This is a genomic window from Bacillota bacterium (assembly GCA_012837285.1).
GTDB lineage: Bacteria > Bacillota > DTU030 > DUMP01 > DUMP01 > DUNI01.
Genome location: DURJ01000117.1, coordinates 1 through 57,671 on the forward strand (window position 1 = coordinate 1; position 57,671 = coordinate 57,671).

Here is a 57,671-nt window from a genome sequence, read left to right on the forward strand (position 1 = left end):
AAATCCATTTCCTCATAAGCAGCCCAAGCATCAACATGCTGGCACATGGCCAGGGTAATGCAGCAAAAGAACCACATCTTTGTGCTCCTGGCCCTGGCAGCCTCCAAACTATAGTCAACTTTCTTACGCTTAAACGACCGCTCCACCGCCGTACGCCCCTTATACTTTTTTCTCCAAGCCTTGGAGCCCCTTGGCGTGCGCGTGAACAAACGAAGATTATCCTTCTCATAAGTATAGATCACCCGACCATATGAAGAAGGGGAGCAAGGAGAATCACAAACCACCTTCCAAGTCTTACGTGTCAGCGGACAGCGCCATTTATGACGCTGCCGATCCCGGCAAAAACCATGGTACGCCATCACATGTCCTGCAGGACAAATTGGGATACCGTCCTTAGTCAAAGTTAAGGGACCTTGATATTTAGCATTGCCAGTGGCCCGCTTATTAAGGTCAATGATAGCTTCGATGTTCCAGGCATCAAGTAGGTCATAGATTGGATAAGCGTCATGGGCTGAATCCAAGAGACACGTTACTATAGTATGGTCCTTAAGCCGACGCATCGTCTCATCTAAAGTAACAACAAAAGAGACACTATCATGACGCTTGGCTGAGACCAGTTTCAAGTAAATAGGCAAGTCATGCGGACTTGAAGTAGCGGTGATCTCATATAGGTGGCGACCGTAGAAGTAGCACTCACGGTAGCTATCCCAGCCCCAGGCTGCTTCAGGATCACTGTAGCGGCGCGGACACTGGCAATTAAATATCCCCTTCTTCTTACAGTCGCAGATCTTCTTACCATAAGGGCTGGCTCCAGTACGTACTGGCGTACCATCTCCTGCCACCACTAGCTCTTTAGTGTCACCTAAGAGGCCCTTTTGGCCAGAGGCTTCAACAAACACTTGCTGGAATATGTTGTTAAGAATATCTTCAGGCCGTGCTGGCAAAGGTTGCCCCTTCTGGCGTAGTATCCTGTTCACCAATCGGCCTACGATTCCAGGGCGGGCCAAAGGTGCCTTCTCATTCTTCTTACCCTTGCGCCGACGCCTTCTACCCGGCTTACGTATCTTAGCAGTAGCTTTGTTATCAGTTTGCCAAAGCCGATTAATAAAATCATAGAAAGTACCTACGCCAGGGGTATCATCAGGGGCAAAGCCACTTAAGATGGCGAAAAGGGGAAAGGACTTCAGAGCTGCTACCCATTTGTCGATACTTCTGTAGCCCGCGAGGGGCATCACTAACAAAGAGCGAAACAAACACACCGGATCCCTGGGCGGGGCGCCGCGGGAAGAAGACGAGTAGCAAGGGGCAACTAGGGCTGCAACGGCAGTCAAATCTGTAACCCACATCTTAGCAATGAGCTCGCTTTGGGTATACAAAGTAGAGATTTGACCGGTGTCAATCAAGTGTCCGCGTAGCGATTCCTTAAGAAAAGACTGATACTCTTCGTGTGTATCTGACGGTCGAAGCATTACCTATTCCACCACCTAATCGATTAGATTGGGCTCTTAAAAAGGCCTTCAAACCGATTTTGGGGGTATTTTGAAAAAGTCAAGTCGCGTTTGCAACGACAATCGGCGACTAAGATCAACCGCCACCATTTATGGGTGGATACCGTCACGTATCGCACAATGTTGATACCAACCATTTTGGGGTTTTTGGAGGAAAATCAAAAAGGACCGACCTAGAAAGTCAATCCTATCAAGGAAAAGTAATTTCCGAGAGTCTACCAAATTGAATGGGAGGACGATCATGATGCAAGTTAAGATTCTAGGTGCCGGGTGTAGAAAATGCCGGGTGCTGGAAGAAAGGGCCCGCACAGCGGTAGCCGAGCTTGGAGTTGAGGCCGAGTTTGAACATGTTACCGACATTAAAGATATTATGACTTACGATATCTTGATGACGCCTGGCTTAGTGGTAGATGAAAAGGTGGTAGTGTCGGGAAGAGTTCCCAGCGTAGCTGAGATCAAACAGTTGCTACAAGAAAAAGACTAGTTGCTTGCTATTGCCACGCCTTTTTCTTTTCTATATTATAGTGGAGGCGTGGCATTTGTTTTTTGACCAAAAACAGTCCTTTCTCAGACTGAACTTAGCTGACGAACAGCAGACATCCTATTTACAATTGCCTGGGAATAACATATAATGTTTAATAAAGGAATAGTTTCCCTCGGGGAGACTCTTCACCGATAAAGGCAAACCATCGGAAACGGTGGGGCGCAAAGCCACAGGGCCTTTCGGCAACGAATGGCAGCCTGGCTACCGAAGGGAGAGTTTTGTCATGCGCAGATGGCTACCGCTGGGTTTGACTCTAGTGATCTTACTAGCGTTATCACCGCCGGTGAGGGCTCAAGCAGCAGTATTTAATGTTGATTCGAACCAAGGCTCTGTGCAGGTGATCTTGGAGGAGCTAAGGCCGGTAGGACTAAAAGTGTTAGTGGAAAAAGACAACACGCGTTATTTCTATAACCTGAACCGCCGGCAGGAGCGATTTCCCCTGCAAATGGGAGCAGGTAAGTACAGAGTACATGTTCTGGAACATACTGAGGGGAACAAATATAAATTCGTTCAATCGGAAGAATTTGATCTGTTATCGGCAGTACTGGAGAATTCTTTTCTGGGATCAATACAAAATATCCCGTGGGAAGAAGCTCCGCAGGTGGTGGCCAAAGCTAGGGAGCTCACACAACAAACTAATTTGGCTGGGGAAAAGCTTAAGGAAATATATAGCTTCGTTATAGATAACGTAAGGTACGACCACAAAAAAGCGGAAAGACTGCCAACTGAATATTTGCCCAATCCAGAAGAAACTTTGCTAACGGGACAAGGTATCTGCTACGATTATGCTTCGTTATTTGCTTCCATGCTCCGTAGTGTTGGTGTTCCGACCAAACTAGTTATGGGAACTGCCGAGGGCGTTCCGGATTATCACGCTTGGAATGAAGTCTATGTTGACGGTGAGTGGCTAATCATTGACACTACTGTTGATGCTAAGCTGAAACAAGCGGACAAGCCTTTTAGTATGGTTAAGGGAGAGAAAGCATATCGAGCCACAAGAGTCTATTAGAACGCAAGGGGACTGCTCCCCGAACCATCAATCGGAGCAGTCCCTTCTTTAATTGGTGGCCGTTTTCGGGTGACTGGATTGCGCGATGGTTTATTGCATCGGAGAAAACACTGTCAGTTTACTGCCGTGCCGAGGATCTTCGCTCTGGGAAGATAGGAGGACTTGGCCTTTCGGGGTGGTAACCAAGAAACTGTTTGTATTATCTTCGGCCAGCAACTCGAGCTGGTCTTGCCATATATGCAAGTAGTAATTCTTCTGCTCAGACATGTAACCTATGAATAGGCTGTCTTTCAAGGTGGGCATGGGGTAAAGTGGAGCAAAGCAACCATTGTCAAAAACTGGTATTTCAGCCGGTAGCTCTAGTTTCTGGGGCTCTCTTCCAGTTTGTGCGAGCCACAAGGCAGTGTCGTTCTCGCTGTAGGTGATGTAGTAGGCGCCGTTTTCCTGCACTCTAAGGATAACCACGTCGAGAGTCTCTTCTGGAATGTCGGCTATCTTAGTAACCTTACCGCTGAGATCAGCCAGATAAAGAGCTTGCCAGTCGAAAATGGGTCCCGGGTATTCCTGGGCAGCAGTAGCAGTGGTTTTAGTACCGAGAAAGGCCAGATGCTCGCTATCAGACGCCCAGGTAAACATGGCTGCTTTCATATCGGGTACGACCAGTTGGGTTATCTTCCGACCGGCAGCAGTTACCACTCCGATGGCCGAGGCAAGGGGAGCGGGGGCATCTTCGCCTTCGATGATGTCATACTTTTCAGCTAGGATGTCGTATCTTCCCGATGCTGGCGCATCGTCTTTTGCATTAGCGGTGTAAAAGGCGATGTGTTGTCCATCCGGTGACCACAGGGGTCCAAAGCTAAAGGTCTCCCCCGCCTTGGCCAGACAAGTCTCAGTACCGGTGGCTACATCCAACAGATAGATGCCGCGTCTTTCCGGTTCAAAAAACTGATAAACGAACTGGGACTTATTCGGTGACGGTCGCAGGAAGAAAAGGCCGTCGTACCTGGGAAAATCGGTGCGAACCACTTTACTTGAGGCCTCGCTTAGTGGCACTTGCCACAGTGAATTCCCCACATGAGCCAGGACGTAATCGGATTCCTGGTTTAGAAGTATTTGTTTAACGTAATCTTGGGGGTTAGGTACCCAGGATAGTTCCTTGGTTGTTCCAGAGCCAGGGTCGGCAGTCAAGAGTAGCAAGCCGCGTTCGCCTTTATGGGTGCCGTCCGGTTGTGTGCCTTGACGAGCAAAGACTAACTGGTTGTTCGTGGTCCAGCCCACGGTGAGAAGCAGCAGACGGCCAGCCGATACCTCTTCAGCGGGGATGCTGTAGATAGCTTGCCCTTGTTGCTGAGCTGGCGAGTAAATCCATAGGGTCTCGTTTTGATTATCATTGGCTATTAGAGCCAGCCAGTCCCCGTCTGAGGAGATGTCTTCCGGGCTCATCCAACGTATGTCTCCCGAAGGCAGGGCAAAGCTGGCTGTCTCTTGTAGTCGGGGGAAAACGTCACTTGAATGCAGCGGCGGCTGCGGCGGGTCCGGGTCCGGGTCCGGGTTAGTATTGGGCACTACAGGTTTGCAGCCGACCAAAGACATTAGAAGAACCAATAATACTATCGACGATAGTTGTTTTTTCACTGTCATTTCAATCCTCCTTGTTTTCTTTCCCTTGCTTGTTATGACGCCGATGGGTGCCCATTTGTTCCAATCAGTAATAAATTGACACTGAAAAGCTTAAGCAGAAACTTGTAATATGCACACTCAAGCTCTATAATCATACACGAGTAAGGAAGGAAAATCTAAGGGGGAGGGAAACACAGTGAAGAAAGGTCTATTAATCATAGTTGCGATTGTGTTGATATTTGCACTTACCGGCTTTGGCAGCTATAATCGCCTGGTAGCTATTGATGAAGGTGTGAACGGCAAGTGGAGTCAGGTTGAAAATCAGCTGCAAAGGCGAGCCGACTTAATCCCGAATCTGGTAGAAACAGTGAAGGGCTTTGCCGCCCACGAGGAAAAAGTTCTGTCTGACGTTAGTGAGGCCCGGGCCAAATTGGCTGGAGCCCAAACGGTACGGGAGACAGCAGAAGCCGATGCTGAACTTAGCAGTGCTCTGAGCAGGTTGTTAGTGGTGGTGGAAAATTATCCCACTTTGAAAGCCGATGCTAATTTCCGGCAGCTTCAAGATGAACTGGCGGGCACCGAGAATCGTATTGCTGTGGCTCGCATGGATTATAACACCGCAGTGGAAGGCTATAATGGCACTATTCGCCGGTTTCCGACGACAATTTGGGCGCGTCTGTTAGGTTTTGCCCCTAGAGAGTATTTCCAAGCGGAGGAAAGTGCCCATAAGGCACCGGAAGTCAAGTTTTAGCGAGTGAAAACGGCACCACCGAAGGGGGAAAGTGCCATGAACGGCCAACAGGGCAATAAAGCCAGAAGAGTTACTCTTTGTGTGGTTGTAATGGTTCTGCTTGGTACAATAAGCGTCACCTTAACGGCGGCACCGAAGGTTCCAGACCCACCCCAGCCGGCAAAGTCAGTCAACGATTTTGCCGATCTTTTGGGCGAAGAAACCAAGAGAGAGCTCGAAGCCGCTGGCCTCGAAATTTGGGAGCAGACCAAGGCCGATGTGGTTCTGGTTACGGTTCCTTCGCTGGGCGGTTCAACTATTGAGGACTACGCTCTGGCGCTCTTTCGTCACTGGGGTTTAGGTGACAACGAAAAGAACAACGGCGTTCTGCTGCTTGTGGACAAGGAAAGGTTGCTCCAGGGACAACCAGGCAAAGTCCGCATCGAGGTGGGCTATGGTCTTGAAGGGGCCATACCGGACGGCAAAGCCGGTCGCATTTTAGACGAAATGGTATTGCCGCTGTGGGATGAGCAAGAGTACGACGCGGGGATTAGGGCCGGATACTTGGCCCTGGTGGCAGCTGTAGCCAATGAATACGGAGTTGATCTGGAAGCAAACCCGAAACTGGTCCCGGCAGGGGAATATGTTCAGCTTGATCCTGGTTTCAATTCTTTAGTCTTGATATTGCTGCCTTTGTTAATCCTGTTCGTTATCTTCATCATCTTGTTCTGGCGGGGGCGCAACTATCGTCGCTTTCGTTATCCTTGGTGGTGGAGCGGATTTGACAACCACAGACGCGGACCGTTTGATGATTTCTTCGGCGGCGGGGGCTCAGGCAGTGGTTTTGGCGGTTTTGGTGGCGGCTTCGGCGGCGGGGGTGGATTCTCCGGCCGGGGCGGTTTTGGCGGCGGTTCTTCCGGGGGCGGTGGTGCTAGCCGCTAGGGTTGAGCTGATAACAGAAAAAAGCAAAAAAACAGGGCCTCCAGAAGGGAGAGGCCCTTGTTTTGTGGTTGCAAGGCTTACAGCCTTGAATCCACGTCGCTTATTGTGTTAGAAGTTATTTGGTTGTAGGAGTGTATTTGCCGGCCAGTTGCTGCTGGGCCATCTCTACCATTTTTCGGGTCATATGACCTCCTACAGAACCGGCATCACGGGAAGTGACATTACCCCAGTAGCCGTTTTGAATATTGGTATCCACACCCAATTCCCGCGCAACTTCATATTTCCACTGATTCATGGCATCCCAAGCTTCAGGAACTACGTGGTTTGCACCGCGTGACCTGTTAACACTTCCTCTTGCCATTTTGATGTCACCTCCTTTCGCTCTTAGTTTGGCCGAAAAGGCTATTGATATGATATAAAGTTATTTCCTTCTTTCCCAACAAAAAAAACGAAAGACCGACCGTACTATTGCACAGCCGCTCTTTCGTGCAAGAGGAAGTTTCCGTTGCTAGTCTATGGTTTTTGTTGACAAATATACTGTAAATTAATGGCTGTTTTAACTGCCGGAAAGCTCGTGAAGATTAGGAAAGGTTACTTGTTTCCATGATTCCGGCACTTTTTCAATATAGCCGGATGTCTGCATATTCCTGGCATAGTGCATGATTCCCAGCGGTGTAATGTCCCAGGTGGTGCCGGGCCAGGTAAGATGTTCTTTGTAAGTGGTAGCAGGGACGGTTTTTTCTACCCGGGCCAGTATCTCGGCTGTCTCATCTGGGTGCTGGTTCATAAAAGCCAGGGTATCTTTTAGGGCAGAGCAAAAGGCTTCATAGGCCTCCGGTTGTCGCTGATAAAAATCACTGGAGGCCACAGCCACAATATAGGAAAAGGGGGAGCCGAAAGCGGTAAAACTGTCGGTCACCTGGTAAATACTTGGGTTTTTCAGCAGTTCATATTGATATGGTGGAGCACCGTAGTAGCAAGTCACGTCTTGCTGGGTGAGCAAAGCGGTAGCCGCATCGGGATGAGGCATGGCCAGAATGAGATCATCTAGGGCTCGGCCGTCGCCTAACGTCTTCTCTGCCTCCATAGCCAGCAAAATATGCTGGTTACTGCCCGGACCGGGTAGGGCAATTTTATCATTGGGTTGAAGGTCCCGAATGCCCTTAATGTTTTCTTTATAAGTGAGAAGTAACAGCGGCATAGAACCCAGGCCACCGGCAATCTTCCAGTCCACGCCCTTGTCCCATCCCACCAAAAAGGGTGGAATTCCCATGAAGCCGACATCGAGATGGCCGGCAATCATGGCTTCTCGTACGGCCCCGCCAGAGCCGAATTTAAGTCGTTCGATCTTGATATCAGGCAGATGTTGTTCCAGCAACTTCTTTTCCAACATTACGGTTAGAGGCGCATACCCCAAGCCAAATTGATCGGCTAGCCTGATAATTGGAACGGCCTCACTCTTGGGGGTTTTGCTGCACCCCACTAGGCTGCTACCGATTACTAACGCTGCCAGCAAACACAACCAGAAACGATTCACAACCGAGACCTCCTTATGAATCTTTTGTCATAGGATACGATCGGTGGCCTCGAAATGTGAAAGTAACATTTGCCTGTAGGACAGGGCATATCATGTACAGAGGTGAGCTAGGTGAAGGAAGGCCCTGTGATGCTGGCCCTGGTATTTCTAATCGGCATATTCACCAAAAACCCCGTTTTGACCGGAGCCGCTGCGTTTGTTTTGGTTTTGGGCTTGGAGCCGCTGCGACCGGCACTGCTGTTGTTTTGTCAGCACGGGGTCTTCTTAGGCTTGCTGTTGCTTACGGTAGCTGTCTTAGCACCGCTTTTGGCAGGGGAATTCGGCCTGGCTGATATTATGGCCACTTTGTTTTCTCCTACTGGGCTCGTAGCTATTATCGGCGGTGTGTTGTCATCTCTCATGAATCGCAGAGGTGTAACCTTGCTGCAGTGGGAGCCGTCTCTGGCAGCCGGTGTAGTGTTGGGATCTCTTATTTCCATGGCTTTTTTGGGCGGCATACCGGTGGGTCCGGTGATGGCCGCCGGACTGGCCAGCGTACTGATTGACATATTGCGGGCGCTAAATATTTTGTGACCTGAAAAAAGCAGGCCTGTACTTGCGCAGCCCTGCTTTCACTCTTTGTGCTTAGACTGGGATTTCCGCTTAACGGGGGCAATGTGCCCGATATTGCAGACAGTGAAAAACGGCTCCGGCTCAGCCCTTAATATCGAGGGTGCTTTAGCCGGCGGGAATGTCCCCTGAGCGCAATTTGGCGACCGCTATTAAAATAGCGCAGGCGAGCGAGGATAGGGCGGAGTGGGTGTCTGAGCCGAAGGCGAGTTCCCCGGAGCCCCCGAGCGAGCCGAGCTAATTCGTCCTCAGGTCGCATGGAGCGAAGGGGACATCCCACCGGCTACGTTTATGTTGCCTGGTTGGGCTGGAATTGGTTGCCGGCGAGCGCATGAAGCCGGGAACATACCTGAGCGCCGCACCGCGGCGCTCGATTTAGGCTATCAACCGGTGGGACGGCGCGGCCCCTTACCGTTGGCCTCGATGAGATCTTCACCGTATTCTTCCAACAGTTCCTGGGTAGTCTTCATCTGCTCGCGCGGAGCTTTGGCTTCTAAATAGGTATCATGGTTTTGGTCGGACTGAACGCCGGGATATGAGGGCCGTTTCTGGCCCTTTTTTTGGGCACGATTTTTGCTTTTCTTCTGGGCCAAGTCTTTTGTCACCTCCTCATGGTAGTTTACCCGTTCACGCATGGCTTCCGGTGGCATCCAGGCATGCAAACTGGGAATTACCTCCCCCATACGGTCGCCGTCGGTTAGGATATTGAGGCCATACAGGTCTTCTTCCTCGCCTCGAGTCTGCGGCCTGAAAAACTTAGTCTTTTCGGTCATGGGAATTCACCTCGTTTTAGTTATTTGCCGCTGTGTTATCATTATCCCCGGAGGTCTTTACCAGGTTTCTTGGCAGCATCTGGTTAGGATCCACCAACCGCCAAACCAGAGCTAGAATTGTGCCGGCGAGGGCAGCAAAAATTAAAAAAAGCGTTGTCTTTCCCAGTTTTAAACCCAGCCCTACCGCCGGCGGCCCGAGAGCGGCACCGAAAAATCGCACTGTACCGTAGAGGGCGGTTACAAAGCCCCGCTCACTGCTGGCGGCACTGGTAATTAGCAGATTAAGTCCGGGCAGGAATATGCCTAGACCAACCGCTGTCGCTACCAGGGGAACGAAGTACAGATACCCGGCTGGCAGCAGGGCTAAAGCAACCAGAGCGACGCTCACCACAGCGAGCCCCAAAAGCAGCGCTAACTTTACCGGCGGGCCCAGGCGTTTTTCCAAATAGACACCGATAAAGGAGCAAGTTAGGGTGAGAGACAGTACTGGAATTGCCACCAGCAGCCCACGGGTAAACCCTTTTATGCCCATCTTTTCTTCCATCACATCGGACAAGTAACTCAACAGTCCAAAGAACAGAAACAGGGCCAAGAAGCCGGCAGCAAAGCAGGCGGCTAAACCCAAACCCCGCTTGCTCCAGACTTGTTTTAGCTCCGCTATATATGTTTTAGCTTCCGGCGGAGCCGACGGCGGTGGTTCTTGGCAAACAAACCAAACCAAGAGGGCCGCCGGCCAAGCCAGCAGGCCATAGAGAAAAAAAGGAGCGAACCAAGCCAGGAGTGCTGCTGCCGACCCGAGCAAAGGAGCTACAACTTTGCCCAAGCCGTTGGCTGCTTCCAAATAGCCTACTGCCCGACTGCGTTCTTTACCGGTGTAAATATCCCCGGCTAAGGCCAGGGCCAACTGATAAGTACCGCCGCCGCCGATTCCCTGTAGTACCCTGGCGGCCAGAATCCAGGGATAGGGATTTTTTAGCAGCCAAGCGGAGATACCGGCAGCCGTGCCGCCGAGACCAAATAAAACCAAAGCCCGTACCATGACAGCTTTTCGACCGATCCGATCGGATAAATAGCCGGCTCCAGGGATAACCAGGCCAGCGGTAAGGGAAAAAGCGGTAATAATAAGTCCGCTTTTAAATAAAGTCACTCCCAGTGCAGTTTGAATTTGCGGCAGAACCGGTATAAGAAGCGAGTTGCTAAGCACTAAAATAAACGGCACCAATAACAGGACCCAAAAGTCAGCAGACATTATGCCCACCCTTTGCTCTGGCATTATCCCAACATATAATCTTCCCGGTAGGAAAGGATGTTAATCAAGCAGGATTTTTCTAACTGGTTGGCGAATTATTAACGAGCAGAGTTCGATTGTTGTCGGTATAGTGGCGAATAAGGGGGAGTATCTGTGGGAGGGCGGCGAGTACGCCGGCCACAGCCCAAGAAGAGGCGGCCGGGATGCCTGCTGCAATTTATGGTGGCAGCCATAGCAGCAATAGCACTGGGATATTTCATGGGAACGTTTTTGTTCAACCAACAGACGAGCCGTGACACTCTAACCACACCTGACCCCGTTTTGCAACAACCGGCTTCGCCAGAGGAGGCGCCAAATTCTTTACCGGAAGCAGAAAGCGAGTCTAAACCAATAGACGGCTCTGTTCGCATTCCTGAGCTGTGCTTATTTCAGGTACAAGTGGGGGCTTTTGGGCAAAAGGATAATGCTGAGCGGTTGGCACAAGAGTTTTCTGTCCAGGGCGTGCCGGTGGAATTAATTCCAGCCGGTGATTTAACTCAAGTTCGCGCCGGACTCTTTTTTGGACGCCCACAGGCAGAATCCTTTCGAGACCGAATCAGTACCAATCTGTTACAGCCCATAGTGGTAGAGAAGCTTGTAACAGCCAGAGAACTAGGTTACGCCGCCCTAGAGCAGGATTATTACCAGTTTACGCTGGCGCTGGCTGAGAGTGTAGCCCAGGCTTTGATCGCTGCCGAAGAAGGCCGACTGGAAACAGCCCGGGCAGAAATGAGTGAGCTCCTAAAAGCAGCAAAAGAAATAACAATCTCCGCTGACAGAAAACAGGCTTTGACGGCCATGTTGCAGGACGTAAATTCTAATTTGGCCGAGGCTGCCAAGGCTCCGGCCCATGAGAAGTCCGCTGCTATTAGCCGGGGGATCAATGTGTTTGTCGACTGGTACCAAAGGCTGCGCAGCGCCGATTAAGGCGCTTTTTTCGTGTAAAAAAGATTATGAACCTTGACCCTTAGACAAAATAGTGACTAATTAAGAAGGAATTTTGTCGGGTAAAGCGAATAAGTATTTGTTGTAACATTGTCAAACAGTTGTAGCCTTCCTACCATTTGCTTTGGCAGGAGGAATGAGGAGTGAAACTGGCTGACGTAGAGCGGTTGCTCAAAGCGGAGGTGTTAGTGGCCCCGGTGGATGCGTCGGTGGAGATAACCGCTGCTGGCGCGGCCGATCTTATTTCGGATGTACTGGCATTCGTCAAGGAACGAACCCTTTTGCTTACCGGCCTTACCAACCCACAAGTGGTGACAGCGGCTGATTTAGTGGACCTGACTGGAATTGTCTTTGTCCGGGGCAAGAAACCAAGCCGGGATGTGCTGGAAATGGCTGAGCGGCGCGGATTGCCTCTGTTCAGGACCCATCTTCATATGTATGAGGCCTGTGGAATTCTTTATAAGGCTGGACTGAGAAGCTCCAGAGTTGGCCAGGATGATAACAATGAGTTTTGCTAACAGTTACGATCTTACCCTTTTTATCACCGGTCGTGATTTTGTTACAGCCGGGCAGGCAGCCAGTAATATCAAACGGACTTTAGAGACGCTTAATCTACCGCCGAAATTGGTCCGGCGGGCCACTATTTGTGCCTATGAAGCTGAGATGAATATTATCATCCATGCTTATGGCGGTCGAATGGGGCTGAGAGTCACAGAAGATGCGATTAGAATAGTGGCCCAGGATGAAGGGCCAGGAATACGGGATTTGGACCAAGCCATGGAAGAAGGCTATTCTACTGCCTCGGAAGAAATTCGGGAAATGGGTTTTGGCGCCGGCATGGGTCTTCCCAATATGAAGAGGTGTGCTGATGAACTTGTCATCAACACTAATGCAAATGAGGGCACCAGAGTCGAAATCACCATCTATCTACTGACGAGCGAGGGATAAGGCATGGATTACTTCCACTCAGTCCGCCTTGATCGAGAAAAGTGTAAAGGATGTGTGAATTGCATTAAGCGTTGCCCAGTTGAGGCGATCCGTGTTCGCCATGGCAAAGCTGAGATTATGGAGGATAGGTGCATCGACTGCGGAGAGTGTATTCGCGCTTGTCCTAACCATGCGAAATATGTGGAGCGCGACACTATCCATGGTTTGCCCCAATTTGCCTACACCATCGCCTTACCGGCACCGTCCCTGTACGGACAATTTCGTGACAATGTAGGGCCGGGCCGGATTTTGGCAGCAATAAAAAGCCTGGGTTTTGATGATGTGTGGGAAGTGGCCTTAGGAGCGGAAATCGTGTCCCGGGCTGTGGGCGAGTATTTTCAGACCAATCGGCACTTGCGGCCGCTGATCTCATCAGCTTGCCCGGCAGTGGTACGTTTGGTTCAGGTACGTTTTCCCTCGTTAGTAGATCATATCATTCCGCTGGAAAGCCCGATGCATGTAACAGCCAGCTTGGCCCGCTGGCTGACGGCAGAGAAGACCGGTATTCATCCGGACAAGATCGGTCTCTTTTTCTTTAGCCCCTGTCCGGCTAAAGTAACAGCGGTGAAAAACCCAGTGGGGGGCGTACTGTCTGAAGTGGATCGGGTACTGGCTGTTACAGATGTTTATGGTGAGTTGCTGCAAAACTTGCGGCAAGGACATCCATGTATGGTGCGAGCCGATAGGGTAGGGATCGGTTGGGGCAGTTCCGGTGGTGAACAAGCTGCCAGTGGGATTGAGAACTCCCTTATTGTGGACGGGATTCATAATGTTATTAGTGTGCTGGAGGAAATTGAGCTCGGGCGGCTAGGAGATATTGATTTTATTGAAGCCCAGGCCTGCCCGGGAGGTTGTGTAGGCGGCATCTTGAATGTGAACAACCGTTTTGTGGCCGGTGTGCGCTTGCAGCATTTGGTGCGTGATCTGCCCCAGAGTGCACCTTTGAGCGATCGACTGCATCAATTAGGTGCAGATCAGGTGGAAGTACCGAGCATTGCGGTAGAACCGCGCCCCATTGTTCATTTGGATCGGGACCTAAAGAAAGCTATGCAAAAACTGCAGCTGGTTAATGAATTGATGGAACTGCTACCAGGTCTCGATTGTGGTTCGTGCGGCGCTCCCACGTGCCGGGCTCTGGCTGAGGATATTGCCGTGGGTAAGGCTACGGAGACAGACTGTATCTTTAAGCTGCGTGAGCGGATCATGAGTCTGGCTTTAGATACCTATAACCTAGCTCAGGTGGTGCCTCCAGCCATGGATACACGCAAAGCCAATAAGGGGGGAAAGAAGGATGCAGCTGACACAACTGGTACAGATTCCGGAACTGAGACTTGAGGTTAAGGCTGGACAGAAACAGCTTGACCGCGTGGTAAAAGGAGCGTACGCTTCGGACTTACTAAGCCATGTGATGGCCCGAGCTAAAGAGGGAAATATTTGGGTCACCATTCAGGCCCATCAAAACATTGTGGCCGTGGCTGCCTTGCTAAACCTAGCCGGAATAGTTATTGCCGGGGGGATTGAACCCCAGGCAGACACACTGCTTAAAGCCGAAGAAGAGGGCATACCCATTCTTACCACATCGCTGGCTGCTTTCGAGGTGATAGGGCGCCTATATGCTTTAGGCGTGGGAGCCGATCATGGTCAGGCTGAACTGGCTCAAAGCTGATCTTCACGTGCACACGGTATTGTCGCCCTGTGCTGAACTGGACATGGGCCCGCAAGGATTAGTGACGGCGGCCTTGAATCGGGGGCTGAATATCCTCGGGGTGACTGATCACAATGCTTGGGCCAACGTGGCAGCGGTAACTGAACTGGCGCAGCCATACGGTATCGGTGTGTTGCCGGGAATAGAGGTTCAGACGCGGGAGGAAGTTCATGTACTTTGTTTCTTCCCCGACCTGGATCAGTTAGCTGCAGCCGGTGAGCATATCTACGCCAGTTTGCCGGCTATCCGTAACCGAGCTGATATTTTTGGCGATCAAATTATTGTGGACGCCAAAGAGAATATAGTTGCCTTTGAGGAAAGAATGTTACTCAATTCGGTGGAACTGTCGCTGGAACAATTGCGTGATCTTACTTGCCGCCACGGTGGTATTATTATCCCGGCTCATGTGGACCGACCGGCATTTAGTCTCATCGCCAACTTAGGTTTCGTACCGCCGGATCTAAAGCCGGCGGCCCTAGAGATTTCAACCCGATTGGATGAAGAAAGGGCCCGGAAGCGCTTTCCAGCGCTTGAAGGATATACTTTGGTGACATCGTCCGATGCTCACTGCTTGGGCGATTTCGGAACCCCTAGATCAACGTTCTTTTATGTGGCGGCGCCAACACTAGCTGAAATAGCGTTGGCCTGTGCCGGTCGTAAGAACCGGAAGGTGGTGATTGCTTCGGAGGGAACCATATTCTAATTTGTTTTCCCCGCTTCCAATGCGGACGGGGTACACTTCTTTCATCGATGGGCATTCGGAAAAAGGGGGACTATGTATGTGCGCATGTGTATGCGGTAACAAAGAAGCCAAGCCGTCCGAACTGGACAAGATTTTGGCTCGGCACAAAGGGGAACGGGGTTCGCTGATACCGGTTCTCCAAGAAGTCCAGGAAGTACAAGGTTACATTTCTCAAGACGCAATTAGAGAGATTTCGGCAGCACTCAAGATCCCGGCCACTGATATTTTTGGCGTGGCCACATTCTACGCTCAGTTCCACTTAAAGCCGCGCGGGCGCCATGTGGTGCGTGTTTGCCAGGGTACAGCCTGTCACGTGCGGGGTTCGGCCAAAATCCTCGCCGAAGTGGAGAAAGAACTGGGAATTCAACCAGGCGAGACCACCGAAGACCTGCGCTATACGTTAGAGCCGGTGGCTTGTCTGGGTTGCTGTGGTCTAGCCCCGGTAATGATGATTGACGAAGATACTCATGGCCGCCTGACAGCGGACAAAGTGGCCGCTATCCTCGCCAAATACGAATAAAAAATGGAAGAACTAGCCCTTCATGTTCTGGATCTGGCTCAAAACTCTTTAGCTGCCGGAGCCACGTTGGTAATAATTATTATTAATGAAGACACAATGACCAACCGGCTCACCATCGGCATTGAGGATAACGGGCGTGGTATGGAGAGCGAGTTTGTTGTCCAGGTGCTGGATCCGTTCACTACTACTAGAACAACTAGGCGAGTGGGGCTAGGGCTACCGCTCCTTTTTATGACAGCCCGTCAATGCGGCGGCGATCTGACCATTGATTCTGAGCCGGGTCGAGGTACCAAGGTGACAGCAACTTTTGAGTTGGATCACTGGGATTTACCGCCGCTGGGCGATATGGCGAGTACCATCACTACACTGTTAGTGGGTCAATCAGAGGTAGACTTTCTGTATCGGCATATTGTTAATGGGATTGAATTTCGGTTGGATACGCGTGAACTTAGAGCTGAGCTCGATCCAGTTCCACTGACAGAGCCGAAGGTGTTAACCTTTTTGCAGGCGTATATTACTGACGAGCTGGCTAATTTGCATGGGGGTGAATAAAGTGACGAGCAAGCTTCAGAGTTTGGACGATCTGCGCCGGTTGCGTGAAGATACTAGACAGGGTATGCAAAACCGCCTGAGCAGCGAGACCCAAATTATTGTGGGGATGGGCACTTGCGGCATTGCAGCCGGAGCCAGGGAAGTAATGACGGCTATTCTGGAAGAATTGGCCAAACGCAATCTTAACGTGAACATTCTACAGACAGGTTGTATCGGCATGTGCCAGATGGAACCTTTAGTAGACGTAGTTCGCCCGAACGAAGAACGTATCACCTACGGTAATGTGACTCCGCGGGACATTCCTCGGATCATCGGGCAGCATGTGGTCAATGGGCAAATTGTGGAAGACCTGGTGATCGGTCGGACGGACTAGCTGCATCCGGAGCAGGTTACTGTGGCAAAAGGGAGGTCAAAGAAGTGCAGATTTTCCGTGCACATGTCCTAGTATGTGGTGGTACTGGCTGTACCTCGGGCGGATCACCGCAGATTAGGGCCCGATTAGAAGAAGAACTGGCCAAGAACGGTTTAGACAAAGAGGTTAACTTAGTGGTTACAGGCTGTCATGGCTTGTGTGAAATGGGCCCGCTGGTAATTGTCTATCCAGAGGGCACTATGTATGTCCACGTACAGCCTGATGACGTAGCCGACATTGTCAGCGAGCATTTACTCAAAGGCCGGGTAGTTCAACGCTTACTGTACAAGGAGCCGCTTACAGCAGAGCGGGTTCCGCATTACGGTGACTTGCCGTTCTATCACAAACAGCAACGGTTGGTGCTGAGAAACTGCGGTTATATCAACCCCGAAGTTATTGAAGAGTACATTGGTCGCGACGGTTATACCGCCCTGGGTAAGGCCTTGGGCCAAATGACCCCGGAGCAGGTGGTGGACGAAGTATTGAAGGCCGGGCTGCGCGGCCGCGGCGGCGCTGGTTTCCCCACCGGTCTCAAGTGGAACTTCTGTCGCAAGGCCCAAGGTGAGCCTAAATATATTATCTGCAACGGTGACGAAGGCGACCCGGGCGCGTTTATGGACCGTAGTATCATGGAAGGCGATCCCCACCGGGTGCTGGAGGGTATGGCCATCGGGGCTTATGCCATCGGTGCCAGTGAGGGCTATATTTACGTTCGGGCTGAGTATCCGCTGGCGGTGAAGAGACTACACCTGGCGGTAAAAGAAGCCGAAGAAATGGGGCTTTTGGGCGACAATATCCTGGGAACCGATTTTTCTTTCCACATCCACATCAAAGAAGGTGCCGGTGCTTTTGTTTGCGGTGAGGAGACTGCGCTCATGGCTTCGATCATGGGCCAGCGCGGTATGCCTTGGCCACGGCCGCCATTCCCAGCCAACTCCGGCCTCTGGGGCAAACCTACTAATATCAACAACGTGGAGACCTGGGCCAATGTCCCAGACATTATTCTACGAGGGGCCGACTGGTTTGCTTCCATGGGTACAGAAAAGTGTAAAGGGACTAAGGTCTTTGCTCTTACCGGTAAAGTGCAAAACACCGGTTTGGTGGAAGTTCCCATGGGTATTAGCATGCGGGAGATCATCTTCGACATCGGTGGCGGTGTTCCCGATGGCAAGAAATTCAAAGCGGTTCAGATGGGCGGGCCGTCCGGCGGCTGCCTGCCGGAGAGTCAGCTGGATTTAGGTGTAGACTATGAATCCCTGACCGGTGCCGGTGCCATTATGGGGTCCGGCGGCTTGGTAGTAATGGACGAAGAGACTTGTATTGTCGACGTGGCTCGTTTCTTCCTTAGTTTCACCCGAGCGGAGTCTTGCGGGAAATGCACTCCTTGTCGTGAAGGCATTAAGCGCATGCTGGAGATCCTGGATCGAATCTCGGCCGGCGAAGGCAAGATGGAAGACTTGGATCTGCTGGAGAGGACGGCTCTGATAGTGAAAAACAGTGCCCTCTGCGGTTTGGGCCAGACAGCTCCCAATCCGATCCTGTCCACGCTCCGTTACTTCCGTGACGAGTACGAAGCCCACATTCGGGACAAGCGTTGTCCGGCCGGGGTGTGCACAGCGCTTCTCACCTACAAGATTAAGCCGGAACTGTGCCGCGGTTGCACTGCCTGCACCAAAGTCTGCCCGGTGGGTGCTATTTCCGGCACGAGAAAGGCTGTGCATGTTATCGATCCCGACAAATGTATTAAGTGCGGTGCCTGTGCCGAACGCTGCCCGTTCAAGGCCATTGTCCGTGCTTGATTGACAGCCCAAGGAGGACTGAAGATGGACACAATCACGTTAACCATAGATGGCCGCCAGGTTCAGGTGGCAAAGGGTTCCACCGTGCTGGAGGCAGCGCGTGCAGCCGGCATTAACGTTCCGACCCTTTGCTATCATCCCGAGCTTCGGCCTGAAGGCGCCTGTCGTTTATGTGTGGTGGAAATAAAAGGCGGCAAGAGCTTAGCTGCGGCTTGTGTCATGCCGGCGGCTAATGGTATGGAGGTTTATACCAATACGCCGCTGGTGCGCGAGGCTCGCCGTATTGCTTTGGAACTGCTGCTGGCCAACCACCCGTTTGAATGTCTAACCTGTGAGCGCTCCGGTAATTGTGAGCTCCAGACCCTGGCCCATGACCTGGGTGTAAGGGAAGTACGCTATAGCGGCGAAAAACGCCATGTTCCCATCGACGACTCCAGCCCAGCATTGGTGCGCGACCCGAACAAGTGCATTTTGTGCGGACGTTGTGTTCGTATGTGTGACGAAGTGCAGGGCGTACATGCTTTAGGCTATATCAATCGTGGCTGGGACACGGTGGTAGAGCCCCTGTTCGGACAGAAGCTGGCCGAAGTGGCTTGTGTCAATTGCGGCCAATGCTCTACGGTTTGTCCTACCGGTGCCATCACCGAAAAGAGCTATGTGGATGATGTTTGGGCCGCTCTCGCCGATCCTGATAAATATGTTGTAGTACAAACGGCACCGGCAACCCGGGTGGCTGTGGGTGAAGCACTGGGCATGGCACCGGGAGCTATTGTTACTGGCCAGATGGTGGCCGGTCTCAGACGGCTGGGATTTGACAACGTTTTCGATACTGATTTCACCGCTGACCTTACTATTTTAGAAGAAGGGAACGAGCTGTTAGACCGGCTGAAGAACGGAGGTCCCTTGCCGCTCCTTACCTCGTGTAGCCCTGGTTGGGTCAAGTTCTGCGAGCACTTTTATCCGGATCTTTTGCCCCATGTTTCCACTTGCAAGTCGCCACAACAGATGTTTGGCGCTATAGCCAAGACTTACTATGCCGACAAGATCGGGGTCAAGGCCGAAGACATGTATGTAGTATCGATTATGCCCTGTACCGCCAAGAAATACGAAGCTCAGCGGCCGGAAATGACAGCCTCAGGTGTAGCCGATGTGGATGCTGTTCTTACCGTTCGTGAATTGGCTCGTATGTTTAAGGAAGCCGGCATTAACTTCGAAGGTCTGCCGGAGGAAGACTACGACGATCCGCTTGGAATTTCTACCGGTGCGGCTGTTATCTTCGGCGCTTCCGGCGGCGTGATGGAAGCAGCCCTGAGAACGGTATACGAAGTGGTTACCGGAAAGACCTTGGAAGCCCTAGATTTCACCGAAGTGCGCGGTCTTACCGGTATCAAAGAAGCAGAAGTAGATCTGGACGGCACTAAAGTCAAAGTGGCCGTATCTAACAGTTTGGCCAATGCTCGCCAAATCCTAGACAAGATCAAGGCCGGCGAGGCTCCGTGGCAGTTTGTGGAGATAATGGCTTGTCCCGGTGGCTGTATAGGCGGCGGCGGGCAGCCCATCCCGGTGGATCGTGAAGCACGGGAAGCCAGGATTAAAGCTATTTACGATGCTGATAAGGGTATGCCAATCAGAAAATCCCATGAAAACCCGGCGGTTCAAACACTGTATAAAGAGTTCTTAGGTGAACCTTTATCCCACAAGTCGCACGAACTGCTTCATACGCACTATACTGAGCGGTCGGCTTTTTAATAAGTGGAGCTTGAGTTGTTAAGAAGCTTACGGTGAGATAATTTAGTCAGGGACAGGCCGAGCAACTGCTAAGGCAATATAAGGTGCCCTGTTGTATTACCGCTGGACCTGTCCCTGATATCGGCCTCAATGCCGCGGTCGGGCTTGGTGGCGACCGGCTCTATACTACCCGTCAAACCTCCGGGTAGGGGCGGATTGATCTAGGTTTGGTTGTGTCCGGGCTGTAGAGAGTATTGGTTTTTCAAGGGTAGAATTCGTGGCAGTTGTGTGGGCAGCGCACAATGGCTGCGGAGCTAGAGCGACATCATAACGAGAGGAGGTCTTGCCGTTGAAGATGGTGGAGTTTACCATGGATGGTCGTCAGGGATCAGTCCCTGAAGGGACCACCATTTTGGCAGCGGCAGAGAGCCTTGGTATAGAAATCCCTACTTTGTGCTATGAACGGGATTTAGTTGTAGCCGGGGCCTGTAGGTTGTGTGTAGTGGAAGTGGAGCAGATCAAGAAGAACTTGCCGGCTGCTTGTGCTCAGCCGGTAGGGCCGGGCATGGTTATTCATACTAACAGCCCGAGAGTGAAGGAAGCACGGCGAACGATTCTGGAGCTTATTATTGCCAATCATCCCCTGGATTGTCTGACTTGTGAAGCCAACGGCAAGTGTAAACTGCAGCAGTATTGTTATGAGTATGGAGTCAAAGATACACCGTATCGAGGCGAGACGCGTCAATACGAAATTGACGACAGCAACCCGTTCATAGAACGGGATATGGACAAATGCATTCTCTGCGGCAAATGTGTGCGTATATGTGCTGAAGTCCAGGGTGTTCATGCCATTGGCTATATCGACCGTGGCTTTGACACCAAGATAGGTACCTTATTCGACGGGGAATTGGCCGATTCACCTTGTGTGTCCTGCGGCCAGTGCATCTACATGTGTCCGGTGGGAGCGCTGACAGCGAAACCGAGTCATGGATTGGGACGGGATTACGAGGTTGAAAAAATACCCACTACCTGTCCGTATTGTGGTGTGGGTTGCCAGTTGGCTCTGAACGTAAAGAATGACAAAATCGTCGGGGTTAGCAACATTGCTGACAGCCACAACCAAGGATACTTGTGTGTGAAGGGACGCTTTGGCTATGAATTTGTTCACAGCCCAGACCGTCTAACCACACCCTTGATCAAAAAGAACGGCCAGTTTGAAGAAGCCACCTGGGACGAGGCTTTGGATTTGGTGGCAGAAAAACTGGGGGCTATCAAGTCTGAATATGGCCCGAATGCCATTGCTGGGTTAACGTCAGCCAAATGTACCAATGAAGAAAACTACCTGTTCCAAAAATTGATGCGGGCGGTGATTGGCACTAATAATGTAGACCATTGTGCCCGTCTCTGACACGCTCCTACCGTAGCCGGTCTGGCTACTGCATTTGGGAGCGGCGCTATGACAAACAGTATTGAGGAAATAGAGCAGGCAGAAGTTATCTTGGCTGTGGGTACCAATACTACTGAGACCCATCCGGTGATTGGCACCCGGGTGCACAAAGCTATCACCCGAAACGGAACCAAACTCATCGTCGTTGATCCGCGCCAGACCACCATGTCTGAGCGAGCCGACATTTGGCTCAGGCCTTGGCCCGGCACTAACGTAGCAGTGGCTAATGGGTTGCTCAATGTCATTATTGCAGAGGGCCTGGCGGATGCTGCCTTTATTGAAGAACGGACGGAGAATTTCGCTGCGGTCAAAGAAGCTGTAGCGGCTTATACCCCGGAGGAAGTGGAGAAGATAAGCGGTGTCCCGGCCGACGATCTCAGGGCTGCAGCCCGCTTGTACGCTTCAGCCCAGCGGGCCAGCATTTTGTACACCATGGGTCTTACCCAGCATAGCACCGGCACTGATGGCGTTTTGTCCATGGCTAATTTGGCTCTGGTTACGGGGAACCTCGGTAAGGTTGGTACCGGCGTGAATCCCCTCAGAGGCCAAAACAATGTGCAGGGTGCATGCGATATGGGCGGTCTACCTGATGTTTTCACCGGTTACCAGAAAGTTTTCGATCCAAATGCACAGGAAAAGTTTACCCAGGCTTGGGGTGTGTCTGCACTTCCGTCCGAAGTGGGTCTCAAGATGGGACAGATCTTTAAGGGCGCCGGTGACGGCACCATTAGAGGCATGTACATCATGGGTGAGAACCCACTTCTGAGCGAACCGGACCTTAACCATGCCACCGAGTGTTTAGAGAATATTGATTTCCTGGTAGTTCAGGACCTTTTCCTCACCGAGACGGCGGAGCTGGCCGACGTAGTTCTGCCCGCTGCTTCCTTTGCCGAAAAAGACGGCACTTTCACTAATACTGAGCGCCGAGTTTGCCGGGTTCGGCAGGCCGTATCCCCGCGGGGAGAAGCCAAACCGGATTGGCAAATTATCTGCGAGTTGTCCAATCGGTTAGGATATGCCATGAACTACAGTCATCCCAAAGAGATCATGGACGAAATCGCGTCGGTGACGCCGAGCTATGGCGGCATAAGCTACGACCGCTTAGAAAACGGGGGCTTGCAGTGGCCGTGCCCGGACAAGGAACATCCGGGAACGACTTACCTGCACAAAGGGAAATTTGCCCGTGGTTTGGGCAAGTTCACCCCGGTAGAGTACAAACCGGCGGCTGAGCTTCCGGATGAAGAGTACCCGTTCTATCTGACCACCGGCCGGATTCTGTATCATTACCATGGTGGCACCATGACCAGACGGGTGGATGGACTGAACGAGCTGGCTCCGAGCGGACTGCTGGAAGTTAACCCTGCCGATGCTGCCAAGCTAGGCTTGGAAGATGGAGAGGTTGTCCGGGTGAGCTCGCGGCGGGGAAGCATAACGCCCGAGGTGGAGATTACTGACCGGGTTAAACCGGGGCTGATGTTCATCGCCATGCATTTCAGGGAAGCTGCGGCTAACGTTCTTACCCAAGCTGTCTACGACCCAGTTTCCGGGATTCCGGAATACAAGGTTTCAGCGGTGAAGGTGGAGAAAATAAGTTAACGGAGCTTGTAGCTGAGAGTACACCTGTTCGCGGTGCAGCAGAACCAACTGCGTCTGCTGCGCCGCCAGAACCGGTCAGCTCACAACATAGGGAGTTTTGGTGTTAGGAAAAGAAACCGACTTTAAAGGAGGTCCGGAACGATGGATCGCATGTTTAGCACACCGGCGGAGACTGCACAAGGGCTGTTGAATTTTGGCAAAGGAAAAGGCAATCTTAGCAGTACTAACATGATCTTGTTAGGTATTCTAGCCGGCGTATATATTTCCTTAGCAGCTCAGTTAGCCACCATTGCCACTAACGATGTGGGTAGCTTCTTCGGCGACGGCATGACTCGGGTTGTGATGGGACTAACGTTTACTTTGGGTCTGATGCTGGTTGTAATCGCCGGAGCAGAGCTTTGGACCGGAAACAATCTAATGGTTCCTGCTGCCTACACCGGAGTTATTACCTGGGGACAGCTGCTCAAGAACTGGGTGCTGGTTTACTTCAGCAACTTCTTAGGTTCCCTGATTATGGTGTGGTTGATGGCAGGCACGGGGCTTTGGCAGGCGAACGGAGGAGCAGTGGGAGCGCGCGCCCTGGGCATAGCTTTGGGGAAAGTGCAGCTTAGCTTTGGGGCCGCAGTGGCGAGAGGCATTCTCTGTAACATGCTGGTGACGCTGGCGGTGATCTTGGCTCTGGCGGCCAAGGATATAAGTGGCAAGCTTTGGGGCATGTTCTTCCCCATCGCCGCTTTTGTGACTAGCGGGTTTGAGCACAGTATTGCCAACATGTACTTTGTGCCGGCGGGCATAATGCTGACGGCGGATGCCAAAATAGTGGAGGTTTTTGGCAAAGACGTGTCAGCGCTTACCTGGGGCAATTTCATTACTAACAACTTAATCCCGGTGACATTGGGCAACTTAATCGGAGGGGCGTTAATTATTGGCACCGGCTATTATCTAATTTATATTAAACCGACCCAAGCAAAGTAGATACGGTAAGTATGGCTATATCATAAGGACCGGAGTAAGGGGTGGAGGCTGTGGCCGGCATAATCCTAGCCGGAGGAAAAGGGAAGCGGCTCGGAGTAACTAACAAGGCGTTGTACTCTTTGGACGGCAAGGCTTTGCTCGACCATGTGACGGCGAGTCTTAATCTGGTCTTTAACCGGCTTGTTCTGGTTACTAATACGCCTGACCTGTACCCTGATTTTCCGGGAGCGGTGGTCAAAGATATCCACTATGGCCATGGCCCACTCAGCGGTATTGAAGCAGGTCTTGTTGCTGCCGGGGAAGGCCTGCATTTTGTTGCCGGTTGCGATATGCCGTGTTTAAATCCCGAGCTGATCAGGTACTTACAGGAACGGGGCCGGGACTACGATATTGTAGTCCCGCGCCTCGGGCACTATGTGGAACCGCTGCACTCTTTTTACCGTTACGATATTTTGCCACAGATCAGGTCCCTACTAAAAAAGGGTAACTATCGGCTCAGTGCTCTTTTCACGGCACCGCTGCGAGTGTTGCACGTAAACGAGAATGAGATTAAGAAATTCGATCCCAATCTTATTAGCTTTTTTAACATCAACACACCTGCTGACGTACTGCACGCCGAAAGAATGCTGACACGAGGAGAGAGGACAAAGTGGAGCCAACAGTGACTATGAGCATTGCCAAGTGGAGCAATGGTGCCTGGCAAGCTGAGAAAGATGTGGTTGTCCGGGAAGATGTAGTCACTGTTTATGTCAACGAACATGAATTAGTCCGGCTGCATTGTTCTTGGGATTACCCAGCTGAACTGGCAGTGGGGTATCTGAAGGCTGCTCGGTTGATTAACCAAAAGAGCGATCTACGGGAGCTTAGGATTGTTCCGGAGGAACGATCAGTTTATGTATGGACGGCTGAAAGCGCCACCACGGCGGCTGTTCCGGCTCCAAGTGCGGTGACATCGGGCTGTGGCCAAGGGCCGGCCTTTTACCATTGTTGGCAAAGCAGTTTTGAGTTAGCGCCGGTGACATCCACATTCAAACTGAACCCGGAAGGGGTTTTGAGGTTGATCCGTGAGCTCCACCAACGCTCTGCCTTGTTTAAACTCACCGGCGGTGTCCATAGTGCTGCCCTTGGGGGAGCGCAAGACCTGGCTATTTTCCGTCAGGATATCGGTCGCCACAATGCTGTAGATAAAGTGATCGGTCATACAATTCTTTCAGACGTGGCCACCACGGACAAGGTGTTGGTGATAAGTGGCCGGATATCTTCGGACATTATCCTTAAAGCGGTCTTGGCCGGACTTCCGCTGGTGGTGTCTCCGTCGGCTCCGACTCATTTGGCGGTGGAACTGGCACGACGCCTCGGTATTACAGTGGTTGGTTTTGCTCGGGGGACCCGTCTTAGTGTGTACAGCGAAGTTTGGCGACTACAACGTGACTGACTGCTAACAAATTAACAATGCGCCAGGCGCAAAAGTTTTGGCCAGTACAGTTGAGCAGTGGCAAAGCTCTAATTTGACTTAGAAATATCAACACATATGTGGGTGATATAACACTCGAGTATTGTGATAACGCCTGAGGTTTGAGGGCCGGGCTTATGTTAGCTGCCGCTTTTCTGATCTTAATATGGTGTGGGGGGCGGACTCTCTGCCCGCCTGCCAGTGGGCTGCCTAAGCGAGCGTTGACAGCGGGGATGCTAGCGCTAAACGGTTGCTCTTTTTGTTTGCTGGCCGTAATTGAGTGAAACACAGAACCAGCGAATAATTGGGCCTGTCAAAGAGGTGACCATTTAGATTTACGGATTGATAGTTACATAACAAACCAAATAGTGTGCAAAACAGCGAGAAGGGGGCTAAAGCGACGAAGCAGAGCGCCAGGGATCAATACTGCCAATGGCTGTCTAATAGCTTCAGTTTGGCACCCCTGGCACGTGCTTTTAACCGGTAGCATGTGCCAACGGAGTTAACACCTATTTGTTTTGGGGTAAACTGGGGAGACTATTGTGAGGTCATGATAACAATTTAGCCTGAATTTGTGCTATAATGGACAACGATATGCTAGGTTCTTAGTTGATGAGGCGCTGAAGAAACAAGGATTTTGACTGTTGGTTGTCGAAATAAAAAAAGTTTCTATTAGGAATTTAGTTTATTTTATAGTAACAGAGGGGTGAGGTTCCAACATGAAACTAAGGTCTTTCTTAGGTGGGGTTCACCCGGCGCCGGCCAAAGGTAGGACAGGGAATAGTCCGATCGCGACGGCACCGTTGCCACCAAAGGTGGTAATCCCCTTAGCCCAAGGCGGTGCTCCTTGCGAGCCGCTGGTAAAAGTGGGCGATACAGTGCTGGCAGGACAGAAGATCGGTGACAGCCAAGCCTTTGTTTCTGCTCCGGTGCATGCTAGCATATCAGGTAAAGTTACGGCTCTTGAATCGGTGGCCTGCCCCACGGGCCGTAGCAGTTTGGCTGTAGTAATTGAGAGTGACAGCCAAGATTCATGGATAAATACCGGTGGCCGATCGTTGGCTGATCTGTCGGCAGCCGATGTTAAGGATTTGATCCGGGAAGCCGGATTGGTGGGTATGGGAGGAGCCATGTTTCCTACCCATGTTAAAGTTTCGCCGCCGCCGGGCAAGAGTTTTGAGGCGGTTATTATTAATGGGGCTGAATGCGAACCCTATCTCACTTGCGACCAGAGACTGATGATGGAAGAACCGGAACAGATTATTCTTGGCCTTAAAGCTTGGTTGAAGGTAACCGGAGCCCAGAAGGGCTATATTGGGATTGAAGACAACAAACAAGAAGCCATTGCTGTCTTGAGGGCGGCTGTGGCCGAAGAGGGTAACATCGAGGTGGTACCGCTGACCACCAAGTACCCCCAAGGCTCGGAGAAACAATTGATTTTTGCTGTCTTAGGACGGGAGATTCCCTCCGGCGGTTTGCCAGTGGACGCAGGGGCCTTAGTACAAAACGTCGGCACAACTTATGCTTTGGCCCAAGCGATTGTTTACGGGAAGCCCTTGGTGGAACGGGTAGTAACCGTAACCGGTACACCGCTGAAGGAATCCTATAACCTTAAAGTAAGAATCGGCACCTTGTTCAGCGAACTCCTATCGTACTGCGGGGTGGAAGCTAAGGTAGGAAAGCTGATCAGTGGCGGCCCCATGATGGGCATAGCTCAGTCCAGCGCTGAAGTGCCGGTGCTAAAGGGAACATCGGGTATTTTGGTGTTATCGCCTGAGGAAGCCGGAGCCTTGCCGGAACGAGCCTGCATTCGCTGTGGGCGCTGCGTAGATGCTTGCCCTATAGGACTGCTACCGACCTTATTAGATCAGTACTGTCGTAATGACATGTGGCACCAGGCGGAGGAGGGGCATGTGGCTGACTGTATTGAGTGTGGTTGCTGTGCCTATGTGTGTCCGTCGAAACGGCACTTGGTGGCAGCACTTCGGTTAGGGAAAGCGGAAGTACTGGCGCGTCGGCGTCGGAGGAAGTAGGGGGAGTTGGAAATGGCTAACCAAAACATCCTTCCCGGGGAAGGAGAGCTGCTGGTGTCTTCTTCGCCCCATATTAGGGCCGAGGAGACGGTGGATTGGCTTATGTGGCAGGTGGTAGTGGCTTTGCTTCCAGCTGCGGTGGTCAGCGTTTACTTTTTTGGTTTCCGTTCACTGTACCTTATGGTGCTGGGTGTAGCTAGCGCCATGGTTACCGAGGCAGTGATGCAGAAAGCCTTGGGAAGAGGTTTGACAATAAAGGATGGCAGTGCTGCTGTTACCGGTTTGCTTCTGGCCTTTAACGTGCCGGCTAATGCTCCGTGGTGGCTGGTGGTAATAGGGGCGGTTTTTGCTATTGCTGTGGTTAAGCAGACTTTCGGTGGGCTCGGCTACAATTTTATCAATCCGGCCCTCACGGCTCGCGCTTTTCTTCTGGCAGCCTGGCCCCAGTATCTGGCCGGTAATTTTCCTTTGCCGCTGGACACTGTAACGGGCGCAACACCGTTAGCCATTATTGAGGGTACAGCCGCTGGCAGCTTACCGTCGTACTTGGATCTTTTCTTAGGCAATGTGGGTGGCGTCCTGGGCGAGACATCAGCTCTGGCCTTACTGGTAGGGGGGCTATATCTTGTTTGGCAGAAAGTAATCGACTGGCGCACTCCGGCAACGTTTATCGGCACGGTGGCAGTTCTTACTTGGATCTTTGGCGGTCGTGGCGGCCTCTTTGCGGGGGATCCGCTCTATCATGTCTTAGCCGGCGGACTTATGCTCGGTGCTTTCTTCATGGCTACTGATTATGTCACGTCACCTGTTACTCCCCAAGGTCGGTTAGTTTTCGGTGTAGGTTGCGGTATTATCACCGTACTAATTCGCCTCTGGGGCGGCTATCCGGAAGGGGTTTCTTATTCCATTTTGCTCATGAATTTGGTGGTGCCGTTTATCGAACGGTGGACTGCGCCCCGAGTCTACGGCATACAAACCAGTCGGGTATGAACCGGGAGGTGGGGAACAATGAAAAAGTTATGGGGTACCTTTTCTAATGGTATTATTAACGAAAACCCAACACTCCGTCTAGTTATCGGTATGTGTGCACCGCTGGCGGTGACCACAGCCGTAGCCAATGGATTCTGGATGGGGATTGCCGTGATTTTTGTGCTTACAGCGTCCAATATATTGATTTCATCTCTACGTAAAATCATTCCGGAGCAAATTCGTATTCCTATTTTTGTAGTCATCATTGCTACTTTTACTACGGTAGCAGACCTTAGTTTAAAAGCCGTACAGCCAGACATCCATGCTAAGCTGGGCGTGTTTGTTCCGCTGATTGTTGTTAACTGTATTATCTTTGCCCGGGCAGAAGCTTTTGCCAGTAAGAATAACGTTTTACTTTCCACTGTGGATGGGCTCGGTATGGGCCTGGGGTTTACCTTGGCTCTAATAGTATTGGCCACCATTAGAGAGCTTCTGGGCAACGGTAGTTGGTGGGGAATTAAGCTACTCCCGGCTGCGTTTGAGCCTGCTATTGTGATGATTCTTCCCCCGGGTGCCTTTGTTACCTTAGGCTATCTACTGGGTGGGTTAAACCTTCTTACCGGTAAGACCGGCGAGAACTAAGGAGGGAGACGAACGTGCATTACCTGGCCATTATCATTGGTGGCGTACTGATAAACAACTACATCTTTAGCCGGTTCTTGGGCCTCTGTCCTTTTTGGGGTGTGTCGAAACAGGTGGAGACGGCTACAGGCATGAGCCTCGCCGTTATCTTCGTCATGGCCATGGCATCAGCGGTCACATGGTTAGTGAATAAGTATCTCCTTATTCAGTTTGAACTTCAGTATATGCAAACAATTGTTTTTATCTTAGTCATTGCTGCACTGGTTCAGTTTGTGGAAATGATCATTCAAAAAACGAGCCCAATTCTGTATCAAGCGCTAGGTATTTATCTACCGCTTATTACTACCAATTGCGCTGTATTGGGGGTAGCTCTCTTAAATATTTCTGAGAACTATAATTTTCTCGAGAGCGTTATCAATGGCACGGCCAGTGCCATTGGTTGGTCGCTGGCGATCATTCTTTTTGCCGGTCTTCGTGAACGCTGGGCGTTTGCCCCGATTCCTCCCAGCATGAAAGGTTTTCCTATCGCTTTGGTGGCTACCGGTCTTATGTCTATTGCTTTCTTTGGTTTCCAAGGGTTGTTCCGGGGCATTCTGTTCTAAAGGGGTGACAAGTAATGGTAGAAGCTACTCTTATCTTAGGCGGTCTGGGGCTGCTGTTCGGCATATTTTTAGGTGTGGCGGCCCGTAAATTTGCCATAGACAAAGATCCCAAGATGGAAGAAATTTTGGCGGCGCTCCCTGGGGCTAACTGCGGTGCCTGCGGCTTCCCCGGCTGCAGTGGTTTAGCAGCGGCGATAGCCAAGGGTGAGGCGGCACCCAATGCCTGCAAAGCCGGCGGAGCGTCGGTAGCAGAACTAGTGGCACAGATCATGGGTGTGGATGCATCGAACAATGATCGCCAGGTGGTCCGGCTTATTTGTCGCGGCGGCCGCGAACAGGCTCGGCAGCGGGCCGAATATGTAGGACTAAATGACTGCCGGAGTGCCAAGGCCTTTGGCTTCGCTGGCAAGGCTTGCACCTTTGGTTGCTTGGGATTGGGCAACTGTGCCCGCGCTTGTCCGTTTAGCGCCATTACCATGGGTCCGGACGGACTGCCGGTAATCGACCCTTATGTATGCACCGGCTGTGGTGTGTGTGTCCAGACTTGTCCGCAGTCAGTGTTAGCGTTGGTGCCGGCACGAAACAGGGTGTTTGTGGCCTGCAGTTCTACGGCACCTGGGCGCCAAGTACGCCCGGTGTGTCAAGTAGGGTGTATCGCCTGTCGTATTTGTGAAAAGACCTGCGAGCACGATGCCATTAAGGTGGAAAACAACTTGGCCCGGATTGACTACAGCAAATGCACCAACTGCGGCCGCTGTGCCGACAAATGTCCACAGAAGATTATTATTAATGAAACTTTAAGCGAACAGTCAGCCCAGGCGGTAGTATAATCACTACTAAGCTTCGGCTGGACGAAAGGTGAACTCTAGTGCAGACGAAATGGACCAAGATGGCGGTATTAGTTTTAGTGGTGGCGGGCCTGCTCTTAAGTGGCTGCCGGGGGGTCCGTACCGAAGTGCGTAAGACAGAATTCATGATGGATACAGCCGTTACCATTACCGCCTACGGCCCGCGGGCCGAGCAGGCGGTGGCAGCGGCTTTTGCTGAAATGAGGCGGGTTGCCGCTCTAATGAATGCTGATGACCCTGACAGCGAAGTATCCTTGATCAACAGAAATGCTGGCCTAGAGCCGGTCAGGGTAAGTTCGGAAACGTTTGAACTACTTGAGTTGTGCCAGCACTACAGTGAACTAGCAGCCGGGGCTTTTGATGTTACTGTACGTCCCCTGGTGGAGCTTTGGGGCATCGGTAAGAAAGACAAATATGTGCCTAGCCCGGAAGAGATTGAGCGAGCGCTTCAACTGGTAGATTATCGGAAAGTTATTTTGGATCAGAACACAAAAACAGTGTTTTTACCAGTGCCAGGCATGGGTGTTGATTTAGGTGGAGCCGCCAAGGGCTATGCCGCCGATCGAGCTCGGGAAATACTCAAGGAACACGGGGTTCGATCAGCTTTAATCGATGCCGGCGGCAATATTTGGACGGTGGGTATACGGCCTGACGGTAGGAAGTGGCGGATCGGTATCCGCCATCCACGGCCAGAAGTAGCCGGTGGAGTTTTGGCTGTACTTCCCAGCCAGGATCTAACCCTGGTGACTTCCGGCGATTACGAACGTTATTTTCTTAAATACGGCACACGCTATCATCATATTTTTGATCCCCATACAGGGTTACCGGCTCGGGAATTGGTCTCGGCCACAATTATCGGCAATAACAGTGCCGAGGCCGACATTTTGTCCACGGCTGTATTCGTCTTGGGTGCAGACAGAGGGTTGGCTCTTACTAACCAATTACCGCATATCACCACCGTGGTAGTAACACCCAAGCTTCAGGTTCTTACGGCCGGAAGCCATGAGACTGAGCTGGAACTCGTGTACAAAGAAGGGGAAGACCAGTGACGCGAGGAGACAAAACAGTAGTAGCAGTGGTACTCATAACAGTAGCCGTGTTAGGCGGCTTGATCTGGTTATGGAAAAACTATGCTCCCTTGGCCGGACCCACGGAAGTTGTAATTGAAGTAAACGGCCAGGTTAAGGAGCGGCTTTTTCTGTCGGAGCTTAAGGCAGGAGAGAAGCACGAGATCAAAGGCTTTCAAGGGTATAGCCTACTTGAGGTTGGAGACAATAAAGTAAAGATGGTAGAATCACCCTGTCCTGACAAAATATGTATCGGCATGGGTTGGATAAGCCGCCCCGGCGAGTCCATTATTTGTATTCCTAATCGGGTGGTGGTGCGTATTGTGGGCTCGGATAACTACGATTACGACGGCCTCAGCCAGTAAGGAGATGCAGTCATGATCAGCAAGGGGGAAGAAACAAGAAAGCTGCTGCGCCTATCACTGTTGGTGGCCGGAGGAACGGTGTTACATGTAGTGGAATCGCACTTACCTGCCCTGAGTACTTTGCCTGGGGCTAAACTGGGCTTGGCTAATATCGTCACCATGCTGACCCTAATGTCTTACTCTCCGGCCGATACCTGGAAAGTGGTAGGTCTAAGAGTGTTCCTGGGCTCTCTGTTAGGAGGCACGTTTCTCACCACTACTTTTTTCTTGAGCACAGCCGGTGCTATCGGCAGCACAACTGTGATGATCCTGGCACTTTTTCTGGGCCAAGGGTCACTTAGCACTGTAGGCATAAGCATTTTGGGGGCCGTGGCCCATAACGTGGCCCAACTTCTGATGGCTGTGTTTCTTACCCGTAGTTGGGGGATCGTCTTATATTTGCCCTATTTATTACTGTTTGCTTTGCCGACCGGCTATTTTGTCGGTGTTCTGTCCCGTTTTATCTTACGCTCGGCCCCTTCTTTCTCGCCGCTGCATTTAGTTGGTAATGGTAGGAAACGACAGGACTTAACTCGTGAATGTAGAATATGTCATTGGAGCTCCCATACGCCAAAGGAGGATTGATGTTTGTGCGCAGATATCGTAGCACCGGCCTGTTGGTGGTACTTCTTTTGGCCGGCGCCTTGGTTGGAGGTGCTTTAGGTCAACTGTTCTCTGATTACCTGCCGTTCTTAGCTCTAGGTCAGACGGTGGGATTGGCGCCCACAACACTTAATCTCAGCGTAGTTGAGATCACTTTTGGTCTAAGCCTTCATTTTACTGTGGCTGGGGCCATTGGATTACTCTTGGGATATTTATTGTATAGATTGCTGTAGCTAAAAGACGGGACAAGATAACGATGAAGAAACTGATTCTGGCTTCGCAATCGCCACGACGCAAAGAATTGTTGGCTAACTTGGGAGTGTCGTTTGAAGTTATCCCGAGCCGGGAGGAAGAAGCTGGGGTTTTGGCCAGCGACCCAGGACAGTTAGTTGAAGCATTGGCTCGACGTAAAGCTGAGGCGGTAGCATCGGCACTGCCAGCCGATCAAGAACTGCTGGTTATTGGTGCCGATACCATAGTCATACTTGACGGAACCATTTTGGGCAAGCCAAAGAATGTGGGGCAGGCAGCTGTTATGTTACAGGGGCTGTCTGGGCGCTGGCATCAGGTGCTCACTGGGGTAGCTGTGTCCGATCCGGAGTCGGGCTGTACTCTTACCGCCCACGAAGTTACCGAGGTGAAATTCCGCTCCCTGACTGCCGAAGAGATTGCCGCCTATGTGGCGACAGGGGAGCCGTTGGACAAGGCCGGCGCTTACGGTATTCAAGACAAAGGCGCACTATTGGTGGAACGAATCCAGGGCTGTTATTTTAATGTAGTGGGTCTTCCGTTAGTAAAGCTGGCGGGACTCCTTGCCCGTTGTGGTGTAGACTTATTGAAAAAGGAGAGGGAAAGCGGGCATGAAGTACCACCTAACGTTAAAGGAGCTACCCCCGGATAGTCGCCCCCGGGAACGACTAATTAAGCAGGGGGCCGAAAGCCTGGCTACCGCCGAATTGCTGGCTATTATTTTACGGACTGGTTACAAAGGGCGGACAGCTATCCAGGTGGCGGAGCAATTGCTTTCAGTCGGGGGTGAAGGCGGCGCTCTGCGCTATTTGGTTACGGCTGATGTTAGTGAGTTATCTGCTGTTCCGGGTATAGGGCCGGCCAAGGCAGCCCAGATTAAGGCAGCTTTGGAGCTGGGTATACGTCTGGCCCAAGAAGATACGGGACAGTGCGATTACGTCCGTTCACCTGAAGACGCGTACTTTTTGGTGAAAAGCGATATGCAGTATTTTGATCGCGAGCACTTTCGCACCATTATGCTGAGCACGAAGAATCAGGTACTGGCACAGGAAACTGTAGCTGTAGGGAGTCTGAGCGCGGCCCTGGTTCACCCACGGGAATTGTTTAAAGGCTGCATCAGAAAAAGTGCGGCGGCAGTCATATTGGTTCATAACCACCCCAGCGGTGATCCCGAACCTAGCCCGGAGGATATTAAACTTACCGATCGTTTGTCTCAAGCTGGGGTACTGTTGGGAATCCAGGTGCTGGATCATGTCATTATCGGTGACGGTCGTTATGTTAGCCTCCGGGAACGAGGATTCATTAATCCCTCAGTCTCTAGGTAGCAGTTAAGTCGGAGAAAGGAGTCTAGAAGTAGATGGTCTTAAGCTTCATCCTCAACCAATTTTCTCGCGATATGGGCATTGATTTAGGTACGGCCAATACCTTGGTATTTGTTAAGAACCGGGGAGTTGTCCTGCAAGAGCCGTCAGTGGTGGCAATTCAACGAGACACCGGGGCAAACTTAGCTGTGGGCGAGGAAGCCAAACGCATGATTGGTCGCACTCCAGGCAATATTATCGCCATCCGTCCTATGAAGGACGGTGTGATTGCCGACTTCGACGTGACTCAAGCTATGATGCGTCATTTCATTGGCAAAGCTAACCGGGTTCGGGGATTGATAAAGCCACGGGTTATTGTGAGCATTCCTTCCGGTGTTACCGAAGTGGAAAAGCGGGCCGTTTTAGATGCCACTTTACAAGCAGGAGCACGGGAGGCGTTCCTGATCGAAGAACCTATGGCAGCAGCCATCGGAGCAGAACTACCCGTACATGAACCTACTGGCAATATGATAGTAGATATCGGCGGTGGGACTACTGAAGTGGCTGTAATTTCCCTGGGTGGCATTGTTACCTGCCGTTCTATTCGGATTGGCGGCGATGAGATGGATGAAGCCATTGTGCAGTACATTAAGCGCACTTACAATTTAATGATCGGTGAGCGGACGGCTGAAGAAGTGAAGATTAATCTAGGTTCTGCTTTTCTCACAGAAGAGTTTGAGACGGCAGAGCGGGAGATCCGAGGACGCGACTTGGTAACGGGATTGCCGAAGACAATTCGAATAACAGCGGCCGAAATACATGAAGCGCTGGCTGAACCGGTCACGGCGATTGTGGAGGCAGTAAAGGTTACCTTGGAAAAAACGCCGCCTGAGCTGGCTGCTGATATTATGGATCGGGGTATTGTTATGACCGGCGGCGGTTCCTTGTTACACGGCATTGACATGTTACTGCAGAACGAAACCGGCATGCCTGTGTATGTAGCAGAGAATGCTCTCACGTCTGTAGCTATGGGTACCGGTAGAGCCCTGGACGAAATCGATCTCCTGGGCCGGGTGCTAATTGCACCTAAACGTGGTTGAGGAAGGCGGTATTGCCATGCCTGGGCAGGCACGAAACTACAAATACCTGCTCCTGGCTGTGGCCACGGTGCTGCTCACGCTTCTTATGAGTATTGCGGCCAAGCAGGGGGGGAAAATTGATCCGGCGGAAGGGTTACTACGGGATTTGCTGGCCCCACTTCAAAAAGCTGTGTTAGCTTTGACCTACAAGGTCAACGCTTCCATCCGTTACGTGGCCGAAATTAGGCGTCTCGGGGAGGAGAACGCCTATCTTAATGCGGAGATAACCCGACTTAAAGCGCGGGAAAGCGTAGCTGTGGAAGTCTGGCATGAAAATGTTCGTCTGCGCAAACTGTTGGATTTGCCACCAGCAATGCAGGAATTCCAACTGCTGGCTGCCCGGGTAGTGGCTCGTGACCCGAGTAATTGGTATAACACTCTGGCCATTGACCAAGGAAAGCAGGCTGGAGTGGAGGCAGGCAGTTTGGTAGTGACCAATGCCGGTGTTGTTGGACGGGTAAATAAAGTCTCAGCTAATGGTGCCGAAGTGCTGCTTATTAGTGACCAGCGCAGTGCTCTTGGGGCCATGGGACAATCAAGCCGGGATGTGGGTGTCCTAAGGGGAGGCGATGAGGGGGGCTACTGCCGACTTGTTTATCTTCCGCGCACCGCTTCGGTACGAAGGGGAGATGTTGTTATTACTTCCGGCCTGGGTGGAGATTTTCCCAAAGGACTGGTTTTGGGCCACGTGGTTGAAGTGCGGGCGGAAGACTATGGGCTGGGAAAATTTGCTCGAGTGAAGCCGGCGGTAGATTTGGATCATCTGGAGGAAGTGTTAGTTATTATCGAGCCGCAGAGCTAGGGGAGAAGAAGGAAGATGGATTTTTCCGGCCGACGGTTCTTGATAGTTGCCGGAGGTATGGGCGGTATGCTGGTGCTGCAGAGCACAATGTTTTATAAGATTAAATTATTTGGAGTTAGGCCTGACCTTATTCTGGCCACAGTGGGTTCGATAGCTCTGTTGCGCGGCTGGTCTCAGGGCCTGTTTTGGGGTGCCATAGGTGGGTTGTTGGAGGATGTGGTCACGGGCAGTCTGCCGGGGAGCCATGCTGTGGCTAAGAGTATTATCGGGTTTGTTTTAGGCTTACTGGAAGGGAAGGTATTTAAGGAGAATATTTTTCTCCCGGCTATAACTCTGTTTTTGGCTAGCCTGGCAGAGGGCATTATTTTCTTTCTGGCTTCGGGGTTTTTTGGTGAAATGAGATGGAGTTTTGTGGTTGCCCTTCGTACCGTTGTGTTTCCTACCGCTGTTGTCACGGCGTTGTTTGCGCCTATTGTTTATCGTTTGTGCGAACTTCTCTACGAGCCGCCCCGCTTTGGTCAGCGTGGGCGTTCCTTATGAGGTGAGGCTTTATGAATCCTAAAGCATTAGAGCGGCGTTTGACCTGTATGTCCATTGTGGCGGTACTGATTTTTGCCGTACTTACCGGGCGGCTGGGCTATCTTCAAATTACTGAGGGCGAAAGATACGAAAAGATGGCTACCGAGAATCGAATTCGTCTGTTACCGCTGGCGGCACCGCGAGGGGATATTCTGGATCGAAACGGGAGAACATTGGTGACCAGCCGCTTAGCGCCGGTAATAAGTGTTGTTCCTATGGACATGGATGATCCGGACGCAGTCTTAGCGCGTTTAAGCGAGGTCTTAGGCTACGATGTGCGGCAAACAGTCAGTGAGAGGGTAGAACGGCTGAAGGAGCGGAAAGAATATCGGGCTTACACTCCGATACGCATTGCTACTGATGCCGATATTAATACGCTGACCAAAATTGCTGAACATCAGTCCGAACTCCCTGGGGTGATGATTGAAGAACAACCGGTGCGGGACTATTTGTTAGGTGATGTGGGGGCTCACGTATTCGGATATGTACGGGAGATTGACCGGGAAGAGCTGGAGGCCTGGCGAGATAAGGGCTATAAGATGGGTGATATCGTGGGCAAGACCGGGGTCGAACGGGTGTACGATGAGTATCTGCACGGTGAACCCGGCGGACAACAAGTGGAGGTGGACGCCGACGGGCGGCCGGTAAAGATACTCCCGGGACGACGAATGCCGGTTCCCGGTCACAGCCTTAAACTTACCTTGGATCGGGAGGTGCAAGAAGCAGCTGTCTTCGGCCTGCGAAAGGTGATGGAGGCGATCGAGAAAGAATTTCCGACCAAGGCTGCCACAGCGGTAGCGATCGATGTTCGTACCGGTGGTGTGTTAGCTTTGGCCAGCGAACCTTCGTTTGATCCTAACATATTTACTAAAGAGACAATACCGCCGGATATCTGGGCCAGCATAAGTGACCCCACCTGGCAACCACAACTGAATCGGGCTATACGCGGTGTCTATCCGCCCGGCTCCACCTTCAAGATGGTCACGGCCACAGCCGGATTGGAGACAGGAACCATTAGACCCGAGGACACTATTTTGGACCGGGGCGTATACTGGCGCGTCGAACCGAAAAAATGCTGGAAAGCCGGCGGTCACGGCGTGGTCCACCTGACTCGGGCCATAGCTGTATCTTGTAATGTTTACTTTTATGATCTGGGCTACCGTACTGGCATCGAGAACCTGAACAAGTATGCAGCCTTGTATGGTCTCGGCCAACCCACCGGCATAGATCTTTATCCGGTGGAAGCTACCGGACTATTGGCTACACCAGAATGGAAACTGGAACATTATAAGGAGTTGGGTCTTAGTCAAGCGGAACCCTGGCAACCGGGGGAGACTTTGAGCGCTGCTATCGGGCAGGGGTTTTCGGCCTTTACACCGCTTCAAATGGCTAATTACATAGCCACCATAGCTAATGGCGGCACCCGTTATCGTCCCTATTTGGCCAGCGAGATAATTGCCCCGGACGGCCAGATCGAGCGGACAGTGGAACCGCGGATTATTGAGGAACTTAATCTTGATCCGGAGACAGTAGCTGCTGTCAGAAAAGGAATGTATCTTGTAACCCAAGGGGAAGGAACGGCAGCTTACTATTTTCAAGGATTTCCAGTTTCGGTGGCTGGAAAGACAGGCACAGCTCAAAATCCTCACGGCGCAGACCACGCTTGGTTTGTAGCCTTTGCTCCTTACGAAAACCCCGAAATTGCTGTAGCTGTGTTGGTGGAAAAAGGAGGGCACGGTGGTTCGGCTGCAGCTCCGGTGGTAAAAAGGATCCTGGAAGCCTACTTTGGTTTTGCCCAGGCAGAGAATTAGGGACCGAGTGAGATCCCTTCACTCTGGTTAGGGATCATGTTAGTATTATGTCAAAAGGTGGAAAAATGCGGGGTAAATCCCCGGCATTTTTTATTGGAAAAAGCAGGATTTAGCTGGGTGGAGTTAGAATTAAATGGAATAGAACTGGGTAAAGTTTTTTAGTGGGCAAGTAGGCTTTAGGGAGAGGGTCGAACATGATCAAAGAGGAAGCCGTCTTTAAAGGCACACGGGACGGGTTGCTCATTGTCCTTGACGATGAATGTGAATTTAAACAAGTGGTGGACAATCTCAAGACCAAATTAGAAGCAGCCCGAGGTTTCTTCCAGGGGGCCCAGGTGATTATTGATCCTGGAACGAGAAAGCTTACCAACAGACAAAAGAAGTCTTTGTCTAGACTGATCAACAGTCAGGCGGGACTTGCCTTAAAGGGGTTTACCAATGATAAGTCCAATGAATTAGATCTGCTAGAAGCAGAAGCAGCCGCAGGCAATCCGATAGAAATTGAACCCCCCGGACTGCTTGCATCTGCCCTGGGCAAGGTTTCGCAACTGCCGGTAATGTTCATTGACCGCAACCTTCGCTGCGGCCAGCAGGTGAATTTTACCGGTCATGTGGTGGTAACCGGTGATGTAAATCCGGGAGCGGAAATCATTGCTGAAGGGAACATTGTAGTAATAGGGGCGCTGAGAGGCTTGGTACACGCCGGGGCTAGCGGTGATCAGGGAGCTTTCGTAGCTGCCTTTCGCTTGGAGCCGAGCCAACTTCGAATAGCAGGTGTGTTCACACGTTCCCCGGACGATGAAAGCTGCCAGTTTTCCGGGCAACCAGAAATAGCACGGCTACAAGATGGCCAGGTGGTAGTAGAAAAGAATGACACCAACCAAATGCTATCCTTGGTACAACGAAGCTAGAGAAAAGGAGGAGTGGCAATGGGGGAGGTAATTGTTGTTACATCCGGAAAGGGCGGCGTGGGCAAAACCACCACGGTAGCTAATCTGGGTACAGCCCTGGCCTTAAATGAACATCGGGTGGTTTTACTGGACGCGGATATCGGACTTCGGAACCTGGATGTGGTGATGGGGCTGGAAAACCGGATCGTGTTCGACTTGGTGGATGTAACAGCGAAAGTTTGCCGCTTGAAGCAAGCGCTGATTCGCGACAAACGCTTCAACGAACACTTATTTCTACTGCCGGCAGCGCAAACCAGGGATAAAACGGCAGTTACACCGGAACAAATGAAAAGCCTGACAGAGGAGATAAAGGCGGAGTACGATTATATACTGGTGGATAGTCCAGCCGGCATTGAACAAGGTTTCCGCAACGCCATTGCCGGTGCCGACCGTGCCATTGTGGTGACCACTCCGGAGGTTTCGGCTGTGCGTGATGCCGACCGCATTATCGGTTTGCTGGAAGCTTCCGAAATGACCGAAGTTCAACTTCTTATTAACCGTATTCGTCCTACTATGGTAAGGCGTGGCGATATGATGGACATTGATGATATTATCGATATCTTGGCTGTGGACTTAATCGGAGTAGTGCCGGAAGACGATCGTATAGTGGTGGCTACAAACCGGGGCGAGCCAACAGTCTTAGATAGCTTGTCCCGTTCCGGGCAGGCTTTTCGCAACATTGCCCGCCGCATTGCCGGGGAGCAAGTGCCGCTGATGCCGCTGGAAGTCGAAGCAGGGTTTATGGCTCGGGTAAAGCATCTGTTCGGCTTTGGAAGCTAGGGGCCGAGGAAGGAGGGTAACTATGTTTGATCTTTTGGGTAGAGTCTTTGGACGTGACGAAGCCCCCAGTAAAGAAATTGCCAAGGAGCGGCTACGGCTGGTTCTGGTACATGATCGAGCCACGGTCTCACCGCAGTTTCTGGAGACGATCAAAGAAGAAGTGATCGGTGTGATTACCGAATACATGGAGATCGACCCTGCCGGCGTAGAAGTGAGTATCCACAGCCTGGAACGTTCGGTGGCGTTGGTGGCTAGCATTCCCATTAAACGAATGAAACGGGCCATCAAAGCAGTATAAATGCCTAGACGACGCAGGGAGAAACACTTATAATTAGGGTAGAGTCAGTACTTCTCCCTGGAGGGGCATTATGTTTGATAAGCGCTTACTCAAGAATTTGGACTATGTCATTATTGCTGTGGTGGTGCTCCTTACCACCATCAGTTTTTTTGTTATTGCCAGTGCCAGCCCGGAAAACCCATCCTATTTTGTAAAACGCCAGGCGGCTCGGGTGATTGTGGGGCTGGCACTATTTGTGTTGACACTCTCTATCGACTATCATGATCTGGCTCAGTACACCAGATACCTGTACTATACTAACCTTGCCTTGCTTACAACGGTACTGGTCCTTGGTCGAGAGGCAAAAGGTGCCCAGCGTTGGTTACGAGTAGGTCCGGTGGAAATACAGCCGTCCGAGCTGGCTAAGCTAATAATCATCATTACATTGGCCGATTTGTTGTCTAAACGAGCCTCTTCTTTGCACACTGTCCGTGATTTGCTGCCAGTGTTTGTTCATGTGGGTCTACCCATGATTCTCATTTTGAAACAACCTGATTTGGGAACATCATTGGTGTTTATGGGTTTGCTTTTGGGGATGCTGTTTGTGGCCGGGATCAAGTGGCAGCACTTGGCCGGACTTTGCGGACTGGGAGGGGCTGCGACTCCAGTCTTGTTCTATCTACTGGAGGATTATCAGCGAAAACGCATACTGGCAGTGTTTAATCCCTATATTGACCCGGCAGGCAGCGGTTATCATGTAATCCAATCCATGATTGCCATCGGTTCTGGACGCACATGGGGGAAAGGGCTCTTTCGCGGCACCCAGAATCGACTTGGTTTTTTGCCGGAGCAACATACGGATTTCATCTTTTCGGTGATCGGTGAAGAGTTAGGCTTTGTACGGGCGGCTGGAATTTTGTTCCTCTATTTTATTCTTGTTTACCGTGGTATCCAAGTAGCCCTAAAAGCCAGGGATGATTTCGGCACTTTACTGGCCACCGGGGTGGTGATTATGTTCACGTTTCACATATTGGTGAACGTGGGCATGACCATGGGAATTATGCCGGTAACCGGTATCCCACTGCCGTTTATGAGTTATGGTGGCAGCTCTTATCTTACTAATATGATGGCATTGGGATTACTCCTTAATGTTCATATGCGTCGCCAAAAGATTCTGTTTTGAATGGAGGATAAGACTTGAACGAAACGGTAGCCTTGGTGCCTTGTTCCGGCTATGGTGAAAAGGAAGTTGTCGGAGCGATAAGGCAAGCGGTGGACTACCTGGGTGGTTGGGGACAATATGTTAAACCGGGACAGCGGGTTTTACTCAAGGCTAACTTACTAACCAAACGACCGCCGGAAGATGCAGTAACCACCCATCCCTTGGTCGTGAAGGCAGTGGCAGCAGAAGTAATACGGGCCGGCGGTAAGCCAGTTATATATGACAGCCCGGGCGGTCCGTTTACCACAGCCATACTGGAAGACATTTATAGAGTCTCCGGTTTGACTCAGGTGGCACGGGAAACAGGCGCGGAATTGAATTGGGATGTGGCCGGCACCCAGGTATCGGCACCGGAAGAGGCCAGAGAGCGCAGTTTTACTTTGAGTCAGGCGGTTTGTAATGCCGATGTGGTTATTAATTTACCGAAGCTAAAAAGTCATGGCCTGACACGATACACCGGAGCAGTCAAAAACTTGTACGGGTGCATACCGGGACTGCACAAAGCTGAGTATCATTTACAGTTGTCGGAGCTCCATAAGTTTGTTGGCTTCTTATTAGATTTGGCGTTGACGGTGAGGCCTGCGCTTACAATTATGGATGCAGTAGTGGGTATGGAAGGGGAAGGACCGTCGGCAGGAACACCACGTCCTTTGGGCTATTTGTTAGCCAGTCCGTCGGTTTTCGCTCTGGATGCGGTGGCCGTTACTCTGATCGGCCTTAATTTGGACGAAGTGCCATCAACCAATTTGGCTGCTAAGCGTGGGTTGTTAGCTCGTTCGGTGGATGATATTGTGGTCGGCTCGGCGTTAAGGGAGGCAATAGTCTCCGATTTTGAGGTGCCCCCGCCAGGGGGAACCAGTTTTCGCTTACTGGGTTACCGCATGCCGCCGCGATTGTTGAAGTTAGCCGGAGGCCTGTTGGGCGCGCGGCCGGTTTTTCGCGCCGAGCAATGCCGTCGGTGCGGTATTTGTATCAGAAGTTGCCCGGCCAAAGCCATAACCCTGGCCGACAGGCGGCCTACAGTGGACCTGAAAAAGTGCATCCGTTGTTTCTGCTGTCAAGAACTGTGTCCAGAGCAGGCTGTAACCATTCATCGCTCCTGGCTAAGCCGACGGTTCCTGAGATCATAAAACAAAGTGCCCTGCAGTTGGAATTTAGCCAGTACCAATCCAAAACCCCACCTCGTAGGTGGGGATTTTTGTTGGATAATTGCTTCTAATAGTTGTAATCATAGCTAAGGAGTAGTATAATTCAATTAACGATTAAGCAACTGTTTAATTATTAGATAAAGAACAAAGGGCAACGGAGGAGGTGAGGCGATGCCGGAGTCTGGGGGTCAGTCCAAACATGATAGCGCTCCCGATGACTTGCGCTCCGAGATAGAGGCGCTGAGCGGTGTCGGAGAACTGTTTAAGATTCTTTCCGACGACACGCGCAGCAAGCTACTTTTTGCTCTTGGGCGGCGTGAACTATGTGTACGAGAGATGGCCTGTCTCTTAGATTTGAGTTTACCGGCGGTTTCACACCATCTACGCATTTTGCATCATCAAAGATTAGTCAGAAAGCGCCGTGCCGGTAAAGAGGTGTTTTATTCGCTGCGCGACCGGCGAGTTATCGCGCTAATTGTGGCAGCTGTCTTGCATGCCGAGGAGCTAGGACTGTTGACTTCGCTGGAACCGGCAATGATCTAAAACGGTGGGACGAATTTGGAGGTGATAAATGGAACCGGTAAGGTAGAGTCGGGGGATGAGAGAATACTAAGGAGGTATTAACATGGCTGTATTTGACACTGTGGCTCTTAGTGCCGAACGTGCAAAGAAGGTCGCAGCCGAAATGGCTCTCGATCAAGCCCTAAAATACCTGAGCCGGGACCCGGAGCAAAACTTGCCCCGTATCCTGGATTCTGCTGAAAAGGTAGCACCTGATGAAGGGCAGAAGAAGAACATCAGGGCGCTGAGAGCCCGTGTGGTGGGCGACGAGAAGATCATGGCTCAAATTAGACGTCTGGTTAAGAATCCACGTATGTTAAGAAACTTTGTCAGTATTTGGGTAGTTAACGCCATGCTTCTTGGTGGACCACGACGCAATGTATTGATGAAGAAGCTGGGCATTCATATACCCAGTCTAATATTGGTCGACCCTACTTCCGCCTGTAACCTGCGTTGTACCGGTTGTTGGGCCGGTGAATATGAAAAGACGGATCAGCTGGAACCGGAGCTTCTGGATCGCTTGTTTACCGAGGCTAAGGAACTTGGCATCTATTGGATTGTCTTCTCCGGCGGCGAACCGTTTGCTTATCCTCATTTGCTGGATGTTGTAGCTCGCCATCCTGACATGGGCTTCATGGCCTATACAAACGGTACTCTAATTACAGACGAAGTGGCGGATAGGCTAGCTGAACTGGCCAATTTCTCGCCGGCGTTTAGTCTGGAGGGTTGGCGCGAACAGACAGATGCTCGCCGCGGCGAGGGTGTTTTTGACCAAGTGATGGCGGCCATGGATCGCCTACGTGAACGAAGTGTTTACTTTGGCACCTCGCTCACAATTACGCGAGACAATATGGAAAAAGCATATTCTGATGAATTTATGGATTTCTTGGTGGACAAAGGTGCGACTTACGCCTGGACTTTCCACTATGTACCTATTGGTCGTGATCCAGATCTTGATATGATGATTACACCGGAACAACGGGCTTGGTTAGTTAAGCGGGTGGCTGAAATTAGAATGACTAAACCAATCTTGGTGGCAGACTTCTGGAACGACGGCCACTTTACCGGCGGCTGCATTGCCGGCGGCCGGATGTATTTTCATATCAATGCTGCCGGCATGGTCGAACCTTGTGCCTTTGTACATTTTGCCACCGATAATATTCGCGACAAGAGTTTGAAGGAAATCCTGGCTTCACCGCTGTTTACCGCCTATCAGAAGCGGCAGCCTTTCAACAAAAATCATTATGCTCCCTGCCCCATCATCGACGCACCCCAAGCCTTGCGTGATATCGTTAAGGAAACAGGAGCTCAGCCTACTCATGATGGGGCTCAAGATGTGCTTTCTGGCCTGCAGGCCACCTTTCTTGACCGGCGCTCCAGTGAATGGCTAAAGGCAGCTGATGAGCTTGAAGGGCGTTATTTTAGCCAGGTGTCTGAGCAAGCCGGCAAATAGTACGTCGGCTGTGTTTGGTAATGATAATTGCCCGGGTCGCGAGGCCCGGGCAATGTAGTGTCTTTATCAAGCAGGAAAACGGCCTCCTATGGCGAAAGGACAAAGCGTAATGAGGAGGCTTGAACGAATGATTAGCCCCAGCGTTTTCATAGCCCCGGGAGCTCAGATTATAGGTCAAGTGAGTATTGGACCCATGTCAAGCATTTGGTTTGGTAGCATTGTCCGGGCTGATGTGGATACCATAACCATAGGACAAGGTTGTAATATTCAGGACAGATCTGTTATCCACGTATCCCACGGGTTTCCGGTTGTGCTGGAGGATTATGTATCGGTGGGTCATGGAGCGATTGTACACGGCTGTTATATCGAAGAGGGGGCCTTAGTAGGCATAGGAGCTATCATACTAGACGGTGCTCGTGTCGGTCGGGAAACGGTGATAGGCGCCGGTAGTTTAGTACTGGAAAACACAGTATTACCAGCGCGCAGCCTAGTGGTCGGGCATCCGGCTCGGGCAATTCGCCAGTTGTCTCAGGAAGAAATACAAATGTTCCGGAGCACAGCTTCTCGTTACACCGAGTATGCCCAGCGTTACATAAAGCAGGAGTGGAAATGAGGGAGACGTTTTGAACTTTTGGCAGAACAAGGTTGTACTGGTGACCGGTGCTTCTCGAGGTATCGGAAAGGCATTGGCCGATCGATTAGCCGAAGTGGGTGCCCGCCTGGTTTTGACTGGGCGCGACGAGACGAAGCTTCAGTGTCTGGCCGGCCGGCTGTCTGCGGCTGGAATAGAGTGCGTATATATGGCCGCTGACGTGCGAGATCAGACGGCAGTGGAGCAAGTGGTATACTATGGATTCGATCAGCTGGGGAAGATCGATGTGCTTGTTAACAATGCCGGTATTGGTCTTCGTGGACCGGTGGAGACTTTGGAGCCGGCACAGCTACTGGAGGCAGTGGCCGTGAATGTGGTGGGACCGCTGCATTTTATCCAAGCCACAGTACCTTTGTTTAGAAGACAGGGTAGCGGGTTGGTGATCAATATCGCCTCTTTGGGTGCTATTCAAGTAGCCCCAAATATCGGAGGGTATGTTGCCACCAAGGCGGCTTTGACCAAGTTGGGAGAAACACTGCAGCTAGAGCTTCAAGACAGTGGGATCAGGGTGTGTACAGCCTATCCCGGGTCTGTCCGCACCGAGTTCCGACGTCATGCGCTGGGGGATGCCTATGGGGAAAAGGAGCCGCGTTTATCCAGAATTGCACCGGAGGCAGTTGCCGAGCAAATCTTGCGGCAAACAGCCGCTGGAAGACGCCATATTTTTATTACCCCTAAGGATCGTTTTTTTGCTCATTTAGCCGGTGTAGCACCTAACTGGTCAGAATTTCTAGTGGGTCGGGCATTTCGCCGAGCCAAAGGAATATGAATCTAGAGGGAAACAAAGCAAGGGGGGGTAACTGATGCGAATAGTCCCAGTGGAAGGTAAGGATCTTCCGTTGGTAAAAAAACTATTGGAAAACGTGGGTCTTTCCTGGGCCGGGATCGAAGATCAGTTTGAGCATTTTCTCAAATTGATGTTGGATGGCGAATTGGTGGCAGTGGCCGGCCTGGAGGTCTATGATCATGTGGGCTTAATGCGGTCGGTGGCCGTAGCGCAGGAATACCGTCACTCCGGTCTAGGTCGTGGTCTGACCCGGGCGATGATTAACAAGGCGCGGTCTATGGGGCTTGAACGGCTGTATCTACTCACTGAGACAGCTTCCGATTATTTTTATCGCTTTGGTTTCCGTCCTATCGATCGCTCGGAGGTTTATGCGCCGGTGTTGGGGTCAGAACAGTTTCGCACTGTGTGCTCATCCAATGCTGTTTCTATGTACCTCAAACTGTAAGGCGCCGAGGCTGTTGGCTGAAGGACCTTGCCGGTTCGATACAGTTATTTTGGGCCTGAATGCTAGCTGTATAAAACAGTGCCAATTCCTGCTGCCAAAAGTAAAGTTAAAATAGGGTCCAGACGAAATTGGCGGATGGCAACAAAGGCTGCTATTGAGATAACCCAGCTGGAAGCAGATTGCATTGAAGACGGTAAAATGCCCCAGATGGCGGCAGCAATCAGCGCCACTACAGCCGGTCTAATGCCGGTGAATGCGGCCTGTACTGCGTCCAAGGTATTGTATTTCAAAAAGAGGCGAGTTAGGCTCAAAACTATCAAAAGTGAAGGCGTCACTACACCGGATGTGGCGGCCACGGAACCGAAGACGCCCGCCATCTTGTACCCGACAAAAGTTGCTGCATTGATAGCGATAGGCCCAGGAGTCACCTGCGAAATAGCAACCAGATCGATAAACTCGGACAAAGTAAGCCAGTTACTATTGGCGACTATTTCTTGCTGAATTAGGGGTAACATGGCATAGCCCCCACCGAAACTAAACAGACCGATTTTGAAGAAAGTCAGAAAAAGTTGCGTGTAAATCATGTGTTATCACCGTGGCCTTTGCCGTTATTATTATTTGTCTGTTCAAGTACACGGCGACTGTTGACGGCAAGACCTGCAATTGCGGCGGCAACAATTACCAGTACTGGATGCAGCCCAACAACCAACAAGAGAACTATGGCTACAATAGATAGAACGGCAGCTTGTTTACTTCTGATGGTGTTTTTACCGATATCATAGACTGCTGAGGCCATCAGGGCGACAATAGCAGGGCGCATTCCTGTCAGAGCCGCACGGACAAAACGATTGTCTTGCAGACCAAGAAAAAAAGTAGCTACAATAATAAGGATGACGAACGAAGGCAAGGTAGCTCCCAGTACTGCCGCCAATGTGCCTCTGAGACCGTTTAGCTTATAGCCGGTGATCACAGCTATGTTCACAGCGATAGGCCCGGGAGCACTTTGGGCCACAGCGATAGCGTCTATGAACTCTTCGTCTTGAAGCCAGCCTGATTTTTCCACCAGGGATTTGCGAATCAGAGGCAACATAGCGTAGCCACCGCCGAAGGTAAAAGCCCCAATAGATAAGAATGACCAAAAAAGCCCACCGGGTGTGGGTTTACTGGGTGTGGACAAGGCGGATGCAGTACTAGACTCGATGTCGCGGTCTAAAGTGTTCATAGCCACTATTACCTCACAAATCGGCTTATTGTCTACAGAATACCACAATAACACAATTTTGGCTAACTGTTGGTGTCGGTTTGTTTTTAATCATGGTTCGGAAGGAGTGGCCGCAGTTGTTGGTATTATCAACAGTGAAGTTTAGCTCTGAGCAGCAGGCTCTGGTGACAACGGAGTTTCCCACGGTGGAACTTCTGGTGGCTGAGGAGGCTAAAGTCTATGAACAGCGCTGGCCCAAATTGGAGATTCTGATTACTTTCACCGGGGATCAAATTACGTCTGATTTTCTAACCAAAGCCAAAGACTTACGGTGGGTGCAGGTTTTTTCGGCTGGTGTCGACAGGTTGCCCCTGGCCGAGTTGAAACAACGAGGCATAGCTTTGACCAATGTAAGTGGAGTTCATAAGAGATCCATGGCGGAACAGGCTTTTGCTTATATACTGGCTTTTGTCCGTTTGTTACCGCGTTTTCTGGCTGCCCAGGCAAGACATGATTGGGATCGTCCAACCGGATTCTTTGCTTTTGAACCGTTGGCGGGGAAAACGCTGGCGGTGGTAGGCACGGGCAGTATTGGACAAGAGGTAGCCCGTTTAGGTCGGGCTTTCGGCATGATAACGGTAGGGGTTAATACTAGCGGTGATTTACCTCCACACTTCGACCAAGTGTATTCCAGCGAGCAGCTTCAACAGGCTCTGAGCAAAGCTGATTTTGTCGTGCTCCTAGTGCCGCTAACCGAGGATACCAAGGGACTCATTGGAGCCGACGAGTTGGCAGCCCTAAAACCTTCGGCCTATCTGGTGAATATTGCCCGTGGAGCGGTGGTAGATGAACAAGCATTGATTGATGCTCTGAAGACACGGAAACTAGCCGGAGCCGGGCTAGATGTTTTTGCCGAAGAGCCGCTGCCGGTGGACAGCCCCTTGTGGGGTTTTCCCAATGTGATCATCACTCCGCACATCGGCGGTTGGTCGGCGGACTACAAAGACAGATGTCTGGCAGTATTTAGTGAAAACCTGCAGTGCTTTTTGGCCGGGCGGCCGTTCTTTACCCCGGTGGACTTAGATAAAGGGTACTGATGGCGCTCTGCCGGTGGCGGTATTAGCCCCGCCCAGGTCGGTACTTCTTTAAGAGCAGGCAACTGGCGGCGAGCAAGACTGACAATGCTCCCAGGACTCGGGTGGCGATGGCTACAGTGGCATTAAGGAAGAACTGCTCGGGGAACAACTTAATCAAGTTATCTGTAGCTGGATCCAGTTGCCAGAGCATATTATCAAATGATATTATGTGGAAGAAGGTGAAGGCGCGGTTAAAATCAAGCCGGACAGCCAGCAGTAAGATCAGGAAGCAAGCGATGCCGGCTCCGCTTCCCCCGGCCACGGCTGCGATTACTGTCAGCCCGGCTCGGCTTTTTCTCACTGTCCAGATCAGCCCAGTCCCAGCCGCTAACAGAAGCAAGGCCAGATTACGCCCAATCCATCCGACCCGAAACAGATGGCGGACGTCGGCCAGATGGGCAATTTCATGCTCCTGGTACAGTGGCTTAGGGCCGTTCGGGGACGGGATAAGTACTTGCGGTGACGAAATTTGGTTACGGTAGTATTCCCACAAAGCCTGGCTAAAGCGCTTATATTCCTGGGAACTGAAGCCGGTAGCCTGTTTAAGGTTAAGAATTTCGTACTGCTTCAGATAGAAGCGTTCGGAGAAGGCCACGCTTTCGGTGGCTAGCATGGTGGTCAGCAGAGGAATTGAAAGTACTATTAATAAGGCCGCCACCAAAACGGCTCTTTTTTCTTTCATTTTTACCTCCTCAATGAACAACGCCCGGTATTGGTAAGTACCGACAATCAGCGCTTGAAAGCCGGAGCAGCAACCTTCGCTAACTATAATAACATGTTGTAGCCTAGATTGGCGGTCCAACTTGAGAATTATTTTGACGGAAAAACGTGAGCACAAAAGAAGTGAGGACTAGGTACGACAAGGGATGAAACATCGTCCAGTCGGCAACAATAAAGGACGAATATTGTGTGGTGTGCTGGGGGGGAGAGACAGTGAAAGCACACACGGCAGAAGTCATTATTGTGGGTGGGGGACCATCGGGATCCATAGCGGCCGCACAGTTGGCAGATAAAGGTTTAGATGTCCTGATCCTGGAGAAGGATTACTTTCCACGCTACAAACCGTGCGCCGGGGGTGTTACGGCCCGGGCTTTGTCAGCGCTGGGGTTTTCTTTGCCAGAAACTATAGTGCAGGAAGAGTGCCATGTGTTTCGGGCTGTTATGGGAAAGAATGTGCAGGAAGCTCGATTCGGACACCCCTACGCCATTACGGTGGACCGCAGCGAATTGGATTCTTTTTTGCTCCAGCGAGCTAAGGAACTAGGCGCAGCGGTGCATACCGGTGAACAGGCGTTAGCTATACAGCCGGGGGTGAACGGCATGTTGGTCCGGACCAAAAAGGCTGTCTACAGGGCACCGCTAGTGGTAGGTGCCGACGGAATTCCCAGTATGGCAGCGAGAGTTTGCGGCCGCCAGGACCTGGGTGCCGCTGCGGCCTGCTTGTGTGCCGATGTGCCTCGTCCTTTGGCAGACGAAAGCCGCTTTCAAGGGGTGCTGGAAACTCATTGGGGGTTGTTTCGCTGGGGTTATGGCTGGGTCTTCCCAAAACGGGATCACCTGTCGGTGGGACTAGGAACGTGGGATGGCCGCCGACAAAACCTTAAAGCCTTGTGGACTGATTTTGTTAAATCCCAGGGCTTGCCCACTGCCAAACCCCAGGGGCACCTGATTCCAGTGGGCGGGAAATGGAGACCGACGGTGGCGGACGGCCTCTTGTTAGTGGGAGATGCAGCCGGCTTTGCCGATCCATTGACCGGCGAGGGACTTTATTATGCTTTCAGTTCGGCTAACATAGCAGGAGAGACCATCTGGTCCCTAAAACAGACCGGATTATCATATACAGCTAACAACTTGGCCCGCTACGAGAGGTCGTGCTGGCAGCTATTTGGCCAAGATCTGAAGCAGGCTCTACGCCTAAATAAGATCGCGCAACGTTACCCTGGACTATGGCACCAGGCCTTCAAGGCTTCTGCTAACTGGTTTTCCTGGGCGCTGCAAGTGGTCGAGGGAGAAAAGAGTTATCGCCAGATGTGCCAGTGGGTTTTACCGCGGTTACTGTTGTTATGGCTTCGAAACGAGATAATCAAATAGGCTGAGGTGATATGGGTGGGAGAGGAGCAGACTAAAAAAAGGTACATTAATTCGCTGCGAAGAGGGGAGAGAATAAAGGATTACTTTGTCGCTACCGGGGCCACATTGACTCCGTTTCGACCAGAAAGCGGCCGGAGCGGTTCCTTTCTTCGGTTTACGCTTTCCGACCGCAGTGGTTCTTTACCGGCAATCATGTGGGAGGGTGGGGAAGAAGTATTCCCTCAGCTCCAGGCCGAAAACACGGTGGTTCAACTGCAGGGAAGTGTGGGCCAATATCGCGGCGACCTCCAGCTGGTGGTGGAGCGGGTCAACCTGGTAGAAGAAAGTGTTATTGACCCTGCTTGGTTCTTACCGAGTTCACCCCAACCACACCCACTGATGGAGAAAAAGTTACAAGCAGCCATAGAACAAATCCAATCCGGGCCGCTCTCTCAGTTGCTAAACAGCATGTTTGGCGACGCGGATTTCTATCGAGCCTTTGTTCAAGCGCCGGCGGCCAAAGCAATCCACCATGCCTATCTAGGCGGACTACTGGAGCATACCCTGGAGACATTCGCTTTTGCTGAAACTATCGCTGCTCATTATCCGCGGTACATAAATCGGGATCTGCTCCTTACAGGGGCACTTCTACATGACTGCGGCAAGATTCTTGAATACAACTGGGAGGGTCTGGGGTTTTCTTTTACCGATGAAGGAAGGTTATTTGGGCACTTAGTCTTGGGGGCTAGGCTAGTAGAAGAAAGGCTGGCCCAGAATTTTGAATTCCCTCTTCCCTTAAAGCAAGAGCTGCTCCATATGATCTTAGCTCACCATGGAATCGAAGAATGGGGTTCACCGCAGCCTCCCAAGACTATCAATGCTTTTGCTCTTCACCATGCCGATTATCTTAGTTCTGAACTTAACCACTTTCAGGGGTTACTGGACCGGGCTGATAACTTGAACGAGGAGTGGACGGCAGTGGACAGAAAGTTAGGGCGTAGTGTTTTTCGGGGATTTCTAAGCCAGGATGAAGTGGCCGTGACTCAGGAAGGAGAGAATCCGTTTGGATAAGACCCTGGTCTTGCTAAAGCCTGACGCCGTGAAGCGGGGACTTTGTGGCGAAGTATTGAGACGGCTGGAACGTCAGGGCTTGAGGATATGCGGACTGAAGATGCTCCGTCTTAGCCGTGAACTGGCCGAAAAGCATTACGCCGAGCACCGTAACCGTCCTTTTTTCCGTGAGCTGGTGGAGTTTATTACCTCCGGTCCGGTGGTGGCGGCAATTATAGCTGGTGAGGATGCCATCTTTAGAGTACGTCACCTGATTGGCGACACCAGGGCTGCTGCTCCCGGCACAATTCGAGGCGATTTTGCCACCTCGCTTACGGCTAACATTGTGCATGGTTCCGATTCGCCTGAAAGCGCCGTTCGGGAGCTGGCACTCTTCTTTCCCTCCGGGTCAGATTGTGGTTGATTCCAGGGGCCCGATTAAGCCGACCCAACGGTCAAACACGGCCTTGCTTCACTTGGAAGCAGGGCCGTGTTGTTTGTGGGGGCCTATGAACGAATCTCATAAGCCTCAGTCAAGCAGCATACATTGTATTGGTAAACAGACTGATCCATAGGGGGACGGGAAATGTGGCGGCGACGAGGACTGGCAGCCGGCTGCTTGGTAACATGGCTACTGGCGACCCAGATAGTATTGGCAGTACCGTCGGCAGAGGTGAATTTATGTAAATGTGACCGCGTTCGTACACTCGGTCTTCGTTCTCCGCCTCTTCAGGGGCCTGATGTGCTGGAACTTCAAGAGCGGTTGGCTCGGTTAGGGTTTTACTCTGGCTCCAGAGACGGTGTGTATGGATCCGCTTTGGTCCAAGCAGTAAGAAAAATGCAAGGGGCACTGGGATTACCCCCAACCGGAAACGTGGATGACAGCACCTGGCAGGCACTGGCTATGTACGAAATTCGGCCGGCGGGGGCGGCAGTGCCGCCGCCCCGGGGTGAAATCAGCATTCTGGTAGATATTGATTCCCTCACTCTGGTAGTGTACAGCGATGGTGTGCCTTACAAGCTTTATCCCATCGCCATCGGTCGCCCAGAATCGCCAACCCCGGTGGGGGAATGGGTAGTGTGCGAAAAACGGGCCGGTTGGCATGGTGCCACCGGCGTCCGCTGGTTGCGCCTGTCCAATCCCTGGGGTAGCTATGGTATCCATGGTACCAATAACCCGAGCTCCATTGGGCAGATGGCCAGTGCTGGCTGTGTACGGATGTTTAACCACGACATAACCGAATTGTACGAGTGGGTTGATCTCGGGACAGTGGTGGTACTAAAGGAGCATAGGACCCTTGGTTCGCTCTACTCGGACTTTAAAGTAGGAGCAGTGGGGCAGGATGTGGTCTACTTACAGTGGCGCCTAAGACAGTTGGGATTTGATCCGGGCCGGGCTGACGGTGTGTTCGGCGACCAGACGGCCCAGATGGTAGCTGCCTGGCAGAATTACCGCGGACTGAAGGTTACCGGGAAAGTGACCGCGGACCTGCTTTATCTTCTCGGTTTACGCTAGGATGGGAGGGAGCCAGCCTGAGGAAGAACAGGGCGTGGAAAGTTGTGGCGACTGTCATTATCGCCGGGGTACTGGGCCTTTTTCTCTGGTTCTGGTGGGGCTACGAGCCTAAAGGGCAGTTGGATCCCAAAGCTCAAGTCCAACCGGACAAAAAATACACGGTTGTATTTTGGGACTTTGACCGACCGCTGCCCGGCGGTGCCAGCTACCGGGAAGAACTGGTCCGGGAAATTGAATTATTCAACCAAAAGTTCCCTAATATCACTGTAGAACTGAAGCTATTTCCCTGGACCCATGGTGAGCAAGTGGCGGCAGCCATCCGCCGTCGCCAGGAGGTGCCCCATATCCTTTCCTTGGGGCCGCTAGAGGGCCTGGATTTCGCCCGCGACTTATTACTACCGGCGAGCTATCTGCCGGAGGAAACCCGCCTGGATTTTGTACCGCTGGCCCTGAGCGGTCCAGAGTTCGAACACAAGACAGCTGTTTGGCCTCGTTTCCTGGCCCCACAGCTGTATTTGGCCAATACAGACTTGCTTCAGGCCGTTGGTGTAAACAGGTCCGGGTTGCAGGAACAAGGTATAGACTGGGCTGATATCTTGCACCTAGGGCGGGAGTTGATTCAGCTTGAAGGACAGCCGCACGCCCTGGCCGGCCTGGACTATCAAGGACTGTTAGTTGCATTGGCTCCACGTCAACCGGACTCGTTGGGCCCAGAGCAATTTAGTTGGCCTCGAAGCGCTGCTGACACGGCGGTGGCCCGCCTACGACAGCTTCAAGCTGATAATTTTTTACCCCCAAACATCGATCAAGCTGACTATGGAGGTGTGAAAGAATTTTTTACCGGGCAGGCAGCATTGCTGGCCCCGGCAGAACCTTGGTTGCTGCGGACAGTGCGTGCCAGGCAGGAACAAATCAAGCACGGCCTCTTGCCTGCCACCGACAGGGGTCTAGGCGAGGTAGCCTTGATACCGCCCAAGTTGACTCCATCAGCGGGGCTTCCGGCACGAGTGGAAGGATTGGTGGTATTTAGGTGGCGTCTGGCCGCCGACGAGATCAAGGCCGCGGTGGAGTGGGCCCAGCATCTGAGCCGATCGGGGACCTTGCCGGCCAAGCTGGACTTATTGCCGGCATATCGTCCCAGCCAGGACGCATGGTCTGCGGCTTGGGAACTTGGTAATGAGGCGGTGCTTCTTGGCGTGTGTGAGCAGGGCCAAAGACTGGCGCCATATCCTAAGACCCGATTAGAGGGAATAGACAGTTAGGGTCGAATTAAATAGAAAGAAAGAGAAAATTTGCCAGCTAAAACTACAAGGAGCGTCATTATGCCAGCCCTGATTGCTATTGCCTTGGCCTTTGCCGCGGGCATATTGGTTTCCCGTCAGCTCCCTTTCAACTTCTGGCTAATTTCAACAGCAGCCCTAGTTATTATTGGCATTTGGACCGTTGGGCAACGTAAGCGCCAGGCAGCAAGCGTTGCTATTTTGCTGCTGGCTTTTTTGGCCGGTGCTCTAAGGCTGGGTATGGCCGATCTGCGGACGGACGAGTTAGCTCCGTACACGGACAAAACAGTAGTTATAGAAGGGACTGTAGTCAGCGAAGCGGAGTCTACGTCATTGGGTTCTACTTATGTATTGGCAGTGCGCTTGGTGGGCCAGGATCAACTATACCCGGCTACAGGGCGGGTGTTGCTGCGAGATCTGAGGCTGGAAAAAGAGACATATGGCTACGGAGACTTGGTACGAGTTCGGGGTAAACTGGTACGACCCCGGGGCGCATCCAACTTCGGCCAATTTGACTACCGAGCTTATCTGGAACGACGCGGTATCTTCTACCAACTGGCTCTGTCCACCCCGGATTCGATCCAGTATATCAGCGCTGACCAGGGTCCTGCCATTTTGGGACGTATTTTTGAACTCCGGCGGCGGTTTTTTCAAGTAGCCGCTATTTTGCCTCCTGCTGAGACAGCGCTGCTTAAGGGGCTGACTTTAGGAGAACGCCAGTTGGTTTCCGCGGAAACAGTAAACTTCTTTACGGCCAGTGGAACAGTGCACTTAATGGCTGTATCCGGCGTCCATGTGGGGATGGTGGCAGCTCTAGCACTGGGATTGGCGCGGCTGCTGCACTTGCCGTTTTTTCTTCAAAGTGTGTTTGCCGGCTTGACAGTATTATTGTATACTGCTTGGACAGGCTTTGCCCCGTCGGCAGTTCGGGCCGGTATTATGTTCACGTTGGGCCTACTGGGACTTAGCACCGGTCGGCCGCGAAACTCTCTGGTTGCTTTAGCGGCGGCGGCGTTGATATTACTAACAGCAAATCCCCTGAACCTCTTTGACACCGGCTTCCAACTGTCTTTTGCCGCTGCGGCGGGTATCTTGTATTTTGGTTCGCAAACAGCTCTATCTGCTCCGGGGTGGCGGCGGCTGGGTACACCTTTAATAGCTTCGGCGGCGGCTCAGCTTTGTACTTGGCCCCTTACAGCCTACTATTTCAGCGGTGTATCTTTAGTCGGGTTCTTGGCTAGTGTAGTAGCTATTCCGGTGGCTGGTTTGGCCCTTAGCCTAGGTCTGGCCGGCCTTCTACTGGGAAGCATCTATTTGCCGGTGGGTAAGCTAATACTTGGAGCGGCCGGGGCTGCCCTGGTGGTACTTACTTTCTTGGCTCGCCTGTTTGCCTGCTGGCCGGGGGCGTTTGTCTATGTAGGCAGGCCACCGATCGCCTTCTTACTGGTCTATTACTCAGCCGTTTTTACTGCCCCGTATTTTCTTCGTTCCAACTCAGGCAGAGTTAGGCTGCGCCGGGGCTTGTTTATTGCCACCACGTTGATTTTACTGGTTGTTACTTGGTTTGGTCCGGTTCCAGAGGCATTAGTGGTAGATTTTCTTGCCGTCGGTCAGGGCGATGCCATCTTGATTCGTTCGCCTTCCGGGCAGGCGGCCCTTATCGACACCGGCCCTCGGATAAGTACCGACAAAGGTGTATGGGACGCCGGGGACAGCATTTTGCTCCCATATTTGCGGGCCCAGGGTGTCCACCGGCTGGAACTGGTGTTTTTGACCCATGGCGATACTGATCACGCCGGCGGCGCTGCGGCCATTATCAGCAGTATGCCGGTGGGGGCAGTAATTGCACCGGCCACCTTCGAGGGTACCGGAGCCGGTTTTGTTCGGGCGGAGTTAGAGCGGCGGGGAGTTCCTCTGTACACCGGTACCAGCGGTCTGAGGGTGGATTTGGGCGCCCACGTAGAGGTAATGGTGCTCAGCCCTCCGCCGGATCCGATAGTTTCTAACGATACTCAAAACGATAATTCATTGGTATTGTACCTGCGCTACGGGCAGTCCGGTTTTTTGTTCACCGGTGACGCTGGACAGCCGGCGGAACAGTACTTATTGAAGCAAGGACTTCCCGGCCCAGTAAATGTGCTCAAAGTAGCTCATCACGGAGCCGCCACCGCCACCACGGAGGAGTTTATCCAACAGCTAAGACCGGAACTGGCGGTAATTTCGGTGGGTAAGAACAATTTCGGTCATCCCAGTCCGGCTACTTTAGAGCGTCTTCTGGCTGGCGGTGCCCTTGTTCTGCGCACGGATGAAGATGGACAAGTTCGGGTTGAGAGCGATGGACAAACACTTGAGGTTTCCACTTTTGCTCAAAACAGGGGGGATAAGAAGTGAAGTGGCAGGAAGTATGGCAGCAACTGGAGCAAAAAGAGGTAGCACCGTGCTACCTTTTGACAGGAGAAGAGACATATTTGATCAGTCAGACCGTGAGCAAGATTGAGGCTGCGCTGGAGTTAGGGGAACTGCGGGATTTCAATATGGAACAGTTGGAAGCCGCCGATATCGACAGCACAACTTTGGCTGCGGCCGTGGCCCAAGCACCCTGGCTAGCCGGACGGCGCTTGGTGGTGGTCCGGGGCTTAAACCCGAGAACCGACAACCAAAAGACCGCCGGGA

The 57,671-nt window shown here is 51.8% G+C and carries 62 protein-coding genes and 1 riboswitch (1 of these 63 running past the window's edge); of the genes, 53 read left to right on the top strand and 9 right to left on the bottom strand.

All coding sequences use genetic code 11. The features are described 5' to 3' along the window. A partial coding sequence (locus GX016_06480) for a transposase (GenBank protein HHT71204.1) occupies positions 1-1,469 on the bottom strand: 1,469 nt, incomplete at its 3' end. A gap of 283 nt (positions 1,470-1,752) precedes the next feature. On the opposite strand from GX016_06480, the gene GX016_06485 reads away from it, so the two are divergent. Both GX016_06485 and GX016_06490 read left to right on the top strand, forming a co-directional pair. Continuing rightward, positions 1,753-1,992, top strand: a complete 240-nt coding sequence (locus tag GX016_06485) for a thioredoxin family protein (GenBank protein HHT71205.1) — start codon at positions 1,753-1,755, stop codon at positions 1,990-1,992. 186 nt (positions 1,993-2,178) lie between these two features. Then, a riboswitch (cyclic di-GMP riboswitch) is annotated at positions 2,179-2,261 on the top strand. A 14-nt stretch (positions 2,262-2,275) separates the two neighbouring features. After that, positions 2,276-3,061: a transglutaminase domain-containing protein gene (locus tag GX016_06490; GenBank protein ID HHT71206.1), complete on the top strand. Its 786-nt coding sequence runs from the start codon at positions 2,276-2,278 to the stop codon at positions 3,059-3,061. 90 nt (positions 3,062-3,151) lie between these two features. On the opposite strand, the gene GX016_06495 is transcribed toward GX016_06490, so the two are convergent. Beyond that, positions 3,152-4,702: a hypothetical protein gene (locus GX016_06495; protein ID HHT71207.1), complete on the bottom strand. Its 1,551-nt coding sequence runs from the start codon at positions 4,700-4,702 to the stop codon at positions 3,152-3,154. 175 nt (positions 4,703-4,877) lie between these two features. On the opposite strand from GX016_06495, the gene GX016_06500 reads away from it, so the two are divergent. Together GX016_06500 and GX016_06505 are read left to right on the top strand one after the other, a co-directional pair. Beyond that, positions 4,878-5,432 (top strand): LemA family protein, encoded by a 555-nt coding sequence (locus GX016_06500; GenBank protein ID HHT71208.1) that lies wholly within the window; start codon positions 4,878-4,880, stop codon positions 5,430-5,432. A gap of 90 nt (positions 5,433-5,522) precedes the next feature. After that, a complete protein-coding gene (locus GX016_06505) occupies positions 5,523-6,353 on the top strand; it encodes a TPM domain-containing protein (protein ID HHT71209.1) in 831 nt (276 codons plus the stop codon). Positions 6,354-6,468: 115 nt separating this feature from the next. Here GX016_06505 and GX016_06510 read toward each other — a convergent pair whose 3' ends face one another. Continuing rightward, on the bottom strand, positions 6,469-6,714 hold the full coding sequence (locus tag GX016_06510) for an alpha/beta-type small acid-soluble spore protein (protein HHT71210.1): 246 nt from the start codon (positions 6,712-6,714) through the stop codon (positions 6,469-6,471). A gap of 195 nt (positions 6,715-6,909) precedes the next feature. Beyond that, positions 6,910-7,890 carry an ABC transporter substrate-binding protein gene (locus tag GX016_06515; GenBank protein HHT71211.1) on the bottom strand — a complete coding sequence of 327 codons (981 nt, stop codon included), beginning with the start codon at positions 7,888-7,890 and terminating at the stop codon, positions 6,910-6,912. A gap of 111 nt (positions 7,891-8,001) precedes the next feature. Here GX016_06515 and GX016_06520 point away from each other — a divergent pair, with 111 nt between their 5' ends. Then, positions 8,002-8,463 carry a DUF441 domain-containing protein gene (locus GX016_06520; GenBank protein ID HHT71212.1) on the top strand — a complete coding sequence of 154 codons (462 nt, stop codon included), beginning with the start codon at positions 8,002-8,004 and terminating at the stop codon, positions 8,461-8,463. Between the two features lie 419 nt (positions 8,464-8,882). On the opposite strand, the gene GX016_06525 is transcribed toward GX016_06520, so the two are convergent. After that, positions 8,883-9,272: a hypothetical protein gene (locus GX016_06525; protein HHT71213.1), complete on the bottom strand. Its 390-nt coding sequence runs from the start codon at positions 9,270-9,272 to the stop codon at positions 8,883-8,885. A 16-nt stretch (positions 9,273-9,288) separates the two neighbouring features. Next, positions 9,289-10,521, bottom strand: coding sequence for an MFS transporter (locus tag GX016_06530; GenBank protein ID HHT71214.1), 1,233 nt, complete (start codon positions 10,519-10,521; stop codon positions 9,289-9,291). Positions 10,522-10,674: 153 nt separating this feature from the next. On the opposite strand from GX016_06530, the gene GX016_06535 reads away from it, so the two are divergent. From GX016_06535 to GX016_06730, 40 genes are all read left to right on the top strand, one after another. Then, complete coding sequence (locus tag GX016_06535; protein HHT71215.1) at positions 10,675-11,487, top strand: SPOR domain-containing protein; 813 nt, start codon at positions 10,675-10,677, stop codon at positions 11,485-11,487. A gap of 161 nt (positions 11,488-11,648) precedes the next feature. Beyond that, on the top strand, positions 11,649-12,023 hold the full coding sequence (locus GX016_06540) for a transcriptional regulator (GenBank protein HHT71216.1): 375 nt from the start codon (positions 11,649-11,651) through the stop codon (positions 12,021-12,023). Then, the gene (locus GX016_06545; protein HHT71217.1) at positions 12,010-12,453 is read left to right on the top strand and encodes an anti-sigma regulatory factor; all 444 of its coding nucleotides are present in this window, start codon (positions 12,010-12,012) and stop codon (positions 12,451-12,453) included. Before GX016_06540 ends, GX016_06545 begins: the two co-directional genes overlap by 14 nt. A gap of 3 nt (positions 12,454-12,456) precedes the next feature. Then, positions 12,457-13,827, top strand: coding sequence for a 4Fe-4S dicluster domain-containing protein (locus tag GX016_06550; GenBank protein HHT71218.1), 1,371 nt, complete (start codon positions 12,457-12,459; stop codon positions 13,825-13,827). After that, positions 13,784-14,158: a serine kinase gene (locus GX016_06555; protein HHT71219.1), complete on the top strand. Its 375-nt coding sequence runs from the start codon at positions 13,784-13,786 to the stop codon at positions 14,156-14,158. Before GX016_06550 ends, GX016_06555 begins: the two co-directional genes overlap by 44 nt. Next, positions 14,130-14,900 (top strand): histidinol phosphatase, encoded by a 771-nt coding sequence (locus GX016_06560; protein ID HHT71220.1) that lies wholly within the window; start codon positions 14,130-14,132, stop codon positions 14,898-14,900. Before GX016_06555 ends, GX016_06560 begins: the two co-directional genes overlap by 29 nt. Before the next feature lie 76 nt (positions 14,901-14,976). Beyond that, positions 14,977-15,459, top strand: a complete 483-nt coding sequence (gene nuoE / locus GX016_06565) for an NADH-quinone oxidoreductase subunit NuoE (GenBank protein HHT71221.1) — start codon at positions 14,977-14,979, stop codon at positions 15,457-15,459. 3 nt (positions 15,460-15,462) lie between these two features. Continuing rightward, the gene (locus GX016_06570) at positions 15,463-16,011 is read left to right on the top strand and encodes an ATP-binding protein (protein ID HHT71222.1); all 549 of its coding nucleotides are present in this window, start codon (positions 15,463-15,465) and stop codon (positions 16,009-16,011) included. After that, positions 15,998-16,384, top strand: coding sequence for a (2Fe-2S) ferredoxin domain-containing protein (locus GX016_06575; GenBank protein ID HHT71223.1), 387 nt, complete (start codon positions 15,998-16,000; stop codon positions 16,382-16,384). The genes GX016_06570 and GX016_06575 overlap by 14 nt, the downstream gene beginning before the upstream one ends. Before the next feature lie 44 nt (positions 16,385-16,428). Further along, complete coding sequence (gene nuoF / locus GX016_06580; protein ID HHT71224.1) at positions 16,429-18,222, top strand: NADH-quinone oxidoreductase subunit NuoF; 1,794 nt, start codon at positions 16,429-16,431, stop codon at positions 18,220-18,222. A 24-nt stretch (positions 18,223-18,246) separates the two neighbouring features. Next, complete coding sequence (locus GX016_06585) at positions 18,247-19,971, top strand: 2Fe-2S iron-sulfur cluster binding domain-containing protein (GenBank protein ID HHT71225.1); 1,725 nt, start codon at positions 18,247-18,249, stop codon at positions 19,969-19,971. 334 nt (positions 19,972-20,305) lie between these two features. Next, positions 20,306-22,993, top strand: coding sequence for a formate dehydrogenase subunit alpha (gene fdhF / locus GX016_06590; GenBank protein ID HHT71226.1), 2,688 nt, complete (start codon positions 20,306-20,308; stop codon positions 22,991-22,993). 150 nt (positions 22,994-23,143) lie between these two features. Further along, entirely contained in the window at positions 23,144-23,968 is an 825-nt protein-coding gene (locus GX016_06595; GenBank protein ID HHT71227.1) for a formate/nitrite transporter family protein, read from the top strand. 50 nt (positions 23,969-24,018) lie between these two features. Continuing rightward, positions 24,019-24,633, top strand: a complete 615-nt coding sequence (locus GX016_06600) for a molybdenum cofactor guanylyltransferase (GenBank protein ID HHT71228.1) — start codon at positions 24,019-24,021, stop codon at positions 24,631-24,633. Continuing rightward, positions 24,618-25,403 carry a formate dehydrogenase accessory sulfurtransferase FdhD gene (fdhD, locus tag GX016_06605; protein ID HHT71229.1) on the top strand — a complete coding sequence of 262 codons (786 nt, stop codon included), beginning with the start codon at positions 24,618-24,620 and terminating at the stop codon, positions 25,401-25,403. The genes GX016_06600 and fdhD overlap by 16 nt, the downstream gene beginning before the upstream one ends. Before the next feature lie 737 nt (positions 25,404-26,140). Next, on the top strand, positions 26,141-27,454 hold the full coding sequence (gene rsxC, locus GX016_06610) for an electron transport complex subunit RsxC (GenBank protein HHT71230.1): 1,314 nt from the start codon (positions 26,141-26,143) through the stop codon (positions 27,452-27,454). Between the two features lie 12 nt (positions 27,455-27,466). Next, the gene (locus GX016_06615; GenBank protein ID HHT71231.1) at positions 27,467-28,444 is read left to right on the top strand and encodes an RnfABCDGE type electron transport complex subunit D; all 978 of its coding nucleotides are present in this window, start codon (positions 27,467-27,469) and stop codon (positions 28,442-28,444) included. 18 nt (positions 28,445-28,462) lie between these two features. Beyond that, positions 28,463-29,065 (top strand): electron transport complex subunit RsxE, encoded by a 603-nt coding sequence (gene rsxE, locus GX016_06620; GenBank protein ID HHT71232.1) that lies wholly within the window; start codon positions 28,463-28,465, stop codon positions 29,063-29,065. A gap of 14 nt (positions 29,066-29,079) precedes the next feature. After that, the gene (gene rsxA, locus GX016_06625) at positions 29,080-29,667 is read left to right on the top strand and encodes an electron transport complex subunit RsxA (GenBank protein HHT71233.1); all 588 of its coding nucleotides are present in this window, start codon (positions 29,080-29,082) and stop codon (positions 29,665-29,667) included. A 14-nt stretch (positions 29,668-29,681) separates the two neighbouring features. Then, entirely contained in the window at positions 29,682-30,497 is an 816-nt protein-coding gene (locus GX016_06630) for an RnfABCDGE type electron transport complex subunit B (protein ID HHT71234.1), read from the top strand. A 38-nt stretch (positions 30,498-30,535) separates the two neighbouring features. Further along, on the top strand, positions 30,536-31,564 hold the full coding sequence (locus tag GX016_06635) for an FAD:protein FMN transferase (protein ID HHT71235.1): 1,029 nt from the start codon (positions 30,536-30,538) through the stop codon (positions 31,562-31,564). Further along, entirely contained in the window at positions 31,561-31,947 is a 387-nt protein-coding gene (locus GX016_06640) for a NusG domain II-containing protein (GenBank protein ID HHT71236.1), read from the top strand. The genes GX016_06635 and GX016_06640 overlap by 4 nt, the downstream gene beginning before the upstream one ends. Before the next feature lie 12 nt (positions 31,948-31,959). Continuing rightward, the gene (locus GX016_06645; GenBank protein ID HHT71237.1) at positions 31,960-32,571 is read left to right on the top strand and encodes a Gx transporter family protein; all 612 of its coding nucleotides are present in this window, start codon (positions 31,960-31,962) and stop codon (positions 32,569-32,571) included. After that, positions 32,571-32,822: a DUF4321 domain-containing protein gene (locus tag GX016_06650; GenBank protein ID HHT71238.1), complete on the top strand. Its 252-nt coding sequence runs from the start codon at positions 32,571-32,573 to the stop codon at positions 32,820-32,822. Before GX016_06645 ends, GX016_06650 begins: the two co-directional genes overlap by 1 nt. A gap of 23 nt (positions 32,823-32,845) precedes the next feature. Then, positions 32,846-33,490, top strand: coding sequence for a septum formation inhibitor Maf (locus tag GX016_06655; protein HHT71239.1), 645 nt, complete (start codon positions 32,846-32,848; stop codon positions 33,488-33,490). After that, on the top strand, positions 33,450-34,163 hold the full coding sequence (gene radC / locus GX016_06660; GenBank protein HHT71240.1) for a DNA repair protein RadC: 714 nt from the start codon (positions 33,450-33,452) through the stop codon (positions 34,161-34,163). The genes GX016_06655 and radC overlap by 41 nt, the downstream gene beginning before the upstream one ends. Before the next feature lie 32 nt (positions 34,164-34,195). Beyond that, positions 34,196-35,239 (top strand): rod shape-determining protein, encoded by a 1,044-nt coding sequence (locus tag GX016_06665; protein ID HHT71241.1) that lies wholly within the window; start codon positions 34,196-34,198, stop codon positions 35,237-35,239. Positions 35,240-35,255: 16 nt separating this feature from the next. After that, on the top strand, positions 35,256-36,080 hold the full coding sequence (gene mreC, locus GX016_06670) for a rod shape-determining protein MreC (GenBank protein ID HHT71242.1): 825 nt from the start codon (positions 35,256-35,258) through the stop codon (positions 36,078-36,080). Between the two features lie 15 nt (positions 36,081-36,095). Further along, positions 36,096-36,620: a rod shape-determining protein MreD gene (gene mreD, locus GX016_06675; protein HHT71243.1), complete on the top strand. Its 525-nt coding sequence runs from the start codon at positions 36,096-36,098 to the stop codon at positions 36,618-36,620. 11 nt (positions 36,621-36,631) lie between these two features. After that, positions 36,632-38,470: a penicillin-binding protein 2 gene (gene mrdA / locus GX016_06680; protein HHT71244.1), complete on the top strand. Its 1,839-nt coding sequence runs from the start codon at positions 36,632-36,634 to the stop codon at positions 38,468-38,470. Between the two features lie 194 nt (positions 38,471-38,664). After that, positions 38,665-39,381, top strand: a complete 717-nt coding sequence (minC, locus tag GX016_06685; GenBank protein ID HHT71245.1) for a septum site-determining protein MinC — start codon at positions 38,665-38,667, stop codon at positions 39,379-39,381. 18 nt (positions 39,382-39,399) lie between these two features. Then, on the top strand, positions 39,400-40,200 hold the full coding sequence (gene minD, locus GX016_06690; protein HHT71246.1) for a septum site-determining protein MinD: 801 nt from the start codon (positions 39,400-39,402) through the stop codon (positions 40,198-40,200). 22 nt (positions 40,201-40,222) lie between these two features. Beyond that, positions 40,223-40,498 carry a cell division topological specificity factor MinE gene (gene minE, locus GX016_06695; protein ID HHT71247.1) on the top strand — a complete coding sequence of 92 codons (276 nt, stop codon included), beginning with the start codon at positions 40,223-40,225 and terminating at the stop codon, positions 40,496-40,498. A gap of 70 nt (positions 40,499-40,568) precedes the next feature. Then, positions 40,569-41,660 (top strand): rod shape-determining protein RodA, encoded by a 1,092-nt coding sequence (rodA, locus tag GX016_06700; protein HHT71248.1) that lies wholly within the window; start codon positions 40,569-40,571, stop codon positions 41,658-41,660. A 14-nt stretch (positions 41,661-41,674) separates the two neighbouring features. Further along, entirely contained in the window at positions 41,675-42,829 is a 1,155-nt protein-coding gene (locus GX016_06705) for a DUF362 domain-containing protein (protein ID HHT71249.1), read from the top strand. Positions 42,830-43,018: 189 nt separating this feature from the next. Then, positions 43,019-43,390, top strand: coding sequence for a winged helix-turn-helix transcriptional regulator (locus GX016_06710; GenBank protein HHT71250.1), 372 nt, complete (start codon positions 43,019-43,021; stop codon positions 43,388-43,390). 82 nt (positions 43,391-43,472) lie between these two features. Then, positions 43,473-44,861, top strand: a complete 1,389-nt coding sequence (locus GX016_06715) for a radical SAM protein (protein HHT71251.1) — start codon at positions 43,473-43,475, stop codon at positions 44,859-44,861. A 109-nt stretch (positions 44,862-44,970) separates the two neighbouring features. Next, positions 44,971-45,474, top strand: a complete 504-nt coding sequence (locus GX016_06720) for a gamma carbonic anhydrase family protein (protein ID HHT71252.1) — start codon at positions 44,971-44,973, stop codon at positions 45,472-45,474. Between the two features lie 10 nt (positions 45,475-45,484). After that, positions 45,485-46,282: an SDR family NAD(P)-dependent oxidoreductase gene (locus GX016_06725; protein HHT71253.1), complete on the top strand. Its 798-nt coding sequence runs from the start codon at positions 45,485-45,487 to the stop codon at positions 46,280-46,282. Positions 46,283-46,316: 34 nt separating this feature from the next. Beyond that, entirely contained in the window at positions 46,317-46,745 is a 429-nt protein-coding gene (locus tag GX016_06730) for a GNAT family N-acetyltransferase (GenBank protein ID HHT71254.1), read from the top strand. A 62-nt stretch (positions 46,746-46,807) separates the two neighbouring features. On the opposite strand, the gene GX016_06735 is transcribed toward GX016_06730, so the two are convergent. Together GX016_06735 and GX016_06740 are read right to left on the bottom strand one after the other, a co-directional pair. Continuing rightward, positions 46,808-47,329 carry a chromate transporter gene (locus tag GX016_06735; GenBank protein ID HHT71255.1) on the bottom strand — a complete coding sequence of 174 codons (522 nt, stop codon included), beginning with the start codon at positions 47,327-47,329 and terminating at the stop codon, positions 46,808-46,810. Next, positions 47,326-47,967 (bottom strand): chromate transporter, encoded by a 642-nt coding sequence (locus tag GX016_06740; GenBank protein HHT71256.1) that lies wholly within the window; start codon positions 47,965-47,967, stop codon positions 47,326-47,328. Before GX016_06740 ends, GX016_06735 begins: the two co-directional genes overlap by 4 nt. A gap of 116 nt (positions 47,968-48,083) precedes the next feature. On the opposite strand from GX016_06740, the gene GX016_06745 reads away from it, so the two are divergent. Then, a complete protein-coding gene (locus tag GX016_06745) occupies positions 48,084-49,043 on the top strand; it encodes a D-2-hydroxyacid dehydrogenase (GenBank protein HHT71257.1) in 960 nt (319 codons plus the stop codon). A gap of 22 nt (positions 49,044-49,065) precedes the next feature. Here the strand turns inward: GX016_06745 and GX016_06750 are convergent, their stop codons facing one another. Then, positions 49,066-49,764 carry a TIGR01906 family membrane protein gene (locus tag GX016_06750; protein HHT71258.1) on the bottom strand — a complete coding sequence of 233 codons (699 nt, stop codon included), beginning with the start codon at positions 49,762-49,764 and terminating at the stop codon, positions 49,066-49,068. Between the two features lie 251 nt (positions 49,765-50,015). Between GX016_06750 and GX016_06755 the strand changes: the two genes are divergently transcribed. From GX016_06755 to holA, 7 genes are all read left to right on the top strand, one after another. Beyond that, positions 50,016-51,173, top strand: a complete 1,158-nt coding sequence (locus GX016_06755) for a geranylgeranyl reductase family protein (GenBank protein HHT71259.1) — start codon at positions 50,016-50,018, stop codon at positions 51,171-51,173. Between the two features lie 15 nt (positions 51,174-51,188). Beyond that, a complete protein-coding gene (locus GX016_06760; GenBank protein HHT71260.1) occupies positions 51,189-52,223 on the top strand; it encodes an HD domain-containing protein in 1,035 nt (344 codons plus the stop codon). Then, the gene (gene ndk, locus GX016_06765; GenBank protein ID HHT71261.1) at positions 52,216-52,626 is read left to right on the top strand and encodes a nucleoside-diphosphate kinase; all 411 of its coding nucleotides are present in this window, start codon (positions 52,216-52,218) and stop codon (positions 52,624-52,626) included. The genes GX016_06760 and ndk overlap by 8 nt, the downstream gene beginning before the upstream one ends. A gap of 162 nt (positions 52,627-52,788) precedes the next feature. Next, a complete protein-coding gene (locus GX016_06770) occupies positions 52,789-53,718 on the top strand; it encodes a L,D-transpeptidase family protein (GenBank protein HHT71262.1) in 930 nt (309 codons plus the stop codon). Between the two features lie 44 nt (positions 53,719-53,762). Further along, positions 53,763-54,980, top strand: coding sequence for a hypothetical protein (locus GX016_06775; protein ID HHT71263.1), 1,218 nt, complete (start codon positions 53,763-53,765; stop codon positions 54,978-54,980). Between the two features lie 60 nt (positions 54,981-55,040). Beyond that, on the top strand, positions 55,041-57,389 hold the full coding sequence (locus GX016_06780) for a DNA internalization-related competence protein ComEC/Rec2 (GenBank protein HHT71264.1): 2,349 nt from the start codon (positions 55,041-55,043) through the stop codon (positions 57,387-57,389). Then, on the top strand, positions 57,386-57,671 hold the start of the coding sequence (holA, locus tag GX016_06785) for a DNA polymerase III subunit delta (protein ID HHT71265.1). It continues 734 nt past the right edge of the window; 286 of the gene's 1,020 nt are visible here — the first part of the coding sequence; it begins with the start codon at positions 57,386-57,388; its stop codon lies off the right edge, out of view. Before GX016_06780 ends, holA begins: the two co-directional genes overlap by 4 nt.

What these genes read in the sequence shown, in the direction of transcription:
- radC (HHT71240.1), top strand. Translation starts at nt 33,450, where the DNA reads ATGAAGTACCACCTAACGTTAAAGGAGCTACCCCCGGATAGTCGCCCC.
- GX016_06570 (HHT71222.1), top strand. Translation starts at nt 15,463, where the DNA reads ATGGAAGAACTAGCCCTTCATGTTCTGGATCTGGCTCAAAACTCTTTA.
- minD (HHT71246.1), top strand. Translation starts at nt 39,400, where the DNA reads ATGGGGGAGGTAATTGTTGTTACATCCGGAAAGGGCGGCGTGGGCAAA.
- GX016_06735 (HHT71255.1), bottom strand. Translation starts at nt 47,329, where the DNA reads ATGATTTACACGCAACTTTTTCTGACTTTCTTCAAAATCGGTCTGTTT.
- GX016_06665 (HHT71241.1), top strand. Translation starts at nt 34,196, where the DNA reads ATGGTCTTAAGCTTCATCCTCAACCAATTTTCTCGCGATATGGGCATT.
- GX016_06780 (HHT71264.1), top strand. Translation starts at nt 55,041, where the DNA reads ATGCCAGCCCTGATTGCTATTGCCTTGGCCTTTGCCGCGGGCATATTG.
- GX016_06730 (HHT71254.1), top strand. Translation starts at nt 46,317, where the DNA reads ATGCGAATAGTCCCAGTGGAAGGTAAGGATCTTCCGTTGGTAAAAAAA.
- GX016_06585 (HHT71225.1), top strand. Translation starts at nt 18,247, where the DNA reads ATGGACACAATCACGTTAACCATAGATGGCCGCCAGGTTCAGGTGGCA.
- minC (HHT71245.1), top strand. Translation starts at nt 38,665, where the DNA reads ATGATCAAAGAGGAAGCCGTCTTTAAAGGCACACGGGACGGGTTGCTC.
- GX016_06550 (HHT71218.1), top strand. Translation starts at nt 12,457, where the DNA reads ATGGATTACTTCCACTCAGTCCGCCTTGATCGAGAAAAGTGTAAAGGA.
- GX016_06750 (HHT71258.1), bottom strand. Translation starts at nt 49,764, where the DNA reads ATGAAAGAAAAAAGAGCCGTTTTGGTGGCGGCCTTATTAATAGTACTT.
- GX016_06545 (HHT71217.1), top strand. Translation starts at nt 12,010, where the DNA reads ATGAGTTTTGCTAACAGTTACGATCTTACCCTTTTTATCACCGGTCGT.
- GX016_06770 (HHT71262.1), top strand. Translation starts at nt 52,789, where the DNA reads ATGTGGCGGCGACGAGGACTGGCAGCCGGCTGCTTGGTAACATGGCTA.
- GX016_06630 (HHT71234.1), top strand. Translation starts at nt 29,682, where the DNA reads ATGGTAGAAGCTACTCTTATCTTAGGCGGTCTGGGGCTGCTGTTCGGC.
- GX016_06530 (HHT71214.1), bottom strand. Translation starts at nt 10,521, where the DNA reads ATGTCTGCTGACTTTTGGGTCCTGTTATTGGTGCCGTTTATTTTAGTG.
- GX016_06555 (HHT71219.1), top strand. Translation starts at nt 13,784, where the DNA reads ATGCAGCTGACACAACTGGTACAGATTCCGGAACTGAGACTTGAGGTT.
- GX016_06525 (HHT71213.1), bottom strand. Translation starts at nt 9,272, where the DNA reads ATGACCGAAAAGACTAAGTTTTTCAGGCCGCAGACTCGAGGCGAGGAA.
- GX016_06715 (HHT71251.1), top strand. Translation starts at nt 43,473, where the DNA reads ATGGCTGTATTTGACACTGTGGCTCTTAGTGCCGAACGTGCAAAGAAG.
- GX016_06720 (HHT71252.1), top strand. Translation starts at nt 44,971, where the DNA reads ATGAGGAGGCTTGAACGAATGATTAGCCCCAGCGTTTTCATAGCCCCG.
- GX016_06575 (HHT71223.1), top strand. Translation starts at nt 15,998, where the DNA reads ATGGGGGTGAATAAAGTGACGAGCAAGCTTCAGAGTTTGGACGATCTG.
- mreD (HHT71243.1), top strand. Translation starts at nt 36,096, where the DNA reads ATGGATTTTTCCGGCCGACGGTTCTTGATAGTTGCCGGAGGTATGGGC.
- rodA (HHT71248.1), top strand. Translation starts at nt 40,569, where the DNA reads ATGTTTGATAAGCGCTTACTCAAGAATTTGGACTATGTCATTATTGCT.
- GX016_06495 (HHT71207.1), bottom strand. Translation starts at nt 4,702, where the DNA reads ATGACAGTGAAAAAACAACTATCGTCGATAGTATTATTGGTTCTTCTA.
- GX016_06650 (HHT71238.1), top strand. Translation starts at nt 32,571, where the DNA reads ATGTTTGTGCGCAGATATCGTAGCACCGGCCTGTTGGTGGTACTTCTT.
- mrdA (HHT71244.1), top strand. Translation starts at nt 36,632, where the DNA reads ATGAATCCTAAAGCATTAGAGCGGCGTTTGACCTGTATGTCCATTGTG.
- GX016_06510 (HHT71210.1), bottom strand. Translation starts at nt 6,714, where the DNA reads ATGGCAAGAGGAAGTGTTAACAGGTCACGCGGTGCAAACCACGTAGTT.
- mreC (HHT71242.1), top strand. Translation starts at nt 35,256, where the DNA reads ATGCCTGGGCAGGCACGAAACTACAAATACCTGCTCCTGGCTGTGGCC.
- GX016_06645 (HHT71237.1), top strand. Translation starts at nt 31,960, where the DNA reads ATGATCAGCAAGGGGGAAGAAACAAGAAAGCTGCTGCGCCTATCACTG.
- GX016_06710 (HHT71250.1), top strand. Translation starts at nt 43,019, where the DNA reads ATGCCGGAGTCTGGGGGTCAGTCCAAACATGATAGCGCTCCCGATGAC.
- rsxC (HHT71230.1), top strand. Translation starts at nt 26,141, where the DNA reads ATGAAACTAAGGTCTTTCTTAGGTGGGGTTCACCCGGCGCCGGCCAAA.
- GX016_06615 (HHT71231.1), top strand. Translation starts at nt 27,467, where the DNA reads ATGGCTAACCAAAACATCCTTCCCGGGGAAGGAGAGCTGCTGGTGTCT.
- nuoE (HHT71221.1), top strand. Translation starts at nt 14,977, where the DNA reads ATGTGCGCATGTGTATGCGGTAACAAAGAAGCCAAGCCGTCCGAACTG.
- rsxE (HHT71232.1), top strand. Translation starts at nt 28,463, where the DNA reads ATGAAAAAGTTATGGGGTACCTTTTCTAATGGTATTATTAACGAAAAC.
- GX016_06595 (HHT71227.1), top strand. Translation starts at nt 23,144, where the DNA reads ATGTTTAGCACACCGGCGGAGACTGCACAAGGGCTGTTGAATTTTGGC.
- GX016_06740 (HHT71256.1), bottom strand. Translation starts at nt 47,967, where the DNA reads ATGAACACTTTAGACCGCGACATCGAGTCTAGTACTGCATCCGCCTTG.
- GX016_06490 (HHT71206.1), top strand. Translation starts at nt 2,276, where the DNA reads ATGCGCAGATGGCTACCGCTGGGTTTGACTCTAGTGATCTTACTAGCG.
- minE (HHT71247.1), top strand. Translation starts at nt 40,223, where the DNA reads ATGTTTGATCTTTTGGGTAGAGTCTTTGGACGTGACGAAGCCCCCAGT.
- GX016_06560 (HHT71220.1), top strand. Translation starts at nt 14,130, where the DNA reads ATGGTCAGGCTGAACTGGCTCAAAGCTGATCTTCACGTGCACACGGTA.
- GX016_06485 (HHT71205.1), top strand. Translation starts at nt 1,753, where the DNA reads ATGCAAGTTAAGATTCTAGGTGCCGGGTGTAGAAAATGCCGGGTGCTG.
- GX016_06505 (HHT71209.1), top strand. Translation starts at nt 5,523, where the DNA reads ATGGTTCTGCTTGGTACAATAAGCGTCACCTTAACGGCGGCACCGAAG.
- GX016_06655 (HHT71239.1), top strand. Translation starts at nt 32,846, where the DNA reads ATGAAGAAACTGATTCTGGCTTCGCAATCGCCACGACGCAAAGAATTG.